The sequence below is a fragment of the Nocardia sp. NPDC004711 genome (assembly GCF_053601595.1).
This window is the reverse complement of the sequence record NZ_JBSGCB010000047.1, coordinates 1-56,460: the sequence shown is the minus strand read 5'-3', so window position 1 is coordinate 56,460 and position 56,460 is coordinate 1. Positions and strand designations below refer to the sequence as shown.

The 56,460-nt window shown below is 68.6% G+C and carries 55 protein-coding genes and 1 tRNA gene (1 of these 56 only partly in view); 32 read left to right on the top strand and 24 right to left on the bottom strand.

What is annotated here, in order from left to right; all coding sequences use genetic code 11:
* A protein-coding gene (locus ACWEKS_RS36350) for a PH domain-containing protein (protein ID WP_364606970.1) crosses the window boundary here: on the bottom strand, positions 1–224 show its beginning. The gene continues 283 nt to the left of window position 1, outside the view; 224 of the gene's 507 nt are visible here — the first part of the coding sequence; it begins with the start codon at positions 222–224; its stop codon lies off the left edge, out of view.
* An 88-nt stretch (positions 225–312) separates the two neighbouring features.
* Complete coding sequence (locus ACWEKS_RS36345) at positions 313–1,788, bottom strand: hypothetical protein (protein WP_452344296.1); 1,476 nt, start codon at positions 1,786–1,788, stop codon at positions 313–315.
* Between the two features lie 171 nt (positions 1,789–1,959).
* Here ACWEKS_RS36345 and ACWEKS_RS36340 point away from each other — a divergent pair, with 171 nt between their 5' ends.
* The 7 genes from ACWEKS_RS36340 (at position 1,960) to ACWEKS_RS36310 (ending at position 11,043) form a co-directional block, all read left to right on the top strand.
* Positions 1,960–4,647: a bifunctional FO biosynthesis protein CofGH gene (locus ACWEKS_RS36340; protein WP_452344295.1), complete on the top strand. Its 2,688-nt coding sequence runs from the start codon at positions 1,960–1,962 to the stop codon at positions 4,645–4,647.
* A gap of 234 nt (positions 4,648–4,881) precedes the next feature.
* Complete coding sequence (fdxA, locus tag ACWEKS_RS36335; protein WP_040812194.1) at positions 4,882–5,205, top strand: ferredoxin; 324 nt, start codon at positions 4,882–4,884, stop codon at positions 5,203–5,205.
* Positions 5,206–5,214: 9 nt separating this feature from the next.
* Positions 5,215–6,321: a succinyldiaminopimelate transaminase gene (dapC, locus tag ACWEKS_RS36330; RefSeq protein ID WP_452344294.1), complete on the top strand. Its 1,107-nt coding sequence runs from the start codon at positions 5,215–5,217 to the stop codon at positions 6,319–6,321.
* A gap of 69 nt (positions 6,322–6,390) precedes the next feature.
* A tRNA-Asp gene (locus ACWEKS_RS36325) sits at positions 6,391–6,464 on the top strand.
* A 403-nt stretch (positions 6,465–6,867) separates the two neighbouring features.
* Positions 6,868–8,355 (top strand): GMC oxidoreductase, encoded by a 1,488-nt coding sequence (locus ACWEKS_RS36320; protein ID WP_452344293.1) that lies wholly within the window; start codon positions 6,868–6,870, stop codon positions 8,353–8,355.
* A 94-nt stretch (positions 8,356–8,449) separates the two neighbouring features.
* On the top strand, positions 8,450–10,087 hold the full coding sequence (gene pruA, locus ACWEKS_RS36315) for an L-glutamate gamma-semialdehyde dehydrogenase (protein ID WP_452344292.1): 1,638 nt from the start codon (positions 8,450–8,452) through the stop codon (positions 10,085–10,087).
* Positions 10,084–11,043: a proline dehydrogenase family protein gene (locus tag ACWEKS_RS36310; protein WP_452344291.1), complete on the top strand. Its 960-nt coding sequence runs from the start codon at positions 10,084–10,086 to the stop codon at positions 11,041–11,043. Before pruA ends, ACWEKS_RS36310 begins: the two co-directional genes overlap by 4 nt.
* 83 nt (positions 11,044–11,126) lie before the next feature.
* Here the strand turns inward: ACWEKS_RS36310 and ACWEKS_RS36305 are convergent, their stop codons facing one another.
* The gene (locus tag ACWEKS_RS36305; RefSeq protein ID WP_452344290.1) at positions 11,127–11,990 is read right to left on the bottom strand and encodes an oxygenase MpaB family protein; all 864 of its coding nucleotides are present in this window, start codon (positions 11,988–11,990) and stop codon (positions 11,127–11,129) included.
* Positions 11,991–12,136: 146 nt separating this feature from the next.
* Here ACWEKS_RS36305 and ACWEKS_RS36300 point away from each other — a divergent pair, with 146 nt between their 5' ends.
* Complete coding sequence (locus ACWEKS_RS36300) at positions 12,137–12,769, top strand: TetR/AcrR family transcriptional regulator (RefSeq protein ID WP_452344289.1); 633 nt, start codon at positions 12,137–12,139, stop codon at positions 12,767–12,769.
* A 13-nt stretch (positions 12,770–12,782) separates the two neighbouring features.
* On the opposite strand, the gene ACWEKS_RS36295 is transcribed toward ACWEKS_RS36300, so the two are convergent.
* Positions 12,783–13,637 (bottom strand): oxygenase MpaB family protein, encoded by an 855-nt coding sequence (locus ACWEKS_RS36295; protein WP_452344288.1) that lies wholly within the window; start codon positions 13,635–13,637, stop codon positions 12,783–12,785.
* A 133-nt stretch (positions 13,638–13,770) separates the two neighbouring features.
* Here ACWEKS_RS36295 and ACWEKS_RS36290 point away from each other — a divergent pair, with 133 nt between their 5' ends.
* The 3 genes from ACWEKS_RS36290 (at position 13,771) to ACWEKS_RS36280 (ending at position 16,002) form a co-directional block, all read left to right on the top strand.
* A complete protein-coding gene (locus tag ACWEKS_RS36290; protein ID WP_452344312.1) occupies positions 13,771–15,180 on the top strand; it encodes an acyl-CoA synthetase in 1,410 nt (469 codons plus the stop codon).
* Positions 15,181–15,214: 34 nt separating this feature from the next.
* Positions 15,215–15,583, top strand: coding sequence for a PPOX class F420-dependent oxidoreductase (locus tag ACWEKS_RS36285; protein ID WP_452344287.1), 369 nt, complete (start codon positions 15,215–15,217; stop codon positions 15,581–15,583).
* Between the two features lie 104 nt (positions 15,584–15,687).
* Positions 15,688–16,002, top strand: a complete 315-nt coding sequence (locus ACWEKS_RS36280; RefSeq protein WP_452344286.1) for a hypothetical protein — start codon at positions 15,688–15,690, stop codon at positions 16,000–16,002.
* Positions 16,003–16,061: 59 nt separating this feature from the next.
* On the opposite strand, the gene dapD is transcribed toward ACWEKS_RS36280, so the two are convergent.
* The gene (gene dapD, locus ACWEKS_RS36275) at positions 16,062–17,024 is read right to left on the bottom strand and encodes a 2,3,4,5-tetrahydropyridine-2,6-dicarboxylate N-succinyltransferase (RefSeq protein ID WP_452344285.1); all 963 of its coding nucleotides are present in this window, start codon (positions 17,022–17,024) and stop codon (positions 16,062–16,064) included.
* 109 nt (positions 17,025–17,133) lie between these two features.
* Between dapD and dapE the strand changes: the two genes are divergently transcribed.
* The 6 genes from dapE to ACWEKS_RS36245 all read left to right on the top strand — a co-directional run bounded on the left by dapE (position 17,134) and on the right by ACWEKS_RS36245 (position 23,377).
* Complete coding sequence (gene dapE, locus ACWEKS_RS36270; RefSeq protein WP_452344284.1) at positions 17,134–18,237, top strand: succinyl-diaminopimelate desuccinylase; 1,104 nt, start codon at positions 17,134–17,136, stop codon at positions 18,235–18,237.
* 68 nt (positions 18,238–18,305) lie between these two features.
* Positions 18,306–19,109, top strand: coding sequence for an LOG family protein (locus ACWEKS_RS36265; protein ID WP_452344283.1), 804 nt, complete (start codon positions 18,306–18,308; stop codon positions 19,107–19,109).
* Positions 19,103–19,654: an LOG family protein gene (locus ACWEKS_RS36260; protein ID WP_452344282.1), complete on the top strand. Its 552-nt coding sequence runs from the start codon at positions 19,103–19,105 to the stop codon at positions 19,652–19,654. Before ACWEKS_RS36265 ends, ACWEKS_RS36260 begins: the two co-directional genes overlap by 7 nt.
* A gap of 83 nt (positions 19,655–19,737) precedes the next feature.
* Complete coding sequence (locus ACWEKS_RS36255) at positions 19,738–21,507, top strand: long-chain-acyl-CoA synthetase (RefSeq protein WP_452344311.1); 1,770 nt, start codon at positions 19,738–19,740, stop codon at positions 21,505–21,507.
* Positions 21,508–21,581: 74 nt separating this feature from the next.
* Complete coding sequence (gene folP, locus ACWEKS_RS36250) at positions 21,582–22,457, top strand: dihydropteroate synthase (RefSeq protein WP_452344281.1); 876 nt, start codon at positions 21,582–21,584, stop codon at positions 22,455–22,457.
* Positions 22,454–23,377 carry a glucosyl-3-phosphoglycerate synthase gene (locus ACWEKS_RS36245; RefSeq protein ID WP_354833615.1) on the top strand — a complete coding sequence of 308 codons (924 nt, stop codon included), beginning with the start codon at positions 22,454–22,456 and terminating at the stop codon, positions 23,375–23,377. Before folP ends, ACWEKS_RS36245 begins: the two co-directional genes overlap by 4 nt.
* Positions 23,378–23,466: 89 nt before the next feature.
* On the opposite strand, the gene ACWEKS_RS36240 is transcribed toward ACWEKS_RS36245, so the two are convergent.
* From ACWEKS_RS36240 to sigE, 5 genes are all read right to left on the bottom strand, one after another.
* Entirely contained in the window at positions 23,467–24,303 is an 837-nt protein-coding gene (locus ACWEKS_RS36240) for a hypothetical protein (protein ID WP_354833617.1), read from the bottom strand.
* Between the two features lie 59 nt (positions 24,304–24,362).
* A complete protein-coding gene (tatB, locus tag ACWEKS_RS36235) occupies positions 24,363–24,800 on the bottom strand; it encodes a Sec-independent protein translocase protein TatB (RefSeq protein WP_364607029.1) in 438 nt (145 codons plus the stop codon).
* 142 nt (positions 24,801–24,942) lie between these two features.
* Positions 24,943–26,490: a S1C family serine protease gene (locus ACWEKS_RS36230; protein WP_452344280.1), complete on the bottom strand. Its 1,548-nt coding sequence runs from the start codon at positions 26,488–26,490 to the stop codon at positions 24,943–24,945.
* 10 nt (positions 26,491–26,500) lie between these two features.
* Positions 26,501–26,905, bottom strand: a complete 405-nt coding sequence (locus tag ACWEKS_RS36225; protein WP_452344279.1) for a hypothetical protein — start codon at positions 26,903–26,905, stop codon at positions 26,501–26,503.
* Between the two features lie 92 nt (positions 26,906–26,997).
* Complete coding sequence (sigE, locus tag ACWEKS_RS36220) at positions 26,998–27,690, bottom strand: RNA polymerase sigma factor SigE (RefSeq protein ID WP_354833625.1); 693 nt, start codon at positions 27,688–27,690, stop codon at positions 26,998–27,000.
* A 233-nt stretch (positions 27,691–27,923) separates the two neighbouring features.
* Here sigE and ACWEKS_RS36215 point away from each other — a divergent pair, with 233 nt between their 5' ends.
* The 6 genes from ACWEKS_RS36215 to ACWEKS_RS36190 all read left to right on the top strand — a co-directional run bounded on the left by ACWEKS_RS36215 (position 27,924) and on the right by ACWEKS_RS36190 (position 33,076).
* Positions 27,924–28,571 carry an O-methyltransferase gene (locus tag ACWEKS_RS36215; RefSeq protein WP_379379867.1) on the top strand — a complete coding sequence of 216 codons (648 nt, stop codon included), beginning with the start codon at positions 27,924–27,926 and terminating at the stop codon, positions 28,569–28,571.
* A gap of 229 nt (positions 28,572–28,800) precedes the next feature.
* Positions 28,801–29,433 carry a TetR family transcriptional regulator gene (locus tag ACWEKS_RS36210; protein ID WP_452344278.1) on the top strand — a complete coding sequence of 211 codons (633 nt, stop codon included), beginning with the start codon at positions 28,801–28,803 and terminating at the stop codon, positions 29,431–29,433.
* Between the two features lie 33 nt (positions 29,434–29,466).
* Complete coding sequence (locus ACWEKS_RS36205) at positions 29,467–30,402, top strand: ABC transporter ATP-binding protein (RefSeq protein ID WP_452344277.1); 936 nt, start codon at positions 29,467–29,469, stop codon at positions 30,400–30,402.
* Entirely contained in the window at positions 30,399–32,057 is a 1,659-nt protein-coding gene (locus tag ACWEKS_RS36200; protein ID WP_452344276.1) for an ABC transporter permease, read from the top strand. Before ACWEKS_RS36205 ends, ACWEKS_RS36200 begins: the two co-directional genes overlap by 4 nt.
* Positions 32,058–32,284: 227 nt before the next feature.
* On the top strand, positions 32,285–32,503 hold the full coding sequence (locus tag ACWEKS_RS36195; protein ID WP_452344275.1) for a hypothetical protein: 219 nt from the start codon (positions 32,285–32,287) through the stop codon (positions 32,501–32,503).
* Between the two features lie 60 nt (positions 32,504–32,563).
* Positions 32,564–33,076 (top strand): hypothetical protein, encoded by a 513-nt coding sequence (locus tag ACWEKS_RS36190; protein WP_452344274.1) that lies wholly within the window; start codon positions 32,564–32,566, stop codon positions 33,074–33,076.
* Positions 33,077–33,094: 18 nt separating this feature from the next.
* Here the strand turns inward: ACWEKS_RS36190 and ACWEKS_RS36185 are convergent, their stop codons facing one another.
* Both ACWEKS_RS36185 and glgC read right to left on the bottom strand, forming a co-directional pair.
* A complete protein-coding gene (locus ACWEKS_RS36185) occupies positions 33,095–34,279 on the bottom strand; it encodes a DUF7373 family lipoprotein (protein WP_452344273.1) in 1,185 nt (394 codons plus the stop codon).
* Positions 34,280–34,405: 126 nt separating this feature from the next.
* A complete protein-coding gene (gene glgC, locus ACWEKS_RS36180) occupies positions 34,406–35,620 on the bottom strand; it encodes a glucose-1-phosphate adenylyltransferase (protein WP_354833640.1) in 1,215 nt (404 codons plus the stop codon).
* A gap of 147 nt (positions 35,621–35,767) precedes the next feature.
* Here glgC and glgA point away from each other — a divergent pair, with 147 nt between their 5' ends.
* Positions 35,768–36,937, top strand: a complete 1,170-nt coding sequence (glgA, locus tag ACWEKS_RS36175; RefSeq protein ID WP_452344310.1) for a glycogen synthase — start codon at positions 35,768–35,770, stop codon at positions 36,935–36,937.
* A gap of 12 nt (positions 36,938–36,949) precedes the next feature.
* Here glgA and ACWEKS_RS36170 read toward each other — a convergent pair whose 3' ends face one another.
* The gene (locus ACWEKS_RS36170) at positions 36,950–37,459 is read right to left on the bottom strand and encodes a GNAT family N-acetyltransferase (protein ID WP_452344272.1); all 510 of its coding nucleotides are present in this window, start codon (positions 37,457–37,459) and stop codon (positions 36,950–36,952) included.
* 69 nt (positions 37,460–37,528) lie between these two features.
* Here ACWEKS_RS36170 and ACWEKS_RS36165 point away from each other — a divergent pair, with 69 nt between their 5' ends.
* On the top strand, positions 37,529–38,467 hold the full coding sequence (locus ACWEKS_RS36165; RefSeq protein ID WP_452344271.1) for a LysR family transcriptional regulator: 939 nt from the start codon (positions 37,529–37,531) through the stop codon (positions 38,465–38,467).
* On the opposite strand, the gene ACWEKS_RS36160 is transcribed toward ACWEKS_RS36165, so the two are convergent.
* The 9 genes from ACWEKS_RS36160 to ACWEKS_RS36120 all read right to left on the bottom strand — a co-directional run bounded on the left by ACWEKS_RS36160 (position 38,439) and on the right by ACWEKS_RS36120 (position 46,921).
* Entirely contained in the window at positions 38,439–39,551 is a 1,113-nt protein-coding gene (locus tag ACWEKS_RS36160) for a putative RNA methyltransferase (RefSeq protein WP_452344270.1), read from the bottom strand. The two genes, ACWEKS_RS36165 and ACWEKS_RS36160, sit on opposite strands and share 29 nt — an antisense overlap.
* 107 nt (positions 39,552–39,658) lie before the next feature.
* Positions 39,659–39,826, bottom strand: a complete 168-nt coding sequence (locus ACWEKS_RS36155) for a DUF3117 domain-containing protein (RefSeq protein ID WP_083869218.1) — start codon at positions 39,824–39,826, stop codon at positions 39,659–39,661.
* A gap of 165 nt (positions 39,827–39,991) precedes the next feature.
* Positions 39,992–40,564, bottom strand: a complete 573-nt coding sequence (locus tag ACWEKS_RS36150) for a DNA-3-methyladenine glycosylase I (protein ID WP_452344269.1) — start codon at positions 40,562–40,564, stop codon at positions 39,992–39,994.
* Entirely contained in the window at positions 40,561–40,980 is a 420-nt protein-coding gene (locus tag ACWEKS_RS36145; protein ID WP_452344268.1) for a DivIVA domain-containing protein, read from the bottom strand. Before ACWEKS_RS36145 ends, ACWEKS_RS36150 begins: the two co-directional genes overlap by 4 nt.
* A gap of 158 nt (positions 40,981–41,138) precedes the next feature.
* Positions 41,139–42,275: an Mrp/NBP35 family ATP-binding protein gene (locus tag ACWEKS_RS36140; RefSeq protein ID WP_452344267.1), complete on the bottom strand. Its 1,137-nt coding sequence runs from the start codon at positions 42,273–42,275 to the stop codon at positions 41,139–41,141.
* 100 nt (positions 42,276–42,375) lie between these two features.
* Positions 42,376–43,245 (bottom strand): lytic transglycosylase domain-containing protein, encoded by an 870-nt coding sequence (locus ACWEKS_RS36135; RefSeq protein WP_452344266.1) that lies wholly within the window; start codon positions 43,243–43,245, stop codon positions 42,376–42,378.
* Between the two features lie 176 nt (positions 43,246–43,421).
* Complete coding sequence (locus ACWEKS_RS36130; protein WP_452344265.1) at positions 43,422–44,855, bottom strand: lytic murein transglycosylase; 1,434 nt, start codon at positions 44,853–44,855, stop codon at positions 43,422–43,424.
* Between the two features lie 156 nt (positions 44,856–45,011).
* The gene (locus ACWEKS_RS36125) at positions 45,012–45,599 is read right to left on the bottom strand and encodes a DUF1003 domain-containing protein (protein WP_452344264.1); all 588 of its coding nucleotides are present in this window, start codon (positions 45,597–45,599) and stop codon (positions 45,012–45,014) included.
* A complete protein-coding gene (locus ACWEKS_RS36120; protein WP_452344263.1) occupies positions 45,596–46,921 on the bottom strand; it encodes a magnesium transporter MgtE N-terminal domain-containing protein in 1,326 nt (441 codons plus the stop codon). Before ACWEKS_RS36120 ends, ACWEKS_RS36125 begins: the two co-directional genes overlap by 4 nt.
* 61 nt (positions 46,922–46,982) lie before the next feature.
* On the opposite strand from ACWEKS_RS36120, the gene ACWEKS_RS36115 reads away from it, so the two are divergent.
* Genes ACWEKS_RS36115 through ACWEKS_RS36105 form a run of 3 tightly spaced genes read left to right on the top strand, consistent with a single transcriptional unit; the run spans position 46,983 to position 49,041 of the window.
* Positions 46,983–47,918 carry an HpcH/HpaI aldolase/citrate lyase family protein gene (locus ACWEKS_RS36115; RefSeq protein ID WP_452344262.1) on the top strand — a complete coding sequence of 312 codons (936 nt, stop codon included), beginning with the start codon at positions 46,983–46,985 and terminating at the stop codon, positions 47,916–47,918.
* 51 nt (positions 47,919–47,969) lie between these two features.
* The gene (locus ACWEKS_RS36110; RefSeq protein WP_452344261.1) at positions 47,970–48,461 is read left to right on the top strand and encodes a general stress protein; all 492 of its coding nucleotides are present in this window, start codon (positions 47,970–47,972) and stop codon (positions 48,459–48,461) included.
* A 4-nt stretch (positions 48,462–48,465) separates the two neighbouring features.
* Complete coding sequence (locus ACWEKS_RS36105; RefSeq protein ID WP_379441106.1) at positions 48,466–49,041, top strand: suppressor of fused domain protein; 576 nt, start codon at positions 48,466–48,468, stop codon at positions 49,039–49,041.
* A gap of 17 nt (positions 49,042–49,058) precedes the next feature.
* Here the strand turns inward: ACWEKS_RS36105 and ACWEKS_RS36100 are convergent, their stop codons facing one another.
* Together ACWEKS_RS36100 and corA are read right to left on the bottom strand one after the other, a co-directional pair.
* A complete protein-coding gene (locus tag ACWEKS_RS36100) occupies positions 49,059–50,687 on the bottom strand; it encodes an alpha/beta fold hydrolase (protein ID WP_452344260.1) in 1,629 nt (542 codons plus the stop codon).
* An 80-nt stretch (positions 50,688–50,767) separates the two neighbouring features.
* Complete coding sequence (gene corA / locus ACWEKS_RS36095) at positions 50,768–51,838, bottom strand: magnesium/cobalt transporter CorA (protein WP_452344309.1); 1,071 nt, start codon at positions 51,836–51,838, stop codon at positions 50,768–50,770.
* A 71-nt stretch (positions 51,839–51,909) separates the two neighbouring features.
* Here corA and ACWEKS_RS36090 point away from each other — a divergent pair, with 71 nt between their 5' ends.
* From ACWEKS_RS36090 to ACWEKS_RS36075, 4 genes are all read left to right on the top strand, one after another.
* A complete protein-coding gene (locus ACWEKS_RS36090; protein WP_452344259.1) occupies positions 51,910–52,764 on the top strand; it encodes a PHP domain-containing protein in 855 nt (284 codons plus the stop codon).
* Entirely contained in the window at positions 52,761–53,027 is a 267-nt protein-coding gene (locus ACWEKS_RS36085) for a hypothetical protein (protein WP_452344258.1), read from the top strand. The genes ACWEKS_RS36090 and ACWEKS_RS36085 overlap by 4 nt, the downstream gene beginning before the upstream one ends.
* 51 nt (positions 53,028–53,078) lie before the next feature.
* Positions 53,079–54,635, top strand: a complete 1,557-nt coding sequence (locus ACWEKS_RS36080; protein ID WP_452344257.1) for an FAD-binding protein — start codon at positions 53,079–53,081, stop codon at positions 54,633–54,635.
* Between the two features lie 526 nt (positions 54,636–55,161).
* The gene (locus ACWEKS_RS36075) at positions 55,162–56,370 is read left to right on the top strand and encodes an NAD(P)-dependent malic enzyme (protein WP_452344256.1); all 1,209 of its coding nucleotides are present in this window, start codon (positions 55,162–55,164) and stop codon (positions 56,368–56,370) included.
* The last annotated feature ends 90 nt before the right edge of the window (positions 56,371–56,460 follow it).

Here is a 56,460-nt window from a genome sequence, read left to right as displayed (position 1 = left end):
AGCGGGATGGCCACGATGCTGAATATCGCTGCCAGCAGCACGATTCCGAACACCAGCGCCTGCAGGCCGCGCCGGTGTGTGTCGAACAGCGCCCAGACCCCCACTCCGAGGATCGGCACCACCCACGACAGCGCGGCGCTCAGCGCCCACAGCAGTTTGGCGCGTGGGCTGGGACGCCGCGACGGGTCGGCCAGGATGCCGCCGGGAGCGAGGGGCTGGGACATGCTGCCCATGCTTGCATGAATCCGGCCGCGGAGGCGGTTGTTACCGGATCGGACCGGACGCCCGGTTTTCCGCCGCGGCGTGGCTCCGCTACTTGGGCGTAATGCGGAACAGCCCCGTCGTGGTGCCCTGATATTGGATTCGGCCGGGAGCGATGGTGCCGACCATTTCCAGGGTGTCGTTCACGGTGGTCGCGCCGACGAACTGCTCGGTGTCGACCTTGCCGGTATCGGCGTCGATCACCGCGAAGCTGTAGTTGTCGGTCACCCCCGCGCTGCCGCTGCCCAGGCCGCTGCTGCTGCCACTGCCGAGGGCGCCGCTGCCGCTGCCGAGCAGGGAGTGCCGGGTGAAGGTGTAGATCTTGCCGTCCGCCACCGACAGTCGCGGCACCGCCGAGGAGGGCACGGTGTTGGTCCAGACCACGGTGCAGCCGGAACCGGTGACATCGATGCGGGTCATGCCGCCCGAGATCGGTGCGCTCGCGGGCTGACTGGTGCCGGCGTTGGGCGGCAGCGCCGGGTAGGGGTAGCCGTAGGTGCTGGCCACGAACACGCTGTTGCCCGAGCCGATGGGGGAGTTCTCGGTGCCGTCGATGGCGGGCACCGAGCACACCGGCCGGCCGGTGGCGGTGTCGAAGACGAGCAGGTTCTCCTTGGTGGCCGCGTTGTCGGTGATGGCCAGGTATTCGGTGCCGTCGCCGGGTCCGAAGAAGGTCGGCGTCGCGCCGGTGCCCCAGCTCAATTGGCCGGGCTTGCGGGCCGGACCGCGGTCGTAGGCCTGCCGCCACACGATCTGCGGGTTGCCGCTGCCGTCCACGTTCAGCAGGTACAGCGCGTGGTCGGTGGCCACGGCCATGCCCTGGGGCGCGGTGGCGATGCTGTTGGCCACGTTCTCGCCGGGCGCGAGCACGATCGAATGCGCGGTGCCGTCGGTGTTGACGAATCCGGCCGCGGCGCTGTCGGTGGCGAACCACACCCGGCCCTGGTAGTCGGGGGACACCGAACTGACCGCGTCGCAGGTGCCGCCGCCGCAGTGTCCGGTGACCGCCTGTGTCACATCGGTTTTCGAGGCGATCGACAGTGACCAGGAGCCGTCGGAGCCGCGCTGGTGCCCGATCCGTAGCAGGCTGCCCGAGCCGTCCACGGTGACCATCTGGTCGTGGTTGTCCAGGTAGGCGTAGACCCCGCCGAGCAGGCTGCCCTTGGTCAGGTCGAGGTGCGCGAGGGTGTTGCCGTTGTTCGGATCCAGCAGCAGCACTTCCGGCGCGCGGTCGGTGATCTTCGTGCACAGCGCCTGCGGGAAGCCGTCCGCGCCCTGCAGGATCGTCGGGCAGGCCGCGCCCTCCTCGTGGAAGTCCGCGTTGACGCCGCCGGTGCCGACGCCGGGCAGTGGCGTGGTGTCGGAGGCCTCGGCGTCGCCGTGCATGGTCGCGGTGCCCACCGGTCCCAGGTACGGATTGGCGGGCGGCACCGGTCCGAATGCGGAGGCGGCGCCGGTGGCGATGGTCAGCAGGGCAGCGGCGCCCAGGCCGGCGACGACAGCGGCGCGGCGGATTTTCGCGAGCACGAAGGTCTCCCTCTTCTTCTGCGAAGTGGACGCCCGCGAGGCTATTTCATCGGAACCGAGATTTGAATAGATGAACTCGAGGATGCGAATAATCAACTCGGAATACCGGACGTGGGCGGCAGGTTGGCTCGTTCCATGGCACCCGAGTCGGAACAGCCGGATGGATGGCGCATGATCGAGACCGTGACGGATCTATCGAACCCGAGCCTGCCGCCGAGGCGCACCAGCAGTTCGGCTGCGCCCACGGGTTCCGCCATGCCCGATGGTTCCGCTGTGCGCACCGATACTGCCGTGCCCACCGATTCCGCGATGCGCCGCGCGCTGCGCCGGGCTCGCGACGGTGCGACCCTGAATCTCGACGAGGCCGTGGTGCTGTTGCACGCGCGCGGCGCCGATCTGGAGGATCTGTGCGCGTCGGCCGCGCGGGTGCGGGATGCCGGGCTGCGGGAGTCCGGCTATGCCGGTGAGGTGCTGCCGATCACCTACTCCCGCAAGGTTTTCATCCCCATCACGCATCTGTGTCGCGACCGCTGCCACTACTGCACCTTCGTCACCGTGCCCGGCAAGCTGCGCGCGCAGGGCAAGGGCATGTACATGGAGCCGGACGAGATTCTCGAGGTCGCCCGGCAGGGCGCCGAACTCGGTTGCAAGGAAGCGCTTTTCACCCTGGGTGACCGCCCGGAGGAGCGCTGGCCAGAGGCGCGGAAGTGGCTCGACGAGCGCGGCTACGACTCCACCCTGGATTACGTGCGCGCCATGGCGATTCGCGTACTGGAGGAGACCGGCCTGCTGCCGCATCTGAATCCCGGCGTGATGAGCTGGGCGGAGCTGTCGCGGCTCAAGCCGGTGTCGCCGTCCATGGGCATGATGCTGGAGACCACCTCGACGCGGCTGTTCACCGAACCCGGTCAGGCGCACTACGGTTCGCCGGACAAGGACCCGGCGGTGCGGCTGCGCGCGCTCACCGACGCCGGACGCCTGTCGGTGCCGTTCACCACCGGCATCCTGGTGGGCATCGGCGAGACCGTGGTCGAGCGCGCCGAGTCGATTCTCGCGATCCGCAAGGTGCACAAGGCTTTCGGGCACGTGCAGGAAGTCATCGTGCAGAACTTCCTGGCCAAGCAGGACACCGCCATGCGCCACAGCCCGGATGCCGGGATGGAGGAGTTCCGGGCCGCCATCGCCGTGACCCGGCTGCTGATGGGGCCGAAGATGCGCATCCAGGCGCCGCCGAATCTGGTGTCGCTGGAAGAATGCCGGGCGCTGCTGGCGGCGGGTATCGACGACTGGGGCGGGGTCTCGCCACTCACCCCCGACCATGTGAATCCGGAACGGCCGTGGCCGAATCTGGAGACCCTCGCGCAGATCACCGCCGACTGCGGCTATGTCCTCACCGAGCGCATCACCGCCCACCCGAAGTATGTGCTGGCGGGCCCTCCGTGGATCGATCCGCGGATTTCCGAACATGTTGCGGCACTGATGGATCCGAAGACCGGCCTGGCCGCCGATGTGAAGCCGTCCGGCCTGCCCTGGCAGGAGCCCGACCAGGATTGGGAATCGGCCGGCCGCATCGACCTGCACACCGCCATCGACGCCGAGGGCCGCCTGACCGAATCCCGCAGCGACGCGGGGATTGCCGATGATTCACTAGGAGCGTTCGGCGACTGGGAGAGCATCCGCGAGCAGGTGCTCGAGCTGGCCGGTTCCGCCCCGGAGCGTGTCGGCGCCGACGTGATGGCCGCCCTGCGCGCCGCCGAGCGGGACCCCGCGGGCCTGACCGACGACCAGTACCTGGCCCTGGCCACCGCCGACGGCCCGGCCCTGGAGGCCGTGACCGCGCTGGCCGACCAGCTGCGCCACGATGCCGTGGGCGACGAGGTCACCTACATCGTCAACCGGAACATCAACTTCACCAACATCTGCTACACCGGCTGCCGCTTCTGCGCGTTCGCGCAGCGCAAGGGCGATGCCGATGCCTTCAGCCTGAGCCCGGCCGAGGTCGCCGACCGCGCCTGGGAGGCCTGGGTCGAGGGCGCGACCGAGATCTGCATGCAGGGCGGCATCGATCCCGAGCTGCCGGTCACCGGCTACGCGGATCTGGTGCGCGCCATCAAGGCTCGCGTCCCCGGGATGCACGTGCACGCGTTCAGCCCGATGGAGATCGTCAATGGCGCGTCCCGCAGTGGGCAGTCGGTGCACGACTGGCTGTCGGCGCTGAAAGAGGCCGGGCTGGACAGCATTCCGGGCACCGCCGCCGAGATCCTGGACGACGAGGTGCGCTGGGTGCTGACCAAGGGCAAGCTGCCCGCCTCGGCCTGGGTGGATGTCGTCACCACCGCGCACCGGCTGGGCCTGAGCTCCAGCTCGACCATGATGTACGGCCACGTGGACAATCCCGCGCACTGGGTGGCCCACCTGCGCGTGCTGCGCGGAATTCAGGACGAGACCGGTGGTTTCACCGAATTCGTGCTGCTGCCGTTCGTGCACCAGAGCGCCCCGCTCTACCTCGCGGGCGCCTCCCGGCCCGGCCCGACCGTGCGGGAGAATCGGGCCGCGCACGCGCTGGCGCGGATCATGCTGCACGGCCGGATCGAGAATATTCAGACCAGCTGGGTCAAACTTGGTATCACCGGAACCCGGCTCATGCTGAACGGCGGCGCCAACGACCTCGGTGGCACGCTGATGGAGGAAACCATCTCCCGTATGGCCGGTTCCGAACATGGATCAGCCAAGACGGTCGAGGAACTGACGGAGATCGCGTCGGGTATCGGCCGCCCGGTCCGGCAGCGCACCACCACCTACGGTGTGCCGCCGACCCGCTCGCTCGCCCGCCTCTCCGCGACTTCGGCGGACGGCTGAGAGCCGTTGGAGTCGCGCACCCGTGCCGGCGGTCAGGTGGGCGTCTGAATTTCGGACGTGCCCGACGAGGTGCCGCCGGCGCAACGAGATCGGTTGTCGCGTTCCGAATGCCTGCCCGGGGTGTGACGGAGGGCGGCAGTTAGGGCAGGCTTTGCAGGAGTAATGTTGTCGGGCCGGGATAGGGTTTTGCCGGGCGGAGTATCCCGTATGTGAGGACAGACTAGGAGAGCGGCAGTGCCGTACATCATCGCTGAACCGTGCGTTGACGTGAAGGACAAGGCGTGCATCGAGGAATGCCCCGTGGACTGCATCTACGAGGGTGGCCGCATGCTGTACATCCAACCGGACGAGTGCGTGGACTGTGGTGCATGTGAACCGGTCTGCCCGGTGGAAGCGATCTTCTACGAAGACGACACCCCGGATCAGTGGGCCGGTTACGTCAACGCCAATGTCGACTTCTTCGACGACCTGGGTTCGCCGGGTGGCGCCACCAAGGTCGGCAAGGTCGACTACGACCCGCCGTTCATCGCCGCGCTGCCGCCGATGGCCAGCGAGTAGGACGAGCATTTGACCGCGCGTGGCCGGGTCAGCGCTCTGCTACCCGATTTCCCCTGGGACACCATCGCTTCCGTGAAGGCGAAGGCGGCGTCGCATCCGGACGGCATCGTCGACCTCTCGGTCGGGACACCGGTCGATCCGGTGGATCCGCTGATCCGCACGGCACTCTCGGCGGTGGCGGAGGTGCCGGGCTACCCGACCACGCACGGTACGCCCGAATTGCGCGAAGCCGTTGTCGCGGCGCTGAAGCGGCGATTCGGGATCACGGGGGTGGACCCGGCGGCGGTGCTGCCGGCCATCGGCACCAAGGAGCTCATTGCCGGGCTGCCGCGGCTGCTCGGCCTGGGATCGCAGGATCTGGTCGTCATCCCCGAGGTCGCCTACCCGACCTACGAGGTGGGCGCGCTGCTCGCCGGGGCTCGTTATGTGCGCGCCGACGGCACCACGCAGCTCGGCCCGGAGCGTCCCGCGCTGATCTTCCTCAACTCGCCGTCGAATCCGACCGGCAAGGTGCTGGGCGTCGACCACCTGCGCAAGGTGGTGCAGTTCGCCCGCGAGCGCGGGGCCATCGTCGCCTCGGACGAGTGCTACCTGGGGCTGGCCTGGGAGGGTCGCGCGGTGTCGATCCTCGACCCCGAGGTCAGCGACGGTGACCACACCGGCCTGCTCGCCATCCACTCACTGTCCAAGACCTCGAATCTGGCCAGTTACCGGGCCGGTTTCGTGGCCGGTGATCCGGCGCTCGTGGCGGAGCTGCTGGAGGTGCGCAAGCACTCCGGCATGATGCTGCCCTTCCCGATCCAGGCGGCCATGACCGCGGCCCTCGGCGATGACGCGCACGAGGTTCAGCAAAAGGACCGCTACCGGGCGCGGCGGGTCGTGCTGCGAGATGCCTTGCAGCGCGCGGGATTCCGGATCGACGACTCGGAGGCGGGTCTGTACCTGTGGTCGACGCGCGGCGAGGAATGCCGCACGACCCTGGATTGGCTGGCCGAGCGCGGCATCCTGGCGGCCCCCGGCGAGTTCTACGGCCCGCGCGGCAATCAGCATGTGCGCATTGCCCTTACCGCCACGGACGAACGAATCACCGCGGCCGCTGATCGTCTGACCAGCTGATTTCCCGTTACCACCGGGCCCGTGATAGCGTCTACGACGTTGCAAGGCCCGGTGGCCGAGCGATTGCAAGGCCCTGTGGCGCAGTTGGTTAGCGCGCCGCCCTGTCACGGCGGAGGTCGCGGGTTCGAGTCCCGTCAGGGTCGCAGTGTTCCGCCTCGCGGTTCCGCCTCCCCGCATCTTCAGCGGGCGGCCTGGGAGCCGTTTACTGCTGGCAATCCGTGCTGGCGCTTGGGGGCAATCCGATTGTGGCCGTCCCCGGGGAGTTACCCCATCTCGCGAAATCGGTTGTCGCCTCCCTAATTTTGCCCAAAACTGACACACGTTCTCTTCACAACCTCTATAACAGGTTCTCATCGCAACTCGATGAGGAGTCTTTCAGTGCGTGGTCTGTCTTATGAAACCCCCGGTAAGAGTGTCCATGGCAGCAATGTCAGCCGGCGCGGGTTCCTAGCTGCAACAGGTGTCATTCTGGGGGCGGCTGCGCTACTACCGAAGGCGCCTCTGGCCCGGGCGCTACCCACGGGATCGATCAATGACGGTGACACGATGCCGATCCTGGTCATCGGCACCGGCTACGGCGGCGCGGTCGCGGCGCTGCGGCTCGCGCAGGCCGGGCAGAACGTGATCATGGTCGAGAAGGGCATGTCCTGGACCCAGCCCGGGTCCGACGGCAAGGTCTTCTGCAACATGCTGAATCCCGACGGCCGGTCCTTCTGGCTGCGCACCGAGACCGACCAGCCGATCAACCACTTCATGGGCGCGCCCTACAACAAGTCCATCTCCAAATACACCGGTGTGCTGGATTCCGAGCAGTTCAGCGGGATCCGGATCTACCAGGGCCGCGGCGTGGGCGGCGGCTCGCTGGTCAACGGCGGTATGGCGGTGACGCCCAAGCAGGAGAACTTCGCCAGCATCCTGCCGTCGGTGGACGCCGGCTCGATGTACAGCACCTACTACCCGCGCGCCAATGCCGGGCTGAAGGTGAACAACATCGACCAGACCTGGTTCCAGGGCGCGGACTGCTATCAGTTCGCGCGGGTCGGCATCAAGCAGGCGCAGCGGTCCGGGTTCGCGTACACCTTCGTGCCCAATGTCTACGACTTCAACTACATGAAGCAGGAGCAGGCCAGCACCGCCCCGCGGTCGGCGCTCAACGCCGAGGTCATCTACGGCAACAACTACGGCAAGAACTCGCTGGACAAGACCTATCTGGCGGCGGCGTCGGGCACCGGCAAGGTGACCATCGTGCCGCAGCACGTGGTCACCACCGTGTCGCCGGCCAATGGCGGCGGCTACTCGGTGTCGATGAACCAGATCGATACCAGCGGCAACACCGTCAAGGCGAAAACCGTTACGGCGCAGAAGGTCTTCTTCGCGGCCGGCAGTGTCGGCACCAGCAAGCTTCTGGTTACCCAGAAGGCAACCGGCAAGCTGGGCAATCTGCCGGACTCGATCGGCGCCGGCTGGGGCAACAACGGCAATGTCATGGTGGCCCGGCAGAACCAGGCCTGGGACGCCACCGGCAGCCTGCAGTCCTGCATCCCCTGCGTCGGCATCGACAACTGGGCCGACAGCGGCGGCCCGGCCTTCGCAGAGGTGTCGCCGTTCCCGGCCGGCATCGAGACCTTCGCCAGCCTGTACCTGGCCATCACCAAGAACCCCAATCGCGGCGCCTTCTCCTACAACTCGGGAACCGGTGGCGTGGACCTGAACTGGCAGACCGCCTGGAACCAGCCCAGCATCGATTGCGCCAAGCGCATCTTCGACAAGATCAACAGCAAGGAAGGCACCATCTACCGGACCGACCTGTTCGGCGAATACAAGACCTGGGGCGACGATTTCGCCTATCACCCGCTCGGCGGCTGCGTGCTGAACGTGTCCACCGACAACTACGGGCGGCTCACCCAGTACCCGGGCCTGTACGTCATCGACGGCTCCCTGATTCCGGGCCTCACCACCGTCAACCCGTTCGTCACGATCACCGCGCTCGCGGAACGCAATATCGAGACGATCATTTCGCAGGACTTCCACTGAGGAAGCGGCCCCGCCGACGGAGAAATTCCGTCGGCGGGGCCGGCCGGGGCGTGTTCGTTCCGGTCGGGCAGCGGCGATCGCGTTAGCCTTGGATATGGACGCTGTCACGGTTGTCCCTGCTCCCGGCAATGAACCGGTGCACACCTATGCCCCCGGCAGTCGCGAACGCGAGCTGCTGGCCGGCAGGCTCGCCGCTCTCGCCGCCGACCCCGTGGATGTGCCGCTCGTCATCGGCGGCAAGCATCAGCCCGGTGGCGGCGAGCGGCACACCATCGTGATGCCGCACCGGCACCGCCAGGCACTCGGGACCTACACCCACACCACCCACGACGAAGCGCGCGCGGCCATCGCGGCGGCGACGGCCGCCGCGCCCGGCTGGCAGGCCATGCCCTTCGAGGAACGGGCCGCCATTCTGCTGCGGGCCGCCGACCTGCTGGCCGGGCCCTGGCGCGAGACCCTGGCCGCCGCCACCATGCTCGGCCAGTCGAAAACGGTGCAGCAGGCCGAAATCGACGCACCCTGCGAGCTGGTGGACTTCTGGCGCTTCAATGTCGCCTTCGCCCGGCAGATTCTGGCGGTTCAGCCGGAATCGGCTGCGGGCGTGTGGAATCGGATGGACTACCGGCCCCTGGAGGGCTTCGTCTACGCCATCACGCCGTTCAACTTCACCGCCATCGCCGGGAACCTGCCCACCGCGCCCGCGCTCATGGGCAATACCGTCGTCTGGAAACCTTCCTCGGCACAGACACTTTCGGCGTACTACACGATGAAGCTGCTGGAGGAGGCGGGCCTGCCGCCCGGGGTCGTCAATATGGTGACCGGCAGCGGTGCGCAGCTCTCGGAGGTGGCGCTGGCCGATCCGCGGCTGGCGGGCATCCACTTCACCGGTTCCACCCGCACCTTCCAGTACCTGTGGCAGAGCGTCGGCTCGAATATCGGCCACTACCACGGATATCCGCGGCTGGTGGGGGAGACCGGCGGGAAGGACTTCATCCTCGCTCACCCGTCCGCCGACCCGGATGCCTTGCGCACGGCCATGATTCGCGGTGCCTACGAATACCAGGGGCAGAAATGCTCGGCCGCCTCGCGCGCCTATATCGCCCGGTCGGTGTGGCAGCGCATGGGGCAGGACTTCCTGTCCGAGGTGGAGTCGCTGACCTACGGCGATGTCGCCGATCTGTCGAATTTCGGTGGGGCCGTGATCGACAACCGTGCCTACGACAAGTGCGTGGCCGCCATCGAGAAGGCGAAGGACCGGGGGCTCACGGTCCCCGCGGGCGGTGGCTACGACGACAGCGAGGGCTGGTTCGTCCGGCCGACCGTGCTGCTCGGCGAGGACCCGGGCGACGATGCCTTCGCCACCGAGTACTTCGGGCCCATTCTGTCGGTGTACGTCTACGACGACAGCGCCCCCGACTCGTTCGCCGAGATCCTCGAGGTGGTGGACGGGACCTCGCCCTACGCTCTCACCGGCGCGATCTTCGCCCGCGACCGGAAGGCCGTGGAAACCGCCGCGGACGCACTGCGATTCGCCGCGGGCAACTTCTACATCAACGACAAGCCCACCGGCGCGGTGGTCGGGCAGCAGCCCTTCGGCGGGGCCCGCGCCTCCGGCACCGACGACAAGGCGGGCTCCTACCTCAACCTGCTGCGCTGGGTCGCGCCCCGCACGCTCAAGGAGACCTTCGTTCCACCGACCGACTACCGCTACCCACACATGGAGACGCGATGAATCCGCTGCGGCCCGCGATCCTGGCCGCGGCCGGATCGTCGCGGATGAAGGACGCCATCACCCGGGTGCCGGCCACCGCCGCGGTGGTCCGGCGGTTCGTGGCCGGGGAGACCCGGGCCGAGCTGGTCCCGGTGGCGCGGGAGCTGCTGGCGAGCGGCCGCGCGGTGAGCGTCGACTTCCTGGGCGAGTACACCATCGAACATGCCCAGGCCGATGCCGCGGTGGCGGAATACCTTTCGCTCATCGACGATCTGGCCGAGGCCGACCAGATGAGGCCCGGCGGGCACACCGACATTCCCCGGGTGGAGGTCTCGCTCAAGCTGTCGGCGCTCGGCCAGTCGCTGGGGCAGGAGGGGCCGGCCATCGCCGCGGAGAACCTGCACAAGCTGTGCGCCAAGGCCGTCGAGCGCCACGTCTGGGTGACCGTCGACGCCGAGGACCACACCACCACCGCCGGCACGCTGGAGGCGGTCCGCCAGGCCCGCGCCGAATTCCCCTGGCTCGCCGTCGCTTTGCAGACGTACCTGCGTCAGGCCGAGGGCCGCGCCCGCGACCTGGCCGCCGACGGCACCCGAGTCCGCCTCTGCAAGGGCGCGTACCAGGAACCGGCGACCGTCGCCTATCAGCGCCGCGCCGAGGTCGACATCTCCTACCTGCGCTGCCTCGATGTCCTCTTTCGCAGCGCCTGGTACCCCATGATCGCCTCCCACGACCCGGCCATGATCGACGCGGCCCTCGCCCTCGCCATCGAAAACCACCGCAACCCCGGTGATTTCGAGTTCCAGATGCTCTACGGCATCCGCGACGCCGAACAGCGCCGCCTTGTCGCGGACGGCCACTCGCTGCGCGTCTACATCCCCTACGGCACCCAGTGGTACGGCTACCTCATGCGCCGCCTCGCCGAACGCCCCGCCAACCTCGGCTTCTTCCTCCGCGCCCTAGCCGACCGCGTCTGAGAATTCGCGGTCGCGGGTCGTTCCCGGCGCTCCCCCCTGGACGGGGTTTCAGGGGTGACACCCCTGAGAGCCCGAGAGTTGGTTCAGACCAGGGGGCGGCCGAGGCGGCGGCGGAGGCGCATGTCGGCGAGGTAGAAGTTGTAGGGGAACAGGCGGATCGGGGTGGGCATGCGGGTCCAGATCGCGGAGATCAGGCGCAGGAAGCCGGCGAAGATGCGCTCGTCGCGGGGGGACCAGGTCATGGCCATCTCCTCGCGCAGGTGCGGGGGGAGCAGGGCGGTGACGATGAAGCGATGCAGGCCGCCCAGGGTGATCTGCAGGGGCCAGGGCAGCATCTTCAGGTCGGTGAGGTCGTTGAAGTACTTGCGGGTGGGACCGTCGATCGACTTGGCCGCGAGGTTCTCCTCCCAGTACACGTAGAACTCGTCGCGGGTGGCGGGCCACATCTCGGGACGCATCTGCAGGGTGGTGCCCAGCCGCGCGCAGTACTGGTAGAAGGCTTCCGCCAGTTCGGGATTCATGGGGCCGCGCATGCGGTGGTAGAGGTCGTCGACGCCCCAGTAGAGGCAGGCCGCCACCCACAGCTGCAGCTCGGGGTCGAAGGCGTTGTACTTGACCGCGCTGCCGGGCTTGGAGTGGACGCTGCGGTGCGAGCGGTTCACGGCCTCGCGGTAGTCGCGGCGATCGTCGTCGTTCCCGAGCAGTGCGACCGACAGATAGGTGAGGGTGGTGCGCAGCCGCTTGATCGGGTGCAGCGTCACCTTGCCACTGTCGACGTCGCTCTCCATGACGCCGTACGCGACGGGTTTCAGCGACAGCTGCATGACGACATTGGCCGCGCCGCCGAGGAAGGCCGCGACACCGTCGATGTGCTCACGCACGGATTCCGGGGTCATCGGCTCGTAGGCCGGCGGGAACTCGTCGAACTTGCGCAGGGGGGCGGTCATCCTTGACTCGGCTCCTCGTCGTCACTCCTCGCCCATGAGGAGAGTGTGAGAAATTTCGCCACTCACCCTCTCATCGTGGTGTGGTCATGTCAATGTGCGAAGATTAGTGCCTCACCGTTTCTTTGCGACCGGAAAGGGCCCGGACCATGGCCAAACTGGCCAAACTGCTGCCGCTCGTCCGCGGATCCGGCCCCGAGGATCACAATCAGGCCAAGGTCCTCGATGCCGCGCTCATGGCGTTCCTGGACTTCGGTATCAAACGCACCAGCATGGTGGAGGTCGCTCGCCGTGGCGGGCTGTCGCTGGCCACCCTCTACCGCCGATTCGCGGGCAAGAACGATCTCATCCAGGCCGTCGGGCTGCGTCAGGCCCGCCAGCTCGTCGAGGACATCGACGCCGCGGTGCAGGTTCCGGTCGAACGCGACGCCAGCGCCGAGGAGCAGATCACCGTCCTGTTCATCGCGTTCATCGAGGGCCTGCGCGGCAATCAGCTGCTGGGCCGCCTGCTCAAGACCGAACCCGAGGTGGTGCTGCCCTATCTGACCGTGCAGGGCGCGCCGGTCATCGAACTCGGGCGCGATTACCTTGCCGAGTTCATCGCCCGCCTGCAGGCGGAAGACAAACTGCCGCAATACGATCCGCTGCCGCTGGCCGAGATCATCGCGCGCGCGGCGCTGTCGCTGGCGCTGACGCCGCAGACGGTCATTCCGCTCGACGACCCTGTCGCGCTGCGACAGTTCGCTCGCGACCACATCATTCCCGGATTCCGGATCCTCTGACCCGCACCGGGTTTCACACCAGCCGCAGGCCCAGCCGGCGCCGCAGACGCATATCGGTGAGATAGACGTTCAGCGGGAAGGCCCGCAGTGACGGCGGCACGACCGATTCGGCCGCACCGGCCAGCCGCAGCATCCGGGCCAGCGCGCGGTCCTGCCGCGGCGTCCAGGTCATGCCCATCTCGTCGCGGAGATGCGGTGGCAGCAGGCCGGTCACGAAGAAGCGGTGTACGCCGCCGAAGGCCAGCTGGAACGGGCGGGGCAGCATCTTCAGGTCGATGAGATCCTCGAAGTAGGCCCGGATCTTGGGGTCGATGCGGGTCTTGGCGAGGTTCTCGTCCCAATAGCGGTCGAAGGCGGCGCGATCGGCGGGCCACATGTCCGGGCGCACCTGCAGCGTGGTGCCGAGCCTTGCGGCGTGGAGGTAGAAGGCGTCGGCGGCGTAGTCGTCCATGGGTCCGTGCATGCGCTCGTAGAGATCACGCGCACCCCAGTACAGGCAGGCCGCGACCCAGAGCTGCAGCCGGGGGTCGAAGGCGTTGTACTTCACGGTGCTGCTCATGCTGGACCGGACGTACTTGTGTACGGAATCGACGGCCTCCCGATAGGCCGCGCGGTCTTCCTCGGTGCCCAGCAGGGCCACGGCCAGGTAGGTGAGGGTGGTGCGCAGCCGTTTGAGGGGATGGACCATGACATTCCCGGATTCCACCGGGCTCTCCACCACGCCGTAGCCGACCGGCGGGTGGGAGAGCTGCATGATCACGTTCGCCGCCGCGCCGAAGAAGCCCGCCGCACCGTCCAGATAGCGGCGGACGTCGATCTCCGGTGCGGGGGCTGCGGATTCGAACCGGTCGGGCAGCGGCCTGGTCATCGTCGACCACATCCTCGGGTGAGAAAGTTATATAGAAACTTTCTTACCCACTCGGGTCCCCTGTCAACCGGCTCGGCGGGTTCGCAAGCGATTCGTTGCCGAGCGGCTCCGGTAGCGTGGGCCCGTGTCGCCGCTGTTGCTGAGCTCGTTGAACCCGGCCGCCATCGCCGCCGGAGCCGATATCCCGGATGCCGTCACCATCGACGGGGAGACGTTGTCGCGCAGTGATCTGCTCGGCGCGGCCACCTCCGTCGCCGAACGCGTGGCCCAGGCGCGCCGGGTAGCCGTGCTGGCCGAACCGACCGTGACCACCGTGCTCGCCGTGGTGGGCTGCCTGATCGCCGGGGTGACCGTGGTGCCGGTGCCGCCGGACTCGGGTAGCGCGGAACTGGCGCACATCCTGCGGGATTCGGGTGCACAGGCCTGGCTGGGCAAGGCTCCCGAGGGCTCCGAGCTGCCGGTGATCCCGGTGCGCAAGCACGCGCGGTCCTGGCATCGATACGCCGAACCCGCTGGGAAGGCAACGGCTTTCATCCTCTACACCTCCGGCACCACCGGCGCGCCGAAGGGCGTGATGCTCAGTCGCGACGCCATCGCGGCGGGCCTGGACGCGCTCATCGAGGCATGGGGCTGGACCTCGAAAGATGTTCTGGTGCACGGTCTTCCGCTGTTCCACGTGCACGGCCTGATCCTCGGTGTGCTGGGCCCGCTGCGGGCCGGCAGCCCGCTCGTCCACACCGGCAAGCCCACCCCGAAGGCGTACGCCGACGCGCACGGCACCATGTACTTCGGCGTGCCCACCGTGTGGTCGCGAATCACCGAAGATCCCGACGCTGCAAGGGAATTGGCGAAGGCGCGGATCCTGATCTCCGGCAGCGCGCCGCTGCCCGTGCCGGTGTTCCAGCGGCTCGCCGAGCTTACCGGGCACGCTCCGATCGAGCGCTACGGCATGAGCGAAACCATGATCACCCTCTCCACGAGGCCCGACGGCGAACGCCGCCCGGGCTGGGTCGGCACCCCGGTCGCGGGCGTCGAGACCCGGCTGCGCGACGAGGCGGGCGACCCGGTGCCGCACGACGGGGAGAGCGTCGGCGGACTCCAGGTGCGCGGCCCCATGCTCTTCGACGGCTATCTGAACAAGCCCGAGGTCACCGCCGAGAACTTCACCGCCGACGGCTGGTTCCGGACCGGCGACGTGGCGGTCATCGATGCCGAGGGCTTCCACCGCATCGTGGGCCGGGAATCGGTGGACCTGATCAAGTCCGGCGGCTATCGCATCGGCGCGGGCGAGATCGAGACCGCGCTGCTGGGGCATCCGGCGGTGGCCGAGACCGCGGTCGTCGGCGTCCCCGACGACGATCTGGGGCAGCGCATCGTCGCCTATGTCGTGCTCCGGCCCGGGGCGGGCGCGGCGATCGCCGACGAGCTCATCGCCCATGTGGCGGGCGAACTTTCGGCGCACAAGCGGCCGCGCGAGGTACGCGTGGTGGACGGCCTGCCGCGCAATGCCATGGGCAAGGTCCAGAAGAAACTGCTGTCTTGACCTCGAGTGCACTCGAGGTCCTACCGTGATCGGTATGACCGCATCTCTGTCGCCCGCCCAGATCGAGTACCTGAACAGCCAGCGACTGGGGCGGCTGGCCACCATCCGTCCCGACGGCGCACCGCAGAACAATCCGGTGGGCTTCCGCTACAACGCGGCCCTGGGCACCATCGACATCGGTGGACGCGATCTGGGCGCGAGCCAGAAGTTCCGCAATCTGCTGAAGGAGGAGCGGGTCGCCTTCGTGGTCGACGATGTCCCCTCCGTCGACCCCTGGACGGTGCGGTGCCTCGAAATCCGCGGCACCGCGCAGGCGTTGCGGGGCGTGGAGCCGTGGTACCCGGGCCTGTCCCCGGAGCTGATCCGCATCACCCCCGAACGGGTCATCGCCTTCGGCCTCTGACACCGGAGTTCCGGTGCCGGAGGTTTCGGGGTCTCGTCGGGTCGATGAGCGAACGTCTAGCTTACGTGAAGCGAAACAGTCACGTTCCCAAGGAGATCCGCTCGATGCACACCTCTCTGCGCACCACCGTGGCGGCCGCCGCCGTCTTCGCCGGCCTGCTCGCTCCCGCCGCCGCGGCCACCGCCGATGCGCTGCCCCTCACCCCCATGCAGCAGCCGACCGAGCAGATCGCCGGCACCACCGGCACCGGCTCGGTGAACACCGGGCCCACCGGCACCGGATCCTTCGACCCGTCGTCCACCGGCTCGTCGAACCTGATCAAGGCCTTCCAAACCGGGTCGGGCCAGTGCAACTCCGGCAGCATCCCGTTCCCCGTCATGGACGGCTCCGCGGCGCCCTGGTGCGGCCTCTACCACTGAGCGCGAAATGACGAAAACCCCTGCGGCGCAAGCCGGCAGGGGTTGTCGCGGCACTGGAGTCAGTCGTTGGCGTGCAGCGCCGCGTTCAGCTCGATGCCGGTGCCCTTGCGGGGCCGGACCTCGACCGCGCCGGTCAGCGAGTTGCGGATGAACAGCAGGTTCGACTTGCCCGACAGCTCACCGGCCTTCACGACCGTGCCGTCCGGCAGCGCGACCTTGGTGCCGGCGGTGACGTACAGTCCCGCCTCCACCACGCAGTCGTCGCCGAGCGAGATGCCCAGGCCCGAGTTCGCGCCCAGCAGGCAGCGCTCACCGAGCGAGATGACCTGCTTGCCGCCGCCGGACAGGGTGCCCATGATGGACGCGCCGCCGCCGACGTCGGAGCCGTCGCCGACCACCACACCGGCCGAGATCCGGCCCTCCACCATGGAGTTGCCGAGCGTGCCGGCATTGAAGTTGACGAAGCCCTCGTGCATGACCGTGGTGCCCGAGGCCAGGTGCGCGCCCAGCCGCACCCGGTCGGCGTCGGCGATGCGCACCCCCGACGGCAGCACGTAGTCGACCAGGCGCGGGAACTTGTCCACGCCGTACACGGTGACCGGGCCGCGGGCGAGCAGCTTGAGCCGGGTCAGCTCGAATTCCTCGTTGGAGCAGGGGCCGTGGTTGGTCCACACCACATTGGCCAGCAGGCCGAAGATGCCGTCCAGGTTCGCGCCGTGCGGGCGGATCAGCCGGTGCGAGATCAGGTGCAGACGCAGGTACGCGTCGTGCGTGTCGATCGGCGCGGCGGCCAGGTCGGCGATGACGGTGCGCACCGCGACGACCTCCACGCGGCGTGCCTCGTCGGTGCCGACCGACGCGGCGAACTTCGCGAATTCGGGATCCGAGGCATCGAGCCGGACGGTGCCGACCTCGTCGGCGGAGAAGGTCCCGAGGCTGGGATACGGGTACCAGGTGTCCAGGACTGTGCCGTTGACGGTGATGGTGGCTAGGCCGACTGCAGATGCTCCCTGTGTACTCACGTCCTCCTACGTTACCGGGCTGTGAATTCATACCGAATGCGGTGCCGATTTGTGCCAACGCAGCGACCGTGCGGAGAACGGAGGTAATTCCTCCTTTATGGTGGATCGAGTGACCATCGATCTGAGTGCCGATCCCATTTCACTCACCGCCGCGCTCGTGGACATTCCGAGCGTGTCGAAGAACGAGAAGGTCATCGCCGACATCGTCGAAACGGCGCTGCACGAACAGACCACCGGATTCGAAATCCTGCGGCACGGCAATACCGTGCTGGCGCGCACCAATCGGGGGCTGCCCACCCGGGTCATTCTCGCCGGACATCTGGACACCGTGCCCATCGCTGACAATGTCCCCGGCCGCTTCGAGACCACCGCGGACGGCGAACGGCAACTGTGGGGTTGCGGCAGCGTCGACATGAAGTCCGGTGACGCGGTCTTCCTGCACCTGGCGGCCACCGTGGCCGATCCGGTCCACGACCTGACCCTGATCTTCTACGACTGCGAGGAGATCGCGGCCGAGTTCAACGGCCTGGGCCGCATCGAGCGCGAACTGCCCGAGTGGCTCGCGGGCGATCTGGCCATTCTCGGCGAGCCCTCCGGCGGCTGGATCGAGGCCGGCTGCCAGGGCACCCTGCGGGTGCGGCTGACCACCTCCGGCGTGCGTGCGCACACCGCGCGAGCCTGGCTGGGGGACAACGCCATTCACCGTCTCGCCCCGATCCTGGAGCGGCTGGCCCGCTACCGGGCGCGCGCGGTCGAGATCGACGGCTGCACCTACCGCGAGGGCCTGTCCGCGGTCCGCGTCGAGGGCGGCGTGGCCGGCAATGTGGTGCCGGACGTGGCCACCGTGGACGTGAACTTCCGCTTCGCCCCCGACCGCACCCTGGATCAGGCCACCGAGCACGTGCGTGAGGTATTCGCCGGTCTGGAACTGGATTTCGAGCGTACCGACGGCGCGCCCGGCGCGCTGCCCGGCCTGTCCAATCCGGCTGCCAAGGACCTGATCGAGATCGTGCATGCGCACGGCAGCGGCGGCGTCCGCGCCAAGTACGGCTGGACCGATGTCTCGCGGTTCGCCGCCCGCGGCATCCCGGCCGTCAATTTCGGCCCGGGCGACCCGAATCTGGCGCACAAGCGCGACGAGCACCTGCCCGTCGACCAGATCACCCAGGTGACGTCGATGCTGCGCAGTTACCTCACCGGCGTCAAAGGCTGAGCAGTTGTTCAACACCCCGCTGATCGAGCGACCGGCGGGGGTCACCCGCTGCCTGTACGGTTGGCTGCATGTCTGCTGACGCCGAGTACGAGGGTGTGCGCTCGCCCAAGACGCCACGATTCCGCGGGCCGATCATGCTGCGGCGGGATCGCAAGAAGGGCATAGGCACCACCGATCAGCATCTGCTGGACGAGCGCGGCCCGGCCGACTGGGTGCACACCGACCCCTGGCGTGTACTGCGCATCCAGGCCGAATTCGTCGAGGGCTTCGGCGCTTTGGCGGAGGCGCCGGCCGCGGTGGCGGTCTTCGGCTCCGCCCGCACCCCCGCCGAGTCGGCCGAGTACCAGGCCGGCATGGCCATCGGAAGTGCCTTGGCCCGAGCGGGTTTCGCGGTCATCACCGGCGGCGGACCGGGCGCCATGGAGGCGGCCAACCGGGGCGCGTCGGAGGCGGGCGGATACTCCATCGGCCTCGGTATCGAGCTGCCCTTCGAGCAGCACCTCAACGAGTGGGTCGACCTCGGCATCAACTTCCGGTACTTCTTCGCGCGCAAGACCATGTTCGTGAAGTACGCCCAGGCATTCGTCTGCCTCCCTGGCGGTTTCGGCACCCTCGACGAACTGTTCGAGGCGCTGACCCTGGTGCAGACCCGCAAGATCACCCGCTTCCCGATCATCCTGTTCGGCACCAAATACTGGGCGGGACTGATGGATTGGATGCGCGACTCGCTGCTCGGCTCGGCCAAGGTCGCCCCCGGCGACCTGGGGCTGCTGCACGTCACCGACAGTGTGGACGAGGTGGTGCGGATCGTGGCGGAGGCCGCGCAGGCTCGCCGCGAGCTGGACGAGGCGGGCGTGGAGGACCAGTGGTGAGCACCGCCTACGCGGTCTGCGTGTACTGCTCGGCCAGCGTGGACGATCCGGTGGCGCTCGATCTGGCCACCCGGGTCGGCGACGAGATCGGCCGTCGCGGTTGGCAATTGGTGTCCGGCGGCGGCAATGTGTCCATGATGGGCGCGGTCGCGCAGGCGGCCCGGGCCGCCGGGGCCAGGACCGTCGGGGTGATCCCCAAGAAGCTGGTGCACCGCGAGGTCGCCGACACCGACGCCGACGAGCTGATCGTCACCGACACCATGCGCGAGCGCAAACAGGTCATGGACGACCGCGCCGACGCCTTCCTGACCCTGCCCGGCGGCATCGGCACGCTCGAGGAACTCTTCGAGACCTGGACCGGGGCCTACCTGGGCGTGCACGCCAAGCCGGTGGTGGTGCTCGATCCGCAGGACCACTACGCGGGCCTGTTCGAGTGGGTCGAGGGCCTGCGGCTGCGCGGGTACGCGGGCCGCGACGCGGTCGATCGGGTGCTGGTGACCAAGGACTTCGACTCCGCTTTCGAGGCGCTGCGTCCCGGCCGTTGAGAAACCGAATGGTTTCACTCGACAAGATCGGGCGAATCGGTAAGGGTGACATCGGGGGACGTGAGCGCGAGGAGCACAGCGAAGTGAATACCGATGTCCGTTCGACGGTGAGCCTGCTCGACCTGGTCCGCGGTCTGCCCGGCATGGCGATGCAGGCCCCCGGCATGCTCCGCAATGTCGTGCACATGCTGGTGAAATCCGGCGACAAGGCGTCCATCGGGCTGTTCTTCCAGCGCGGCGCGGCCAGGCACCCGGACCGGCCCTTCCTGAAATTCGAAGGGCGCGTGTACACCTGGGGCGAGGCAAATGCCGAAGTCAACCGGTACGCGAAGGTGCTCGCCGCGCACGGGGTCGAGCGCGGCGACGTGGTCGGCATCCTGATGGTCAATCGTGCCGAGGCGCTGTTCACCGTGCTCGCCACCGTGAAGCTCGGCGCCACCGCGGGCCTGCTCAACCACAATCAGCGGGACGTGGTGCTGCAGCACAGCTTCGGGCTGCTGAACTCGGTGCTGGACGTGATCGGCGAGGAGTGCGCCGACGCCCTCGACACCCTCACCGAGGCCCGGCCCGCCCTGCTCTGGTCCGAGCAGCTGGCCGCCGAGGCCCGCACCGCCGACGCCTCGAATCCGGCTGTGACCGAACAGATCACCGCCAAGGAACGCGCCTACCTGATCTTCACCTCCGGCACCACCGGGCTGCCCAAGGCCAGCGTCATGACCCACCTGCGCTGGACCAAGTCCATGGCCGGCATCGGCGGGCTCGGCGTCCGGCTCGAGGGCCGGGACACGCTGTACTGCTGTCTGCCGCTGTACCACAACAACGCGCTCACGGTGGCGCTGTCCTCGGTGATCGCGGGCGGTGCCACCTTCGCGCTGGGGCGCAAGTTCTCGGCCACCCGCTTCTGGGACGAGGCCATCGCCAATCAGGCCACCGCCTTCATCTACATCGGTGAGCTGTGCCGCTACCTGCTCAACCAGCCGGCCCGGCCCGCCGACCGCGCGCACACCGTCCGGCTCTGCGTCGGCAACGGCCTGCGGCCCGAGCTCTGGGACGAGTTCCAGCAGCGCTTCGGCATCGAGCGGATCGTCGAGTTCTACGGGGCCAGTGAGGGAAACGTCGCCTTCATCAACGCCTTCTCGGTTGCCCGGACCGCCGGCTTCACCCCGCTGCCCTTCGCCATCGTCGAATACGACGACGCCACCGGCAAGGCGTTGCGCCACCCGGACGGCCGTCTGCGCCGGGTGCCGCCGGGCGGGGTCGGGCTGCTGCTCGCCAAGGTCACCACCAGCTCGCCCTTCGACGGCTACACCGACGCCTCCGCGACCGAATCCAAGCTCGTGCGAGACGGTTTCGAGCCGGGCGACTGCTGGTTCGACACCGGCGACCTGGTGCGCGACCAGCGCTGGGGCCACATCGCGTTCGTGGACCGCCTCGGCGACACCTTCCGCTGGAAGGGCGAGAACGTCGCCACCACCGAGGTCGAGGGCGCCTTCGACGGCATCGACTCCGTTGCGCAGGCGGTCGTTTTCGGCGTCGACATCCCGGGCGCCGACGGCAAGGCGGGCATGGCCGCGGTGACGCTGCACGAGGGTGGGCACTTCGACGGCAAGGTCGCCGCCAAGGTGCTCTACGACCATCTGCCGGCCTACGCCGTGCCGCTGTTCATCCGCGTGGTGCCGGAGCTGGAGCAGACCTCCACCTTCAAGAACCGGAAGGTGGAACTGCGCAAGCAGGGCTACACCCCCGACGACGAGAGCACCCTCTACGTCCTCGCGGGCCGCACCGAGGGCTACATTCCCGCGTACACCGAATACGCCGCCGACGTCGCCGCGGGGCGCGCGCCCGGCAACTGAACAGCAGCCGGTCGGAGCCCTGTTCCGGTCGGCTGCCCAGCAGTGGCGCCACAGCCCTCGGTACAGTCGAGGGCATGTGTGCGCCGTTGCCGACATTGTGCGGGAAGCCGGTGGCGACGGATCGGGCGCTTGTCATGGCGATCGTGAACCGGACGCCGGACTCCTTCTATGACCGAGGCGCGACGTTCAGCGACGAGGCCGCCATGCGGGCCGTCGACAGGGCCGTCGCCGAGGGCGCGGATCTGGTCGATATCGGCGGAGTCAAAGCCGGTCCGGGCGCCGAGGTGGACAACGTCGAGGAGGCCCGCCGGGTGGTGCCGTTCGTGGCGGCCATTCGCGAGCGCTACCCGGATCTGCTCATCAGCGTGGACACCTGGCGAGCCGACGTGGCCCGGGCCGCGGTCGCCGAGGGCGCGGATCTGATCAACGACACCTGGGCGGGGGCGGACCCGGAACTGGTCGGCGTCGCCGCCGAACTGGGCGTAGGAATTGTGTGCTCACACACCGGGGGTGCGATTCCGCGGACCCGTCCGCACCGGGTCCGGTACACCGATGTGGTGACCCAGGTCACCGAGACGGTAGTGGCCGCGGCCGAAAATGCTGCGGCGGCAGGGGTGGCCAAGGACTCGATTTTGATCGATCCGACCCATGATTTCGGCAAAAACACCTATCACGGGCTCGAATTGTTGCGTGCGATAGACGTTCTTGTGAAAACCGGATGGCCCGTCTTGATGGCGCTGAGCAATAAGGATTTCATCGGAGAGACTCTTGGTGTCGTCGAGCTGTCCGAACGATTGGAGGGCACATTGGCAGCGACTGCTTGGTCGGCCGCCGCGGGTGCTCGCGTCTTTCGAGTGCACGAGGTGGCTCACACCCGCCGGGTGGTGGACATGATCGCCGCCATCCAGGGTCACCGCCCACCCGCCCGTACCCTGCGAGGTCTCGCATGAAAACAGACTGGGTGAACACCAACACCTTCGACAGCCCCGACTGGACGGTGGCGGAACTCACCGCCGCCAAGGGCGACCGCACCGTCTCGGTGGTGCTGCCCGCCCTCAACGAGGAAGCCACCGTCGCCGCCGTGGTGGCCAGCATCCGGCCCCTGCTCGGCACGCTGGTGGACGAACTCGTCGTCCTCGACTCCGGGTCCACCGACGCCACCGCCGCCCGTGCACAGGCGGCCGGAGCCACGGTGGTGACCCGCGAACAAGCCGTCCCCGAACTCGACCCCGTCCCCGGCAAGGGCGAATGCCTGTGGCGCTCGCTGGCAGTCACCAGCGGCGACATCATCGCCTTCGTGGACTCCGACCTCATCGACCCCGACCCCAACTTCGTCCCCCGGCTGCTGGGCCCGCTGCTCACCGTCGACGGCATGCACCTGGTCAAGGCGTACTACCGCCGCCCGCTGCGCACCGGCGAATCGGTGGACCACCACGGCGGCGGCCGCGTCACCGAACTGGTGGCCCGCCCGCTGCTGGCCGCGCTGCGGCCCGAACTGTCGAATGTGCTGCAGCCCTTGGGCGGTGAGTACGCCGGCACCCGCGAACTGCTCACCTCGGTACCGTTCGCGCCGGGCTACGGCGTCGAAATCGGCCTGCTGCTCGACACTTACGACCTGCTGGGCCTGTCCAGCATCGGCCAGGTCAATCTCGGCGTCCGCCAGCACCGCAACCGCCCGCTGGCCGACCTGGGCGTCATGAGCCGCCAGATCCTGGGCACCGTCCTGGGCCGCAGCGGAATTCAGGACTCCGGCGCTGCCCTGACCCAGTTCCCCATGGTCGCAGGCGAATTCATCGCCCACGCCACCGAAGTCTCGCTGGCCGACCGACCCCCGATGAACACCCTCCGCCCGGAGGAGGCCGCCGCCTGACCTCGAGGGGCCGGGCGGCGGCACACTGCCCTCGCCCGCGCCGCCTCGCTGGATTCCGTTGCGCGCCATCATGCCGGCCATGGATTCGGCTAGCGGTCGTGGCGGTAGATCGGCGTCAGCAGGTCGGCCTCGATCGGTTCGCCGGTGGAGCGGTCGTACCGGACGCCGACCACCGCCGAGAACGGATGGGTGCTCGCGCGCTCGTGCAGGGTCGCGAGTCTGGTTGCCAGCAACCGGATTGCGCCCAGCGAGGCGGGCGGATGCAGGCCGTCGATGACCAGCACGCTGCCCTTGCCGTCCGGGCGAGGGAGGCGGGCCAGGTAGGCGATGTCGTAGGGCTCGGTGCCGCCCGGGCGGTAGACGCGGCGGGCGGCCCGGTCCTCGATGCCCCGGCGCACCCGCCCGGCGCGCGCTACCGTGCGGCGCAGGCGCGGGTCCGCGGCCACGAGATACCGCAGACTGGGCGACAATTCGGGCCCGCCGAGCACGATCAGGCCGTCCCGGTCGAGGTCGAGTGGACGACCCGGCAGGAAGCGCTGGACATTGGCGGTGAAGCCGAGTTCCCGCAGTAGCTCGACCAGCCGGTGCGGCGCCGCGGCATCGGGCGCACCCACGAGGGCGATGGCGCGCGTCGTGCTGCGGACGTCCGGGGTGAGGATGGTGAGCGGTCCGTGCCCGAAGAACAAACCTTCCGGTACTGGCCCTTGGGTACTCACCTGGTGGATGCGGGCGCGGGAAAGTCCCGCGGCCGCACCTATTCTCGCGAACGTCCAGCCCTCGGCATGCAGTTCGCGGATGACGGCGCGGCGGATGCGAGTCAGCTCATTGATCTGCTGCTGCGCGGCTGCCACGCCTTCGGTGGCGGCTTTCAGGCGTTCGACCTTGTCCTCGATCGCGAATACCCGGGCCACCTCGTCGGCCGACATGTGCGCAGTCTAGATAGCTGGACAGCATCATGCGTCAAGTACGCTCGACATATTTGATCTCAGGTGGCGTCCGGATCCACCGGCGGACGTTCGTTGCGCTCCAGCGGTTTTTGTTCCTTCGGCATCGAAACCGGGCCGGATCCGCTGTTCGTGTAACCGTTTCCGCTGTTCGGGGAGCTCACCGGCTTGTCGAAACTGGTCAGGTCATTGAAGCTGTTCAGGATCGAATCGTCCCCGTCGAGCAGGTGTTTGGTGACCATGGATCGCGGATTCATACTGCGCAGTTCGTTCAACTGCTCCAACGGTTTCCGGATCTCGTCGAATTCCGGGCCGAGCTCATTGCGCAATTGCTGAGTCGCGCCGGTGGCGTAATCGCGCGCCTGTTTGAGAGCGTGCGCGGTCCAGCGAACGGCGCCGGGCAGACGCTCCGGACCCAGAATCACAAGTGCGGCGACGAGCAGAATGAGCATCTCGCCCCAGCCGATATTGCTGAACACAGTGTCTATTTTGCCTTCCGCTTCGCTCCAGGCGGTTCGCGGCCCTGTTACCCGGTCTTCCCTCCTCCGCTCCCCCGCTCCGTCAGTCCAGACCGGGGCGGGCCGCGAACTCTGGGCGGGACATTTTCTCCAGTTTGACCTCTTAGTCCGATTCCAGGGTGACCGGGACATCGACCTCGCGGCCGTCGCGAATCAGGCGCACCGTCACGGTCTGCCCGATCTCGTGCGACTGCACCGCAACCGTCAGTTCCTCCGGACCCGACACATCGCGGTCGCCGACCTTCACGATCACGTCGCCCTCCACGATGCCCGCCTTGGCCGCCGGGCTACCGGCCTGCACATCGGCCACCGCCGCGCCGCTCATCACGTCATTGGCGACGATCTTGGTCTTGGCGCTGACTCCCAGCCGCGGGTGGTGCACCGAGCCGTCCCGGATCAATGCCTGCGAGATCCGCTTGACCTGATCCACCGGAATCGCGAAGCCCAGGCCCACCGAACCGCCGCTCTCGGACTTGATGGCCGAGTTGATGCCGATCAGCCGGCCCTGCATGTCCACCAGCGCGCCACCGGAGTTGCCGTGGTTGATGGCGGCGTCGGTCTGCACGGCGTCCAGGGTGGCATCGGTGTCGGTGCCCTCGCCGCCCACCTTCACCGGCCGGTGCAGCGCCGACACGATGCCGGAGGTGACCGTCTTCTCCAGGCCCAGCGGCGAACCCAGGGCCAGCACGTCGTCGCCGACCTGCACGTCACTGGAATTGCCGAGCTGGATCACCGACAGGTTCTTCACGTCGACCTTGAGCACCGCCAGGTCCGACTTGGTGTCGCGGCCCACGATCTGGGTCGGCACCCGCGAGCCGTCGGAGAACACCACATCCAGCTTGGCCTTGCCCGACTTGTCATTGGCGGCCAGCGAGATCACGTGGTTGTTGGTGACGATGTAGCCGGCCCCGTCGATCACCACCCCGGAGCCCGTGGATCCGGTGTCGCCCAGCCACGCCCGGACGGTGACCACCGCGGGCATGACGGCATTGACCACCTTGGTGATCTGGTTGTGCGATTCGCTGGCCGCGGGCGCGGACTGCAGCGCCACCTTGCGCGAGGTCAGCGCGGAGGTCGACGAGCCGGTGAACGCCCCGATGAACCCGCCGAGCAAACCGATGACCGCCGCGATGACCGCGAGCAGCGCCAGCGCCTGCCAGGACACCCGGCCACCGAACAGCACCTCCCGCGCACCCAGCTTGGGTCCGGGCGTCAGCGCCTGCGGCCGGGCCTGCGCCACCGCCGGAGTGCCCAGGCGCGCGGCCGAATTCGGGTCCCGCCACGGATCGGCGGGCGCGGCCGGGGCGGTCGTCTCGGTCTTTGCCTCCGGGTCCCGCTGCAGCAGGTCGGTCGAACCCTCCGGACGACCGAACGCCTCCGCCAGCACCGCGTCCGGCGGGCGATTCCGAATCTCGGTATCCCCCTGCGGCGCCGCCCCCGCGGCACCCGCCGACCGCGCCGCGAACGAGCCGTGCTGACCGTTCGGGCGGCGGAAGGCACGCGCGGTGTGGGTGTCCACATGTGGCCGCAGGACCGGCCGCGGCCCCAGCACCGGTGCGTCCGACGGCCTCAGGTTCCCCCGATTGGCCGCCGAATCGGAAACCGCATCCCGCTCGGGCCCCGGGCCCGTGTTCTTCGATTCGGTGGTCACGCTATGGACTCTACTTGCGCCACCATGAGGTCCACCGCCTGCTGTCGAACGAATCTTGGCGCAGGCCGAAGGAACTCATGCCGCGCGCCAGCGGACCCCGATCGCGGTCGGCGGGGTCGGGAGTCTGGTGGTTGCCGCACTCCTGCAGCAACGCCCGCGGAATCCGGCTCAGCGTGTCGTGCAGGCTCAGCGGCGCGGAGATCTGATCCGAGGACTGCCGCAGCGCGATCCGGGCCTGCTGCTGGGCATCCACCTCGGCCGCGCACTCGCGGCACACGGAAATATGGTGGGCGGCACGCAGGTACGCGTTCATCCGCAGCTCGCCGTCCACATAGGCGGCGATGGCCTCACTGGCCAGGTGCTCGGTGGGGGCGAAACGCGGGGGACGACGGTGCGGTAAGTCCTCGCCACTCATACGCTGCACACCCTTCCGGACGACTCGAGCTGTTCGGGCGACACCTGCCCGCGGGCGTGGTGTCCAGGAAGCGCGGGCGCAGTGCCCGCGGCTCACCCGACGTTTTCGGTGGCGGCGAATCGCCGCTCAATCCCATTATGCTCGAGGTGCTCGCGCAGTGCCTGACGTCCTCGGTGGATCCGGCTGCGCACGGTACCCAGCTTGACGCCCAGCGTCGCGCCGATCTCCTCGTACGACAGACCTTCGATGTCACAGAGCACGACCGCGGCGCGGAACTCCGGGGCCAGCGAGTCCAGCGCGGACTGCAGATCCGGATCCAGGTTGGCGTCGTGATAGGCCTGCTCGGGACCCGGGCCCTCGGAGGGCACCCGGTCGTAGTCCTCCGGCAGCGCCTCCATGCGGATGCGGTTGCGGCGGCGGACCATGTCCAGGAACAGGTTGGTGGTGATGCGGTGCAGCCAGCCCTCGAAGGTGCCGGGCTGATAGTTCTGCAGGGACCGGAAGACCCGGATGAAGGTTTCCTGGGTCAGATCCTCGGCGTCCTGCGGATCACCGGTGAGGCGGTAGGCCAGGCGATACACGCGATCGGCGTGCTCGCGGACCAGCTCGTCCCAGGTCGGCATCACGGAGCGATCGCCGGTGGCGTCGAAGGCCGCGGTCCCGGACAGGGCGGCCTCGTCGTCGGCGGGGGACAGGAGAAGGTCGCTGTCCAGCGTGGTGTCGCTGTCCAGCGGCTTGATCTGCGGGTGCAGAGTGTTGGCGTGTTCACGCGCCGCGTCGACCATGTGGATGGGGTTACCTCCTACTCGGGACCGTGGACCCGATATCGGGGACAACCAATCTGCTGGATCAGCTGTTCCCGATTCCGAGCCAGCGGTCGCTGGCCTGGCGTGAGCATTACTCTGGTCGGTCGTGATGTGGCCGCTGTATGCAGAGGCTGAGGGACACCTGAGAAAAATCGCCACACCGGCCGGTCACCGCCACGCCTTACCGGTGTATCGCCATTAGCCTCTACTTCGTGAGCCAGACTCCCGCGGCACAGAACCTGCAGCGCAACCTCGCCTACGTGGAGGAATCCGTCGCCGAGGACGACATCCTCGTCGGTGCGCGCGAGCGCGCCCTCGAACTCGGCGCGGCCCCGGTCGCGCCGGCGGTCGGCGCGCTGCTCAGCATGTATTCCCAGCTGCTCGGGGCGCGGGCCGTGGTCGAGGTCGGCACCGGGGCCGGGGTGAGCGGGCTGTGGCTGCTGGACGGCATGCGCGAGGACGGCACCCTGACCACCATCGACTCCGAGCCCGAGCATCAGCGTGCGGCCCGCGAGGCGTTCCGGTCGGCCGAGATCGCGCCGGCGCGCACCCGGCTCATCAACGGGCGGGCCCTGGATGTGCTGCCGCGGCTCGCCGATGGGGCCTACGACCTGGTCTTCATCGATGCCGCGCCGCTCGAGCACCCGCAGTATGTGGCGCAGGCGGTGCGGCTGCTGCGGGACGGTGGCGCGATCCTGCTGCACAATGCCCTGCTCGGGGGCCGGGTCCCGGACCCCGCCCAGCGCGACCCGCAGACCATGGCCGTGCGGGCGGCGACCCGCGCGATCGCCGAGGATCCGGACCTGACGAGCGTGCTGATCCCGGTCGGCGACGGGCTGCTCTGCGCTGCGCGCGGGTAGATTCAGCGCTGCCGCGCGGGTGAAAACTCAACGCCCGGTGTGGAATTCGATTCCGGCGTGGCGTTCCGCGCGGCGATAGTCCGCGCAGCAATAACTGCGTTCGAAAATCTTTCCTGGCGCGGAAAGTCTCCGGTGACGAAGTGCCCGGACGTCTGGATTTCGTAAATCCTCGCGACTCGAGTCGAAAGGCCCTTGCCCTTCGCTTGAACACGTGTTTAAGGTGTTAAACATGCGTTCAACCGACGATCTGACAACCCGGGCCCGGATTCGCGACGCCGCGATCACCGTGTTCGGGGAGCAAGGGTTCGGGGTCGGCGTGCGGGCCATCGCGGCCGCGGCGGGAGTCTCCGCTGGGCTGGTCAATCACCATTTCGGGTCCAAGGACGGGCTGCGGGAGGCGTGCGACGAGTGGGTCCGGGAAACGATCCGGGCCGCCAAGATGGAGTACATCGAGAACCCCTCGCCCGGCGGGCTCATGCGCCAGCTGGCCGAGATCGAGGAGTTCGCCCCGGGCATGGCCTACCTGATGCGCAGCTTTCAGGCCGGCGGGTCTCTGATGAAGACCTTCTTCGAGCACATGGTCGAGGACACCGAGCAGTACCTGCGCGCGGGCGTCGCGGGCGGGTCCATCAAGCCGATGCGTGACGTGCGGGCCACCGCGCGTTACGTGGCCACCAACAACGGCGGCGGCATGATGATGTTCCTGCAGCTCTACGCCGCCGAACAGCCGGGTCCCATCGATTTCCGCAAGGCGCTGCGGGAATACGCCGACCGCATGATGCTGCCCGCGCTGGAGATCTACACCCACGGCATGCTCACCGATTCCACGGCGCTGGACGCATTGACCAGTACTGAGCAATAACCCATCAACGTCGTTTTCCTACAAGGAGATTCGATGAACGTTCCTGCCAATCCCGTGATCGAAGTCCGGGATCTGCACAAGAACTTCGGGCAGGTGCGAGCCCTGGACGGTCTCGACCTCGAGGTCGCCGAGGGCGAGGTGCACGGTTTCCTCGGGCCGAACGGGGCCGGGAAGTCCACCACCATCCGCATCCTGCTGGGCATCCTGTCGCGCACCTCCGGTGAGGCCGTGGTGCTGGGCCGGGATCCGTGGACGGACGCGGTCGCGCTGCACCGCGACATCGCCTATGTCCCGGGCGATGTCACGCTGTGGCCGTCGCTGTCCGGCGGTGAGACCATCGATCTGCTGGCGCGCATGCGCGGCGGGATCGATCAGGATCGCCGCGCCGAGCTGATCCAGCGTTTCGAGCTGGATCCGAGCAAGAAGGCGCGCACCTACTCCAAGGGCAACCGGCAGAAAGTGGCTCTGGTGTCGGCGTTCTCGTCGCACGCCCGGCTGTTCCTGCTGGACGAGCCGACCTCGGGCCTGGATCCATTGATGGAGCAGGTGTTCAACGAGTGCGTGGCCGAGGCGGTGGCGCGCGGCACCACGGTGCTGCTGTCCAGCCACATTCTGTCCGAGGTGGAGCGGCTGTGTGAGCGGGTGACCATCATCCGGGCGGGCAAGACCGTCGAGACCGGCACGCTGGCCCAGATGCGGCATCTCTCGCGCACCTCGATCACCGCCGAAATGATCGGCAGCCCAGGCGATCTCAGCCGCATCCCGGGAGTCGAGGACATCAGCGTCGAGGGCAATACCCTGCACGCCCAGGTGGACAGTGAACACCTGGGTGAGTTGATCCGGGTACTCGGCGACGCCGGTGTGCGCAGCCTGGTCAGCCAGCCGCCGACGCTGGAAGAGCTTTTCCTGCGCCACTATTCGCTCGATGGTCGGGCTCCGGCCGACGCGCGCGAGCGGGTGTCGAAATGACCGCGGTCACCGCCACCGCGCCCCGCGCGTTCGAAACGCCGTCATTCGCGCGGGATTTCACCGGGACCTGGCAGCTGCTGCGGCTGCAACTGCGGCGCGACCGGATCATTCTGCCGCTGTGGGTGCTGTTGTTGTCGCTGCCGCTGGGCAGCGTGTACATCAAGAGCCTCGAGAAGATCTACCACACGCCCGCCGACTTCCAGGGCTTCGCCGACGGCATCCTGTCGAACCCTGCCGAACTGGCGATGTACGGGCCGATCTACAACACCAGCCTCGGCGCCTCGGGCGTCTGGAAGGCCGGGATGTTCTTCACGCTCATCGGCGTGGCCACCATCCTGACCGTCATCCGGCACACCCGGGCCGACGAGGAGACCGGGCGCACCGAACTGCTGGCCTCGACGCGGGTCGGGCGGTTCGCCGGACTGACCGCGGCGCTGATCGTGGCCTACGGTGGCGCGCTGGCCACCGGGCTGATCGGATTCGCCAGCATCGCGAGCACGTCCGTGCCGCGCTCCGGCTCGCTGGCCTTCGGTCTGGCGCTGGCCGGGTCGGGCATCGTGTTCGCCTCGGTGGCCGCGATCGCCGCCCAGCTGTCGGCCAGCGCCCGGGTGGCGCGCGGTATCGCCTTCGCGGTGCTGGGTGTGACGTACACGCTGCGCGCAGTCGGTGACGTGCGTGCCGCGGCGGGCCCGACCAGCCCGCTCACCTGGCTGGCCCCGCAGGGCTGGTCGCTGCAGGTGCGGGCGTTCGCGGGCGATCACTTCGCGGTGCTGCTGCTGCACCTGCTCGCCGCGACCGTGCTGACCGGCGTCGCGTATTACCTACTGGCGCACCGGGATACCGGTGCCGGCCTGATCGCGGAGCGGCCGGGCGCACTTCAGGCCGGGCCCACGCTGGGCGGCCCGCTCGGACTCGCCTGGCGGCTGCAGCGCGGGACGCTGCTGGCCTGGACGGTCGGACTCGGGCTGTACGGGTTGATGATCGGCAGCGTGACGAACGGCGTCGGCAAGCAACTGGGCAGCAGCCAGACCATTCGCGATCTGATCACCCGCATGGGCGGTTCCGAATCGCTGGAGAAGGCGCTGATCAGCTACGCGTTCACCATGGTCGCGCTGGGTGCGGCGGCCTACTCGGTGTCGGCGGCGCTGCGGCTGCACTCCGAGGAGAGCACCGCGCACGCGGAAGCCGTGCTCACCGGCGCGGTCTCCCGAACCCGTTGGGTGGCTTCGCATCTGACGTTCGCCCTGCTCGGACCCGCACTGGCGCTCGTGGTGTCGGGCCTGCTCGGCGGCCTGATCTACGGTCGCGCCGCCGGTGACGTCGGTCAGAAGACCGGTCAGGTGCTGGGGGCCGCGCTGGTGCAGGTGCCTGCGGTGTGGACCTTCACCGCCATCACCGTCCTGTTGTTCGGTCTGCTGCCACGCTGGTCGACCGTGGCGTGGGGTTTCCTCACCGCCGCCATCGCGGTCTTCCTGCTGGGCTCGCTCGCGGGCGCACCCCAGTGGTTCCGCGATCTGAACCCGTTCGAGCACGCCCCGAAGGTGCCCGGCGAAGCGTTCACCGCCACCCCGCTGGCGGTGCTCGTGCTCGTGGACGTGGCATTGATCACGGTGGGGCTCATGGCATTCCGCCGCCGCGATCTCCGATCCGCCTAACGCGACACCCCCGCGAACGCCCGCACCGGACCCGCCGATGCGGGCGTTCGCGGTGACCCGGTGTGCCGGGTGGCCCCGCGTTCGGTCGCCGGCGAATCCTCGGTTGCCGGTGCGGGTACGGCGATCGGGCGGGGTGGGCGGTGCAGGGGCAGTGCTGAGGTCTGGATTCGGCCGGTGACGCGGTGGTACAGCAGAGGGGGATCGATTTTTGCTAGGAGGTGGGGGATATGTTCGAGGGACTGGCCCTCGGGGTACACCTACCGGCCGGATGGCTCTGGCCCGCATTGGTTTTCTTCGGCGGCATCATCTGCCTGGGGCTGCTGGTACTGCTACTGATCAGCGGAGCGCGTTTCGACGACCACGCGTCGCGGTACGTGCCCACGACGACCAGTACGTGTGAACCGTTCTGCGGTGCGCGTACTCCGGTGCCCGGATATCCGAACTGAACGGTCGCATCGAGGTTTCCGGACCGTCGGCGCGGATACTCCACGGGAATAGTTCGACGAGTGGGGGTACCCATGGGGCAGCGGATCCCGGCCGTGGTCGGGTTGTACTTCCGCGAGGCCGGGCAGTGGCGGCGCATCGCCGAATTCCGGCTCGCCGCGGACGGTCGCGCCACCTTCCGGACGGTGGACCCGGTCGAAGGACTGGTCGCCCGCGTCTGGTACCACCAGGGCGTCGACGTTCTCGGCGAGAACCGCACCGTGCAGCCCGAGGACGGCGCGGCCTTCCTGCGAGCGCTGCTGCAGCCGTTCGGTTTTCGCGACTACTGGTTCCGCGACGACAGTTCGCCGCGCAGCGGGCGCAGCCGCACCGGGCACGCGGTCTCGCGGAGCGCGGCCGCGGTGCGCCCGGACGCCTGCGACAAGGACTGCGCGGCAGCGGAGCCGGATTGCCGGTGCGCCGGGGATCGAGCGCCGGCCGATGTCACTCCGCAGCCGCACGAGGAGCGGTCGCACCGTCCCGCGTCCCGGCCCGCCGCCTGGCGGCTGCTGGACGCGGACGTCCTCCGATTCTGAAGCGCCGCACCGGATCCGCTACAGGCTGTTGGCCAGCAGCGCGTACTGCGCGGCCGCCTTCCGCTGGGCGTCGGAATCATTGGTCCCGTTCACCACGCCCACGTACTGCTTGTAGCTGACGTAGCAGCGGCTCGGCGTCTTGTCCGAGGTGCGGTGCACGCACTTGACGTCGGGCACCTTGTCCGGCCCGCTGGTCGCGGACTCCTGCAGGTTGCTGATCATGCCGGTCACGAAATCCGCGCCCGCCTTGCCATCTCGCAGCCGGATGACGAAATTGCCGTCGGCACTGGACATTTCGTCGGCACCGCCATCGGACACCAGCTTGGTCCAGTAGGCCATGTCGTCGGAGGGCAGGATGAGCCAATTGGCCGGGAACACCGCGAAATTGTCGGGATCGACGGTCTTGTGGTCGCGGTCGGTCACCAGGGTGCGGGCCAGCAGACGATCGGGATCGACCGGCAGCTGGGAGATCTGGTCGTTCGGGGTCTCCTGGAAGGCGTCCAGCGTCGGGACCTGGGCGTCGAGGGTCTTCTTGGCCCAGGACAGCAGATCCTTCTGATCGGCGCTGGGGCGCAGGATGAACAGCGAGATCACGAAGTCCTTGCGCGCCATGGTCAATCCGATGTTCGGCACGCCCGGCCGCCAGTGCGCGTAGGCGTCCGGATAGTCGGGCAGGGTGAGCTTCTGGTTCACGTTCAGCGCGACATTGAAGTCGGTGTCCTCGAGTTCGCGGGCGGCCAGCTTGGCATTGTCGGCGGACGGGAAGCGCAGCACGCGGGTGGTGATGGTGGTGCCGTTCGGATCCGGATTGTCGTTGACGTCCTCGCGGTCCGAGCCGCTGGCCGCGAAACCGGCCACGAAGCCGCGGTTGGTCAGCACGCCCTTGACCGCGGAGGACAGGTGGCTGACATTCACCACATCGTCGACCGTGGACAGCACCACGCCGCCGCGGCCGATATTGAGGTGGGAGTCGATCTTCACCGCCGGGGCGACGGCCGCGGTCATCCGGATCCCCTCGAGGGTGTTGCCCTTACCGGCGTTGTTGCGGTCGTAGGTGTAGCGGTTCACCGGATAGGACCCGGTGTCCAGGGTGCGGACATCCAGCTCACCGGGAACCGGTGTGCCGGACCTACCGCATCCGGACAGCAGGACGGTCAAGGTGAGGCAGGTGATGGCGGTGACGACACGTGCCGGACGGCGCATGGTGATCCCTCCCGCGCGGCCCGTCGGCGGCGGCGCTCCATGCACAGATTTTCGGACCAGCATCGGCCGGATGTCCACTCTTATCCGTGTCGCTCGCGCGGCCGGATGGATTGAAACACCTGGTAGTCAGACCCAGATGCCCTTGCCGACGGTCACCACGCCGCCATTGCTCACCGCGAAACGCTCCCGATCCCGGTCCAGATCCACGCCGATGATCTCGCCCTCCGTCACCACCACGTTCTTGTCCAGAATGGCGTGCCGCACCACCGCACCCCGGCCGATCCGCGCGCCCGGCATGAGCACACTGCCCTCCACCGTCGCACCGTCTTCGACCAGCACATTCGAGAACAGCACCGAATTGCGCACCGTCGCCGCCGACAGAATGCTGCCCGCGCCCACGATCGACTCCTGGGCCAGGCCGCCGCGGCCGAACTTGGCGGGTGGCAGATTCTCGGCCGCACCGCGAATCGGCCAGTGCTTGTTGTAGAGATCGAAGACCGGATCCACCGACACCAGATCCATGTGCGCCTCGTAGAAGGCGTCGATGGTGCCGACATCGCGCCAGTAGCCGCGGCTGCGCTCGGTCGCGCCGGGCACCACATTGGTGGAGAAGTCGTAGACCGCGGCCGCGCCCGACCGCACCAGGCTCGGAATGATGTCGCCGCCCATGTCGTGGTCGGAGTCGTTGTCGTCGGCGTCGGCGCGAATGGCGTCCACCAGCACCTTGGTGCTGAACACGTAGTTGCCCATGGAGGCGAAGGTGACATTCGGATCATCGGGGGTGCCGGGCGGATGCACCGGCTTCTCCAGAAAGCCGATGATGCGGCCGGATTCGTCGGAATCGATGCAACCGAAGGCGCTCGCCGTACTGCGCGGCACCCGGATGCCCGCCACCGTCACGCCCGCCCCGGAGTCGATGTGCGCCTGCACCATCTGCTCCGGATCCATCCGATACACGTGGTCGGCGCCGAAGACCACGATGTACTCCGGGTCCTCGTCGTAGATCAGGTTCAGCGACTGCATGATCGCGTCCGCGCTGCCGGTGTACCAGCGCGGGCCCAGCCGCTGCTGGGCCGGCACCGGGGTGATGTACTCCCCGCCGAAGCCCGACAGCCGCCAGGTCTGGGAGATGTGCCGGTCCAGCGAATGCGACTTGTACTGCGTCAGTACGCAAATGCGCAGATAACCCGCATTCACCAGATTCGACAGCACGAAGTCGATGAGCCGGTACGCGCCGCCGAAGGGAACCGCGGGCTTGGCGCGGTCCTTGGTGAGCGGAAAGAGTCGCTTGCCCTCGCCACCGGCGAGCACGATCCCGAGTACGTGCGGCTGGCTCCTCACACTTCTGAAACTACCGGTTGTGCCCGAACACGGAATGTCCAGCTGGTGCCGTGTTCATCGCGATCTTGCGAGCCACCTCGATTGGTTAGCCCGCGAGCTAACGTTTAGTTTGGAACGGTGAGTTACCGCGCGGACGGAGCTCGCGGACTGCGAGTGGCCCTGATGACCCGCGAATACCCGCCGGAAGTGTACGGCGGGGCGGGGGTGCACGTCACCGAACTCGTACCGCGGTTGCGGCGGCTGTGCGATGTCACCGTGCACTGCATGGGGGTCGCGCGCGCGGATGCCGTGGTGCACCAACCGGATCCGATGCTCTACGCGGCGAATTCCGCGTTGCAGATGATGTCCGCGCAGCTGCGCATGGCCGAGGCCGCGAGCTTCGCCGACGTGGTGCACTCGCACACCTGGTACACCGGGCTCGCGGGGCATCTGGCCGGGGAGCTGTACGGGATTCCGCACGTGCTGACCGCGCACTCACTGGAACCGCGACGGCCGTGGAAGGCGGAGCAACTCGGCGGGGGCTACCGGCTGTCCTCGTGGTCGGAACACAATGCCATGACCCACGCCGACGCCGTCATCGCGGTGAGCGCGGGCATGCGCGCCGATGTGCTCGCCGCCTACCCCGATATCGATCCCGCCAAAGTCCACGTGGTGCACAACGGCATCGACGCCGACGTCTGGCATCCGGGCGGTCCCGCGTCCGGCTCGCGGGACGTGCTCACCGAGCTCGGCGTGTCCCGGGGGCGGCCCATCGCGGCGTTCGTCGGGCGCATCACCCGGCAGAAGGGCGTCTCGCATCTGCTGGCCGCGGCCCGGCATCTGGATCCGGGCATTCAGCTGGTGCTGCTGGCCGGGGCCGCGGACACACCCGCCATGGAGGCCGAGGTGGCGGCGTCGGTGCGGGCGTTGCGGGCCGACCGCGACGGCGTGTTCTGGATCAAGGAGATGCTGCCCACCGAGCTGGTGCGGCAGGTGCTCGCGGCGGCAACGGTTTTCGTGTGCCCGTCGGTGTACGAGCCGCTGGGCATCGTGAATCTGGAGGCGATGGCCTGCGGGACCGCGGTGGTGGCCTCGGATGTGGGCGGGATTCCGGAGGTGGTGGTGCCCGGGGAGACCGGGCGGCTGGTCCACTATGACGAGACCGCGCCCCGGGACTACGAGCGTGGCCTGGCCCGCGCCGTGAACACCGTTGCGGCGGACCCGGTCACGGCCGCCGCGATGGGGGCGGCCGGCCGCGACCGGGCGATCGGCGCCTTCGACTGGAACCGGATCGCCGCGCGCACCGCGCACATCTACGACCTGGTCCGCAAGGGATAGCCGGGCGCCGGTTCAGGCGGTCAGGGGATATCGCATGAACACGTCGGCCCGGTCATAGGGACTGGGCGGCAGCTCCGAGGGCGGCACGTGCACGAAACCCATGGCCTGGTACAGGTGCACGGCACTGGCCAGCCGGGCATTGCTGGCCAGGAAGAACTCCGTCGCGCCCAGATCGCGCACCCGCTCGATGGCGGTGGCCAGCACCACCCGGCCGATGCCGCGGCCCCGGAAGCGGGGTGAGACGGCCATTTTCGACAGTTCGAACACGCCCGGCTCCTCCTGGACCAGGGCGACACAGCCGACGGCCTCGCCGTCCAGCCGGGCGATCAGCACCTCGCCGCCGTGATCGACGATGGCCTGCGGATCGTCGAGGGCAGCCAGGTCGGCGGGCTCGACCGAGAAGATGGTCTCGATCCACTCCAGGTTCAGGTCCTTGAAGGCGCGGGCGTCGTCGGGTGAGGACATCGGCGCGACCACGATCGAATCGAGTTCCGGGGCGCGGGCTTCCGTCTGCTGAGTCACCAGGAAAGCATGTCGGACGTGGAACCATAACGTCCAATACTGGATAGCTGCGATCGATATGATCAACTTATGAACCCCGGTGTGGAGCTGCGGCACCTGCGCTACTTCCTGGCGGTCGCGGAGGAACTGCACTTCGGGCGGGCCGCCGCCCGCCTGCACATCGCCCAGCCCGCCCTCACCCAGCAGATCCAGCGCCTGGAAACCCTGCTCGGAACCCGGCTCTTCGACCGGACCTCGCGCACCGTCGCGCTCACTGCCGCGGGAATCGTGCTGCGCGAGCGCGCCCACGCCCTGCTCGGTCACGCCGAACGCGATCTGGCCGAGGTCACCCGCATCGGCCAGGGCAGTCAGGGCACGCTCTACCTGGGCTTCGTCCCCTCGGTGCTGCCGCTCGAACCACTGCGCGGGGTCCGCGAATTCCGCGAACGGTTTCCGCTCGTGCAGATCGACCTGGTCGAAGGGTTCACCAGCCACCTGATGGAGCGCCTCGCCAACGGCACTCTCGACATGGCCATCGTCCGCGACCCCGACGAGCAACCCGGCACCGTCACCGTCCCCCTCATGACCGAGCCGTTCGTGGCGATCCTTCCCGCCGACCACCCCGACGCCGGACGCGCCGCGCTCACCGGAGCCGAACTCGCCGAGAACCCGCTGGTCTTCTTTCCCCGCGCGGCGGGCGGACTCGCCTACGAGAAGAACCTCGCGCCGCTCCTGGAGTCCGGCCGCCCCCCTCGCATCGTCCAGGAGGCCACCAACTGGACCATCATCCTCTACCTGGTCGCCGCGGGCCTCGGCGTCACCATCGCCCCACGCAGCGCCACCTTCACCGCCCCCGACTCGGTCCGCATCATCCCCCTCGCCGAAACCGACGCGGCCACAACGATTTACATCGCCACCCGGGCGGACGACACCCGCCCCCTGGTCCGCAACCTTCTCGACCTGCTCCCGAACCGCCCGAAACCTCTTGAACCGCTCGGGCTCAGCGCGGGCGATACACCGAGATCGTGACCGACGCGGTCACCGGCATCGGATCGGGCAGGGCCGCAATCTGTTCCGCTCGCCCCTCGGCCGCATGAAATGCCGACGGCCCCATGGCCGCCACGTTCGCCACATCCTCGTGCGAGAGCTCCATCGTGTACTCGACCGTATCGTGTCCCACCAGCTCGAACCGCTCCCCGAGTGATTCGGCGAGCCGATCCGCCTTGGCCGCATCCACACTCACCATCCCGAGCGGCTCGATCAGCTCACCCAGATGCCGCGAGGTCGGCGTCACCACCACGAACCGCCCCTCGTTCCCCAGTACCCGCGCCACCTCGTCCGCATTCCGCGGCGCGAACACCGACACCACCGCCCCCATCACGCCATCCCGCACCGGCAGCCCCCGCCACGCATCGGCCAGCACCGACCCGCCCCGCGCATGCGTCCGAGTCGCCCGCCGCGCCGCCGCCTTCGACACATCCAGCGCGATTCCCCGAGCTCCCGGCACCGCATCCAACACAGCCGCCAAGTAATACCCGGTCCCCGCCCCGATCTCGAGCAGTGCCGGGCCGCCGCCCGCGGAGAGGAGGGTGGTGGTGAGTCGTGCTGCGGAGGCCGAAGTGACGGTCATTCCGGGTGCGAGGGTTCCGGGACGGAGGCGTCGATGCCGGGTCGGCGTGGCCGGCGAGGTGGCAGCCGTGGGGGAGTCCGCTCCGAATACTGCTGTGTCGGAATCGGTTACGGGGCGGGGGGTGGTGTCGCGGTGGGGGAGGGCTGCTGCGACGGTCTCGGCCAGGGCGGCGGCGATGGGGGCGAAATGCCCTGCGGCCTGAAAGGCGGTGCGGGCGTCGAGCATGGCCGGGGTGTCGCCGGTCATTTTGGTGGACGCGCCGGTGAGGAGGCTGATGTAGCCCTGCTTGGCCAGGTCGAAGCTGTGGCCGTGCGGGCAGCGCAAGGTACGGACGGGCGGGTCGCCGGCCGCGGGGTCGGCGCCGGGAGCCGTGAGGGGCAGGCCGCACTGTGGGCAGGCCAGCAGGTCGGCGCAGGCCAGAAGCCGTTCCGCGGGGGAGGGCTCGGCAGTGCCGACTATGGGGGGATATGAGTTGTTGTTCACCGTGGTACCGGTAAGCCTGGGAGCCCCCGGGATTCTCGAGGGGGTTCGGGGGCGAAGCCCCTGAGAGTCCCGGGAGTTGGGCTCACCGGCACCGGCGAGTCGATCGATCAGCTGGTGACTTTGACGAGTTCGTCACCGAGCGCCGCGGCTTCATCCGGCGTGAGCTCGACGACCAGACGCCCGCCACCCTCGAGTGGAACCCGCATCACGATTCCACGCCCTTCCTTGGTTGCCTCGAGGGGACCGTCCCCGGTGCGGGGCTTCATGGCCGCCATCCTCTGCTCCCTCCAGATCTGCGCGGTCTGCTGCGCACTTTCATGGAACTCCAGTTGTCACCAACCAGGCAGCCCGCCGGCATGTGGCGGGCTACACCATGCCCATTCTTCCCTATCGCGGATCGAGGCGGGTACCTGAGTTCCAAAAACCGACCGTCGTGGCGTTCAGCGAGTACCGACATTCACCCAGCAATCGGCGATGTGATCGTCTACCATCCCCGTCGCCTGCATGAGTGCGTATGCGGTCGTGGGTCCCACGAATTTGAACCCGCGTCGCTTGAGTTCTTTTGCGAGAGCAGTGCTTTCGGTGGTCACCGCGGGCACATCGGACATGCTCCGCGGGCGCTTGCGCGGGGCCGGGGCATAGGACCAGAGCAGGGCGTCCAGGCTCTCGCCGAGATCGCGGGCAACCCGCGCATTGTGGACGCTCGCCAGTATTTTGGCCCGATTGCGAACAATGCTGGCATCCGCCATGAGGCGTTCCACATCGGCATCCCCGAACCCCGCCACCCGTTCGATCGCGAAGCCCTGGAATGCGGTCCGGAAGGCGGGCCGCTTCCGCAAAATCGTGATCCACGCCAACCCCGACTGAAACGCCTCGAGGCACATTCGTTCGAATAGCGCGTCATCGCCGTGCAGCGGTCGTCCCCACTCCTGATCGTGGTAATCCCGATAAAGCTGGGAGCCTTCCGCCCATCCGCACCGAATCAGTCCGTCGGTGCTCGCGTCTGCGGTCATCGTGCGCCCGGCTCTTCGCCGTGCTCTGTCGCGACGGCCGGTTCGGCCGGGAGCACCTGGGGGGCCGCCGCCTCGCTCGGCCCGGACTGCGCATCGGCGCCGGGCTCGGCCACCGGCTCCGCCGCGGCCTCCGTTCCGGTCGCGCGGGCGAGTTCGCCCTCGAGTTCGTCGATGCGTGCGGCGAGCCGGGTCAGGGCCCAGTCCACCTCGCCCGCCTTGTACCCCCGGAACACCTGCTGGAAGCGCAGTGCCCGCACATCGCAGCCGCTGATCCCCGCCGCGGGCAGCACGGTGACGGTCGTCCCCTCCGGCAGCGGCCCGAGCTCCTCCGACCGCCCGAAGATCGCACTGGCCACCAGGAACAGCAGCGCGGCGACCAATCCGACGATCAGCACGTACAGCAGCATCGTGAGCATGCCCCGAGCTTAGGGCCCGCCCGCGACGCAGTCCGCCCGTACCCCTGGCGGAAACGCGCCCTCGAATTCCGCACTCCCCCAAAGGGAGAACAAAGTCAGGGAGCTCTCGGCGCGGGATTCGGGCGAATTCCGCGCTGAGAGCTCCCTGATCGTGATTGCTACAGGTGGCGGGTGGTGTCGATGGAGAGGGACATGCCGGCCAGGCCGCGACGGCGGACGGACAGTTTGTCGGCGATGTCGAGCAGGGCCTTGCCCGACGAGCTCTCCGGGGCGCGCAGCACGATGGGGGTGCCCTCGTCGCCGGCCTCGCGCAGCTGCTGCTCGATCGGGATCTGGCCCAGCAGCGGGACATTCGCGCCGATGGCGCGGGTCAGGTTGTCGGCCACGGTCTGCCCGCCGCCGGCGCCGTAGAGCTCCATGCGGGAGCCGTCGGGCAGATCGAGCCAGGACATGTTCTCGATGACACCGGCGATGCGCTGGCGGGTCTGCAGGGCGATGGAGCCCGCCCGCTCGGCGACCTCGGCGGCGGCCAGCTGCGGGGTCGTCACGACCAGGATCTCCGCGTTCGGAATGAGCTGGGCCAGCGAGATGGCCACGTCGCCGGTACCGGGCGGCAGGTCCAGCAGCAGGATGTCGAGGTCGCCCCAGAAGACGTCGGCCAGGAACTGCTGCAGCGCGCGGTGCAGCATCGGGCCGCGCCACACCACGGGGGTGTTGCCCTGGGTGAACATGGAGATCGAGATGACCTTCACGTCGTGCGCGATGGGCGGCAGGATCATGCGCTCGACCTGGGTGGGCCGCTGCTCGGTGCCCAGCATGCGGGGCACGCTGTGGCCGTAGATGTCGGCGTCGAGCACGCCCACCGAGAGGCCCTTGGCGGCCATGGCGGCGGCGAGATTGACGGTGACCGAGGACTTTCCGACGCCGCCCTTGCCGGAGGCGACCGCGTAGACGCGGGTGAGCGAGCCGGGCTGGGCGAAGGGGATGACCGGTTCCGCGGCGTCACCGCGCAGCTTGCGACGCAGTTCGGTGCGCTGCTCGTCGCTCATGACGTCCAGCTCGACCGTGATGGCGCCCACTCCGGCCACGTCGGCGACGGCCTTCGTGACCCGTTCCTGGATGGCGGATTTCATCGGGCAGGCCGATGTCGTCAGGTAGATCACAACGTGGACACCGCTATCCGCGCCGACTTCGACGCTCTTCACCATGCCCAGCTCGGTGATCGGCTTCCGGATCTCCGGGTCGATCACCTTCGCGAGCGCGACCCGCACATCCGATTCCATAACCACTGGCATGTGCCCAAGTCTAGGAGCGCCGTCGGCCGTGTCGTTTTCGCCCTCCGCTTATACCCGGGGCGGGTGTGCAGGGCGTGGTCGGATGCGTGGGTGGCGCGGTCTAGATGCGAGGCAGCGCGGCGGCCGCCGGGGAGATTCCCGAGCCGTACGCGGTCTCCCACGCTATGACGTTCGCGACATAGGCCATGGAGTTGTTGTAGCGCAGGATGGCCCGGGTCTGCTGGCCCGGATCACGCATGTCGAGGCCGCCCGAGCAGAGGTACTTGCCGGCGGTGAGCGCGGCGTCGTACATGTTCTGCGGATCGGCGACGCCGTCGCCATTGCCGTCGGCCGCGTACTTGCGCCAGGTCTCGGGCAGGAACTGCATCGGGCCCACGGCGCGGCGGTAGCTGCCGGACAAGCCGTCCAGGTCGCCGCCGTCGGAGGTCGCGACCACGTTGTTCCCGGCCAGCCTGCCGTCCAGGATCGGGCCGTAGACGGATTCGAGCGGATAGCCGTTGTCGTCGATTTTGCCGTAGCCGTGGGTGGATTCGACCCGGCCGATGCCGGCCAGCAGGTTCCACGGCATATTGCAGGTCGGATTCTCCACGGCGAGAATGTGTTCCGCGTTCTCGTAGGCGTCCTGCGCGACGCCCGGCATGCCGAGCGGCCCGGCGGCGCGCGCCGACGGTACCCGGCCGTCCGGCTGCGCGACGGACTTGACCTCCGGAGGGCCAACGGGCGCAACCTGTTTGGCCTCGTGCAGCAGCGGTTCCGGTGCGGCGGCCGGTATTACGGCTGCCTCGGGTGTGGGCAGTTGTTCCTCGCTGTCGTTCGACAGCTGGTGCTGAACGGTAGCCGCGAGCTTGTCGGCGATGTTCCCGTCGCCGGCTCCGGTAACTGTGGCCAGTCCGGCGGGCACGAGCCCGGTCAATGCGATGACCGATCCACGGCGAACTTTCGGGACCGGGGGTTTGCGGTGACGACCCACTGTGTGGTGACCCTCCATTGCCATCGGTTGATACCGGGGTGATGCAACGAAGGCCACGTTACCTTATCCGAGACCTTCCTGTTACCCCTTCGTGACCAACTCTCAGGATTTGAAGGAAACGCAAGTCAGACGCGAGTTCCGGAGCGGCGCGCCGTAACTCGCGAATCACACAATCGCTACGGTGCGGGCGCGGGGGCCGGCGCCGGAAGCGGAATCGTGATGCCGAACGGCAGCGTGATGCCGGGGGCCGGGGTGGTGGCGTCCGGCGTGGTTTCGGCCGGGGCCGCGGCCTCGGGTTCGGGCGTCGCGGAGGGCGTGACCGTTTGCTGGTCCTGCGGTTGCTGGACGGCCTGCTGCGGCTGATCCTGCGGCTTCTGGCCTTGCTGACCCGTCTGGGTGTTGCAGGTGGTGACGGCGGGCTGATCCTTGACCACCGGCTTGCCGTCGGGTCCGAACTGCTGCTCGGCCGGCTTGCCGTTCTCGGCCTTGGCGGCGTCCTCGGGCTTGGTCTTGTCATCGGTGTCCGGGTCGCCGGGGACCTTGTCGGCCTTCTGATCCGGCTGCGGCACCGGAACCATCACCTGCTCACAGGGATTCGCGGGCATCACCGGAGCCGGGCAGAAGATCCCGCACGGGATCGGCGGCAGGCCCGGGATGGTGATCATCACCTGGGTCGGCGTCGGCGTGGTGGACTGCCGCGCGGTGTCGGGCGCCGCGGTGGCCGGAATCGTAGTGGAGGCCACCGTGATATCCGGGCCGTTGACCGGAATGTAGTTGTTGGGCACCAGATCCGGCGAGATCCTCACCTGCTGCGGGGCGCCGCCGGTCTTGTAGGCGTTGGCCCAGCTGAGCACGTTGGCCGCGTACGACACCGAATTGTTGTAGCGCAGCACGGCCCTGAGCTGCTGCTGCGGATCGGCCAGATCCATGCCGCCCGAGCACAGGTACTTGCCCGCCGCCAGCGCGGCGTCGAAGACATTGTTGGGATCCGGTGTGCCGCTGCCCTTTCCATTGGCGGCGTACACCGACCAGGTGCTGGGCAGGAACTGCATGGGGCCGATAGCCCGCACGAAACTGCCGTCACTGGCCTTGATGATCTCGTTGCCGGGCAGCGTCCCGTCCAGGGCCGGGCCGTAGATCGGCGAGACCGTGGTGCCCGCGGCGTCGGTGCGGCCGTTGTTGGCGTGGTTGGACTCGATCCGGCCGATGCCGGCCAGCAGGTACCAGGGCAGATGGCAGTTCGGGTCCGAAGACTGCAGCGCCAGTTCGGCATTGCGGTAGGCGGCCAGCACGATCTCCGGAATGCCCAGCACGCCACTGCCGCCGGGCAGCGCAATGTCCTGCAGCGGCACGGTGCCGCCGAAGAGCGGCGATCCGTCGGCGGGCGGGGTCATTGCGCTGAGTTTGCGGGGGGCCTCCGGAGCCGCCGGAACCAGGCCGACGGTCTGGTCGGAGGGGGTGTCGGCGGGACTGTTCACGCTCCCGTTGTGCGTGGAGGCGGCTGCCAGCAATGCGTCCGGGGCGGCCTGCGGGGCCACGGTGTGGACGGTCATATTGGTGGCAGAACCGGCGGTGACCAGGCCCGCGATCAACAGTGCCGACGCTGTCACCGGAGCAGAAATTCTCTTCGCCACCACACAATCCCCTCAGTCGTGCGGCCGGTGCCCCGTGGTGACACTCATACAGCGGCTGTGTCTGGGTCGGTCGCTCGGAGCAACGTGATCCAGGTTACCCATGAGTCAGCTGGATCGGAACAACTTCGGTGGTCAGTCGCCATCTTTTTGTGGCGAAATTGCGACCTCATCAGGCTTCCGATCGGTACCCTTCTTTGCTTTCTTGACCTTCGCGACCTCGTCGCCGACTGTCAGTTTTTCCAATCTGACCAGGGACTCCTTGATGTCGTCCAGCTCCCGGCGCACGTAGTCGCGCGTGGCGACCTCGCCCACGGCCAGCCGCAGCGCGGCGAGCTCACGCGCCAGGAATTCGGTGTCGGCTTTCGTCTGAGCCGCTCGTGTCCGGTCCTCCTCGAGCGAGACCCGGTCGCGATTGTCCTGGCGGTTCTGCGCCAGCAGGATCAGCGGCGCGGCGTAGGCGGCCTGGGTGGAGAACGCCAGATTCAACAGGATGAACGGATACGGGTCCCACTGCAGCCGCAGCGCGAACACATTGAGCAGGATCCACACCACCACGATGACGGTCTGGATCACCAGGTAGCGGCCGGTGCCCAGGAAGCGGGCCACCTTCTCGCTGGAACGGGCCATCGCCTCGGGATCCCAGTCGAGGCCGCGGAAGCGACTCTGGACCGGAGTCTCCAAACGCTGGCGGGCGCTGAGTTTTTCGAGCCGTTCGCTCATGCGCGGCCTCCCGTCCCCTCGATCACGGGCATGCCGTGCGCATCGTGATGGTCTTCGTCCTGCTCGCGCCAGTCCTCGGGCAGCAGGTGGTCGAGCACGTCATCGACGGTGACGGCTCCCAAGAGATGATTCTCCGCGTCCACCACCGGCCCGCACACCAGGTTGTAGGTCGCGAAATATCGGGTCACGGCGGTGAGGGGGGCATCGGGCCGCAGCTGCACCAGATCGGTGTCGACGATGCCGCCGACCAGGTTCGCGGGCGGTTCCCGCAGCAGCTGCTGGAAGTGCACGCAGCCCAGGTAGCGGCCGGTCGGGGTGGCCGTGGGCGGACGCACCACGAAGGCCATGGATGCCAGGGCCGGCGTCAGCTCGGGATCGCGGATGCGGGCCAGCGCCTCGGCGACCGTGGTGGAGGCGGTGATGACGATCGCGTCGGGTGTCATCAGACCGCCGGCGGTGTAGGGCGCGTGCTCGAGCAGGCGGCGCACCGGTTCGGAGTCCTCCGGATCCATCAGCGCCAGCAGCGATTCCGCCTCGCCCTCGGGCAGCTCGCCCAGCAGGTCGGCGGCGTCGTCGGGGTCCATGGCCTCGAGCAGATCGGCCGCGCGTTCCACACCGAGCTGCTCGAGCAGTTCCACCTGGTCGTTCTCGGGCAGCTCCTGGACCACGTCGGCCAGCCGCTCGTCGTCGAAGGCGGCCGCCACCTCGATGCGGCGCTTGAGCGGCAGTTCGCGCAGCATGTGCGCGACGTCGGCGGCTCGCATGCCCTCGAACTGCCCGAGCAGCTGGGTGACGTCCTGGCCGGGCAGGTTCAGCTCGGTCTGGGTGAGGCCGCGCACCTGCGCCCAGTCGACCACGTGCACCGCGCCGCGCCGGCCGAAGCCCACGCCGAGGCGGCGGCGTTCGCGCACGGCGACCCGGGACACCACCCAGTCGCGGGTGCGGCCCTGCTCGATGCCCAGGTCGACCACCACCACGTCCGTGCTCGCCAGCTGTGGCAGCTCGGGATCGGAGACGCGGACCGTGGAGTCGAGAATCTGCGCGATGGCCAGCAGCTCGCCGGGCCGCTGCTCGAAGCGGCGCACGCTGATGGTGCCGGTGGTGAGGGTGACCGCGCCCGGTTCGATGGCCTGGACCCGCAGCATTGGCACGAAAATGCGCTTGCGGGTGGGGAGTTCGACGAGTACGCCCAGCACCCTGGGTTGCTGGCGGTCGTAGCGTATCGAGATCACGATGTCGCGGAGGCGGCCGATAGACTCGCCGTCCGGTCCCAGTACCACCAAGCCCGCCAACCGGGCGGCGAAAACCTTCGTCGCTGCCATGTTTGGTAAGGCTAGTGGGTCAAACGCGTCCTAAATGTCGCGCCACGTGAAGGAGTGAGCCATGACATCGCGCCGATCGGTGCTCGCCGTCCCCGGCAGCAACCCGCGCATGATCGAGAAGGCCAAGGGACTGCCCGCCGACGAGGTGTTCCTGGATCTCGAGGACGCGGTCGCGCCGGCGGCGAAGGAGGCCGCGCGGGCGAATATCGTGGCGGCCCTCAACTCCGGCGGCTGGGGCGCCCAGATCCGCGTTGTGCGGGTCAACGATTGGACCACCGAGCACACCTATGCCGACGTCATCACGGTGGTGGAGGGCGCGGGCTCGGAGCTGGACGCCATCCTGCTGCCGAAGGTCACCGACGCCGGGCAGGTTCAGGCCCTGGACCTGCTGCTGACCCAGCTGGAGAAGGCCAACGGGCTGCCGGTCGGCCGGATCGGGATCGAACCGCAGATCGAGAACGCGCTCGGGCTGCGCAATATCGACGCCATCGCCACCGCGAGCCCGCGGGTGCAGACCCTGGTGTTCGGGCCCGCCGACTTCATGGCCTCGATCAATATGCGCACCCTGGTGGTGGGCGAGCAGCCCGAGGGCTACGAGCCGGGTGACGCCTACCACCACATCTATATGACGATCCTGCTGGCGGCCCGCGCCCACGGCCTGCAGGCCATCGACGGCCCCTACCTGGCGGTCCGCGATATCGACGGCTTCCGCCGCAACGCATCCCGCACGGCCGCACTGGGTTTCGACGGCAAGTGGGTGCTGCACCCGGATCAGATCACCGCCTGCAACGAGATCTTCAGCCCGCGCCAGGCCGACTACGACCGGGCCGAGGAGATCCTCGACGCCTACGCGTTCCACACCTCGGCCGAGGGCGGCGCGCGGGGCGCGGTGATGCTCGGCGACGAGATGATCGACGAGGCCAGCGCGAAGATGGCTCAGGTGATCGCTGACAAGGGCAGGGCGGCCGGAATGGCGCGAACCACGCCTGCTCTGTGAATCGGGCACGGCGAATCGGCGTCCGTCGACGCGAAATAGCATGATGGAGTCATGACGAATCCCATGGGGAATCCGAGCCGGGGCCGTCCCGGCCTGCCGACGCCACCGTCGGGCTGGCCGGTCGGCTCCTACCCGACCTATGCCGAGGCGCAGCGGGCGGTCGACTACCTGGCCGACAACCAGTTCCCGGTGGAGGGCGTGACCATCGTCGGCGTCGACCTCATGCAGGTCGAGCGCGTGCTGTACCGGCTGACCTGGGGCAAGGTCATTGGCGGGGGCATGGTTTCGGGCGCCTGGCTGGGCCTGTTCCTGGGTCTGCTGCTGAGCATGTTCACCCCCGGCGGGACGATCGGCCCGCTGGTGGTCGGCCTGGTCGGCGGCATCATCTTCGGCCTCATCTCCGCGTCCATCCCGTACGCGGCCACCCGGGGCCAGCGCGACTTCGCCTCCACCATGCAGCTGGTGGCCGGCCGCTACGACGTGCTGTGCGACCCGAAGACCGCCGAGCAGGCGCGCGACATGCTCGCCAGGCTGGCCATCTAGATCCATGGAGGTACTGGATCAGGTCCGGGCCGCGGTGCTCGGTCATTTCGAGGTGGAGTCCGCGGACGCGGCATCGGTGACGTTCCTGGGTTTGGAGCCCATCGACATCCTGCGTATCCCGGACGGTGAGTTCGTGCACTACGCCACGCTGGGCGGTTCCCGGCATCCGATGACGGATCCGGCCGCGGCGCTGGCCGATCCGGTGCGCGGGCCGCGCGCGGAGCTGGTGCTGACGCTGCGCGGCGGTGCGGGCGCGGGTTCGGGGCTGACCCGCACGCTGGGCGTGCTAGTGGCGGCGCCCGCGGTGGAAGGTGTTGTGCTGCAGGCGGATGCGCTGCTCGATCTGGGAGAACCGTTGTGGACCAACGCGCCGTTCACCGCGGTGCTGCTGGGTGCGAGCGACATCCCGGAGGTGGCGCTGCCGGAACCCGCTGAGCCCGTGCGGTTCCTGACGGTCGCGCCGATCACCGCGACGGAGGCGGCGTGGGTGCGGATTCGCGGTGCGGCGGCGTTGCGCGACGCCTGGGCCGAGGCGGGAATCGATGTGCGCGATCCCGCCCGGGCCGCAGCGTCGCTCTGATCGACCGCCGCGTCGCGCTACTCGAACGGGTTGCCGTCGATCGGACAGGTCGCGCCGGCGACCGGAAGCGTTCCCGCGATGAGATAGTCGCGTTTCGCGGCCTCGGAGCAGGTGCTGTGCACGTACATGCTGCTGTGCCCGGCTCCCTCCACCACCAATAGGTGCGCGTCCGACAGTTCCGCCGCGCCGGCGGCGGCTCCGGCCAGCGGTGTCGCGGGATCATTGCGACTGTTGATCACCAGGATCGGGGCGGTCGGCCGATTCCACGGTCCGGAGTAGGGGTGCACGGCGGTCTGCGGCCAGTAGGCGCAGGTCAGCGCGTCCAGGACGCCGAGCCGGCCGAAGACGGGCACCCGCTGGTCCTCACTGATCGCGAGGGCGCTGTAGCGCCGCTCGTCGCGCGGCACCCGGCTGTCGGCGCACTGGACGCCGTGGAAGGCCTCGGTGTAGTTGTCGTCGTAGGTGTTGGCGCCGGTGCCGCCCAGGCCATGCGAGCTGCCCGTGCCGATATCGGCCACCTGCCGCACCAGGGCCGCGGTCTCGGCGAGCACATCGGTCGGCCGATACGGTGTGTCGCGCAGGTCGTAGAGAAGTTGCAGGGTGGCGGCGACCTGCGGCCAGCCGGCCGGATTGGACAGCTGGCCCGCCGCGGCCACCACGGTGCCGTAGTCGTAGCGTTTGCCGTCCCACGAGATCGGTTCGCGCCGTACCCGTTCCAGGATCCGCTGCCATTTGCCCCGCGGATCTCCCTGGGAGAAGGCGCATTCGGGCCCGGCCGCCACGCAGGCGTCGAGCATGGCGTCGAACGCGCCCGCGATTCCGGTGGCCACATCCTGACGGGTGTCGATGGGCTGGTCGGCGGCGGCGTCGTCGAGACCGAGGGCATTGCCGCGGAAGTCCATCGAACCGTCCAGCGCGAGGGCGCGGACCCGGCCGGGAAACATGTTGGCGTACAACGCGCCGAGGTAGGTGCCGTACGAAATGCCGTGGTACGTCAGCTTCTCGTCGCCGACGGACCGGCGCAGCAGATCCAGATCCCGTGCCGTGTTCTCGGTCGACAGGTGCGGCAGCAGGTCGGCGGCACGCTGTCCGCAGTTGTCCGCCAGCGTCTTCGCGGCCGCGAAGAACGGCGGCTCCGTGTCGGGTGTGCCCGGCATCGGGGGATAGGTGGCGAAGAACAGCTGCTGCGCGGTTGCATCCGGAAAACAGTGCACCGGTGCGCTGTTCGCGCTGCCGCGGGTATCCCAGGACACCAGATCGAAGCGGGCGCGCAGCTCGTCGGAGAACAGCCACGACCAGTGCGCCCGTTCCCGCAGCCGCTGCACCCCGGACCGACCGGGGCCGCCGAAGTTGACGAAGAGCGTGCCGATCCGCCGGGCCGGGTCGGTGGCGGGGAGTTTGATCACGGCCAGGTCGATCGATCGGGCCTCGGGATGCGCGTAGTCCAGTGGCACTCGCGCTGTCGCACAGGAGTATCCGGAATCGCAGTCGGTCCACTGCAGGGTGGGTGCCGGTGCGGCATCGGCGAGGGCGTCGATGTAGGAGTCGGCTGCCGGGCCGGCCGCGGCGGGCACCGGCACGGCCAGGAGAAGCCCGAATATTGCTGTCCACCAGGCCATCCGGCCGCGGATCGGCGAAGTCCTCATCACGAACACAGTCGAATTCATAGCAACCCGGCGGCGGGCGCGTCGAGGCGGCCGGCAAAGCCGCCGGTGGCGTTCGGTGCTCAAAGCCAGTTGTTGCGATGGAAATTCGCGTACAGCAGGGCGCACAGCGCGATCATCGCCACGATCACGATGGGGTAGCCATAGGTCCACGAGAGTTCCGGCATGTATTCGAAATTCATGCCGTAGACGCCCGCGATCATGGTCGGCACGGCGGCCATGGCGGCGTAGGCGGAGATCTTGCGCATATCGGTGTTCTGCTGCACGCTCACCTTGGCCAGCGCGGCGTTGATGAGGGCGCTGAGGGATTCGTTGAAATCGATGATCTGCTCGGTGACCGCGGTGTGGTGGTCGGTCACGTCGCGCAGGTAGCGGCGGATCTCCTTGGGCAGCGGCAGGGTGGTGTCGTGGGTGAGCACCTGCAGCGGCAGCCCGAGCGGCTTGACGGCCCGGCGCAGTTCCACCACTTCACGTTTCAGCTGGTAGATGGCGTCGATCTGGAGCTTGTTCGCGGGGGTGAAGACGGCCTCCTCGATGGCGTCCACATCCTCCTCGATCGCCGCCGTGACCTCCACGTAGGAGTCGACCACGCGGTCGGCCACCGCGTGCAGGACCGCGCCGGGCCCCAGCGCGAGCTGGCGCGGGTCGGCTTCGAGATCCTTGCGCACACCGCTCAATTCGGTGTGCTCACCGTGGCGGACGGTGATCACGAAATCCGGTCCCGCGAACACCATGATCTCGCCGGTGTCGACGATCTCGCTGACCGTGCTGAGCTCGTGCTCGACGTAGCGCACCGTGCGCAGCACCAGGAACAGGATGTCGTCGTAGCGTTCGAGTTTGGGCCGCTGCTGCGCCTTGACCGCGTCCTCGACGGCGAGTTCGTGCAGGCCGAAGGTCTGCGCGATATCGGCCATGAGTTCCTTGCCGGGTTCGAGCAGTCCGAGCCAGACGAATCCTTCGTGGCGTTCGCGCACTTCGGCCAGCGCGTTCTTGTAGGAGCTGTGCTCGAACAGCCGCACCCCGTCGACGTAGACCGCGCAGTCGACGATCCGGCTGTGATGGACGGGCATCCTGGCGGGGTCGCGCGGCTCGCCGGACCGCCCGGGCCAGTGGAAGGACGGCAGCGGCGGAATCGAGGACACATCAGGGATGCTAATCGTCCCGCCCCCTGGCAATGGTTCGGGCCGCAGGCAATATAGGGGGCGTGCGCATCGATCTCCACACCCATTCCAACGCGTCCGACGGCACGGACACCCCGGCCGAACTGATCGCGAACGCCGCCGCTGCCGGTCTCGACGTCGTGGCCCTGACCGACCACGACACCACCTCCGGCTGGGCCGAGGCCGCCGCCGCGCTCCCTCCGGGCCTGACGCTGGTGCGCGGCATGGAGATGTCGTGTGTCGGGCTGGGGGAGGACGGCTATACGGTGCCTGTGCACCTGCTGGCCTACCTGTTCGACCCCGAGGACGAGTCCTTCGCGCAGGAGCGGGAGCGGTTGCGCGCCGAGCGGGTGGTGCGGCTGCGGGCCATGGCCGAGCAGATGGCCGCCGACGGTCTGCCCATCGATCCGGACGCGGTCATGGCCTCCGTGGGCCCGTCGGCGGGTCGCCCGCATCTGGCCCGGGCGCTGGTGCAGGCCGGGGTGGTGCCGAGCGTGGACGCCGCGTTCGAGGATCTGCTGGCCCCGCACGGCCGCTACTACGTCGAGAAGGCCGACACGCCGCTGCGGCGCGCCGTCGAAATGGTGGCCTCGGCCGGCGGCGTGAGCGTGGTGGCGCACGCCCGGGCTCGCAAGCGCGGGCGGCTGCTGGCGCTGGATCACATTCGCGAGCTGACCGAGTTCGGGCTGGGCGGCCTGGAACTCGATCACCCCGACCACAGTGCGGAGGACCGCGAGGTGCTGCGCCGGCTGGCCGCCGAGCTGGGTTTGCTGACGACCGGCTCCTCGGATTACCACGGCGCCAACAAGACCATTCGGCTCGGCGAATTCACCACCGACCCAACGCAATTCGAGGAAATCGTGGGCAAAGCGAGCGGCGTCCCGGTGATCACCGCATGAAAGTGGTCCGGGGCCTGAGCGGAGTGGTCGCCGGGGGCACGCTGGTGCTGGCGGCCACGGTCGTCACCACCGCGATCATCGGTGCTCGGCGCGGTTTTCCGGGCCCCGGATGGGCGGCGGTGACGTGGCATGTGACCGCGGCGGCAGCCGTGCTGGCCGCCCAAATTTATGCGGATAGACATCGGGGTTTTGCGGCTTTTTTCGGATGTTTGGTCGTTTTCGTGATAGCCGGATATCTGCTCTGGGCGCAGTGGTGGAATTGAAATACCCATAACGGTTGCGAGTGAGTGAACCGTCGTCGAACATTTGTCGTTATGACCGAATTCGACGCCGATGTGCTGGTGCTGGGAGGTGGCCCGGCCGGAGCCTGGGCCGCGCTGGCTGCTGCCGCTGCGGGCGCGCGGGTATTGGTCGCTGACAAGAGCCGTTGCGGCAGCAGCGGCCCGACGGCGCGGGGCGGGGTCACGCTGTGGAACATTCCGGCCGGTCCGGCTCGGGAGGAGGCCGTGCGGCAGAACTTCGCGCACGGCGGCGGGCTGGGGGACCCGGAGTGGATGTACCGGGTGCTGGAGGAGACCCATCGGCGTGTCGCCCAGCTGGTGACCGGCGGCTTCCGGTTCCGGGGTGAACACGCCGAGCGCCCGGCGCGGGTCTATCTCGACGGCGCGAAGTATCTGGGCCGGCTGCGGCGCAGCATGGTGATCGCGGGGATCCGCATCCTCGACCACCATCCCGCACTCCAGCTCATCACCGACCGTGACGGCGTCGTGTCCGGCGCGGCGGGTGTGACGCAGGGTGGCGAGTTCCGCGGCTGGACCGTCCGGGCGCGCGCGGTGGTGCTGGCCACCGGCGGCTGTGCCTTCCTCTCCGGTGGCGCCGGCACCGATGTGGACACCGGTGACGGGCTGCTGATGGGGGCGGAAGCGGGGGCCGAGCTGTCCGGCATGGAGTTCTCCAACGCGTATTCGCTGACCCCGGTGGCCGATTCGCCGCTGCTGGGCGGCCGCCCGGTCGCCGCGGTATTCGCCTCCGACCAGGTCATGCACTTCGCCACCCTCTACGACGAGTCGCGGGCGGTGCTGTGGGGGCAGGGATGCGGTTCGCGGGCACAGGCTTTCGCGGCCATCGCCGACGGGCGGCGGGTCTACGCCGCGCTGGACGAACTGCCCGAGGCGGTGCGTGCGGAGCTGCTGCGGCACGGGCCGAGCCTGACCGGTCAGGTGCCGCTGTGCGCGGTGCTGCAGGGCACGGTGCGCGGCACCGGCGGGCTGCGGCTGACCGGACCCGACTGCGCGACCACGGTTCCCGGCCTGTACGGCGCAGGCGACGTCACCACCCGGGAGCCCATCACCGGGGCGGTCAGCGGGTTCGGCGGTCAGAACGGCGCGTGGGCCATCGCCTCCGGCGTCTGGGCGGGCGCGGGTGCGGCCGATTTCGCCGTGGGCCGTCGCAAGCTCGGCAAGGCGCGCCCGGTGCCCGGCGCGGGCCTGGGCGACCGGGCGCGCCTCGATCCGCGCGCGGTGGTCGGCCTGGTCCAGGAGCACACGCTGCCGCTGCGGCGCAGCTACTGGCGCAGCGACGGCAGCCTGCGCGACAGCATCGGCGAACTGGACGGAATGTGGCCCGGCGTCGAATTGGCGCTCGGCGGAAAGGGACCCGATCGCCTGCCCGCCCGGCAGGCCGCCGCGCTGCTGGCCGTCGCCCGCTGGACCAAGTACTCCGCCCTGGCCCGCACCGAGACCCGCGGCATGCATCGCCGCACCGACCATCCGGGCGCCGGAAGCGACTGGCGCGTACGGTTGCTCTCCGGGGGTCTCGGCAGCGTCTGGGTCCGGCCTGACCTCACAGCGGTGGGTGCAACCCCCGCTTGACAGCTCACAGCCGCCGTCGCGACCGCGTTGTGACAGTTCTCCGAGTTCAGGTTCCGACCAGCGAGTTCCTGTTCATCTCGGCGTGATTCGACTGCCTTACCCTTCAACGATGGTGAGGCGACGCGACGGACCCGGGGGCGATTTGGCAGGCCGTCGCAGCGACTGGCAGAATGGGCCGATCCCGGCCGCAGCCACCGCCCGGCCCGGGACACTCGGTGATCACGAACCCCGACTCGCGGGTTCACACGAGGTCACCCCGGCTGTATCGCCCGGACACACCCCTCCGGTTCTCGCTCGACGATCTGCGCTGCCGCGACACACTTCTCGCAATGCCGTAATACTTTGTATGCGTCGCCACGATGAGGTGGCAAGGTTTCCACGAAGTGGCTCGGAAGTGGTGTCGACGTCGCTGAACGCGGCTGCGGCAAAAGATATATGAGCACCGAAACCACAAATTCCGCTATTACCGAACGGTAACCGTCAAACGGTTGAGTCCGAACCGATCAGGAGTGAAATCGTGTCATCCGTGACTGAAGCAGTGAATGCCACCGAGGCCCCCGCGTCCAATGGGGCGAACCTGTCCGACATCACCACGGAAGAAATTTTCGCCGGGCACCTTGGCGGCAAGCTCTCGGTCGAACTCACCGCTCCGCTCGACACCCAGCGTGATCTGTCCATCGCCTACACCCCGGGTGTGGCGCAGGTCTGCCGCGGCATTCACAAGGACGAGAGTCTGGCCAAGACCTACACCTGGGCCGAGCGCCTGGTCGTGGTCGTCTCCGACGGCACCGCCGTGCTGGGCCTGGGCGACATCGGCCCGCGCGCCTCGCTGCCGGTGATGGAGGGCAAGGCGGCGCTGTTCAAGAAGTTCGCCGGTCTGGACTCGATCCCGATCGTGCTGGACACCAAGGACGTCGACGAGATCGTCGAGACCCTGATCCGCCTGCGCCCGAGCTTCGGCGCGGTCAACCTGGAGGACATCTCCGCGCCGCGCTGCTTCGAGATCGAGAAGCGCGTCGTCGAGGCCCTCGACTGCCCGGTCATGCACGACGACCAGCACGGCACCGCCATCGTGGTGCTGGCCGCCCTCAAGGGTGCGGCCGCGGTGCAGGGCCGCGACATGTCCGGCCTGAAGGTCGTGGTGTCCGGCGCCGGCGCGGCCGGTGTGGCGTGCACCGACATCCTGCTGGCCGCCGGGGTTTCCGACATCGTCGTGCTCGACTCCAAGGGCATCGTGAGCCGGGATCGCGGCGACCTCAACAACGTGAAGGCCGAACTGGCGCAGCGCACCAACCCGCGCGGCCTCACCGGCGGCGCGGCCGAGGCGCTCGAGGGCGCGGACGTGTTCCTGGGCCTGTCGGCGGGCACCATCGCCGAGGAGTTCATCGCGTCCATGGCTCCCGAGTCCATCGTGTTCGCCATGTCGAACCCGGACCCGGAGATCCACCCCGAGGTGGCCAAGAAGTACGCCGCCATCGTGGCCACCGGCCGCAGCGACTTCCCGAACCAGATCAACAATGTGCTGGCCTTCCCGGGCGTCTTCAAGGGCGCGCTGGACGCCGGTGCGCGCCGCATCACCGAGGGCATGAAGGTGGCCGCGGCCGAGGCGATCTTCAACGTGGTGGCCGGTGAGCTGTCCGCGGACAAGATCATCCCGAGCCCGCTGGACCCGCGGGTCGCGCCGGCCGTCGCCGAGGCCGTCGGCAACGCGGCTCGCGCGGAGGGTGTGGCGTAGCCACTCGCCGAGCAGCGAAAGGGGCGCTTCGTCGTAAGACGAAGCGCCCCATTTCTTATTGGGCTAGACCGCGGCCGAGACCTATTCGAT

Bases quoted from the DNA above. Each gene is read 5' to 3' on its own strand.
- ACWEKS_RS36085 (WP_452344258.1), top strand. From the start codon at position 52,761: ATGAAAGTGGTCCGGGGCCTGAGCGGAGTGGTCGCCGGGGGCACGCTG.
- folP (WP_452344281.1), top strand. From the start codon at position 21,582: ATGTGTGCGCCGTTGCCGACATTGTGCGGGAAGCCGGTGGCGACGGAT.
- ACWEKS_RS36320 (WP_452344293.1), top strand. From the start codon at position 6,868: ATGCCGATCCTGGTCATCGGCACCGGCTACGGCGGCGCGGTCGCGGCG.
- ACWEKS_RS36295 (WP_452344288.1), bottom strand. From the start codon at position 13,637: ATGACCAGGCCGCTGCCCGACCGGTTCGAATCCGCAGCCCCCGCACCG.
- ACWEKS_RS36305 (WP_452344290.1), bottom strand. From the start codon at position 11,990: ATGACCGCCCCCCTGCGCAAGTTCGACGAGTTCCCGCCGGCCTACGAG.
- ACWEKS_RS36105 (WP_379441106.1), top strand. From the start codon at position 48,466: ATGGAGGTACTGGATCAGGTCCGGGCCGCGGTGCTCGGTCATTTCGAG.
- ACWEKS_RS36245 (WP_354833615.1), top strand. From the start codon at position 22,454: ATGAAAACAGACTGGGTGAACACCAACACCTTCGACAGCCCCGACTGG.
- ACWEKS_RS36120 (WP_452344263.1), bottom strand. From the start codon at position 46,921: ATGGCAGCGACGAAGGTTTTCGCCGCCCGGTTGGCGGGCTTGGTGGTA.
- ACWEKS_RS36150 (WP_452344269.1), bottom strand. From the start codon at position 40,564: ATGACCGCAGACGCGAGCACCGACGGACTGATTCGGTGCGGATGGGCG.
- ACWEKS_RS36200 (WP_452344276.1), top strand. From the start codon at position 30,399: ATGACCGCGGTCACCGCCACCGCGCCCCGCGCGTTCGAAACGCCGTCA.
- sigE (WP_354833625.1), bottom strand. From the start codon at position 27,690: ATGGTCGACGCGGCGCGTGAACACGCCAACACTCTGCACCCGCAGATC.
- ACWEKS_RS36140 (WP_452344267.1), bottom strand. From the start codon at position 42,275: ATGCCAGTGGTTATGGAATCGGATGTGCGGGTCGCGCTCGCGAAGGTG.
- ACWEKS_RS36165 (WP_452344271.1), top strand. From the start codon at position 37,529: ATGAACCCCGGTGTGGAGCTGCGGCACCTGCGCTACTTCCTGGCGGTC.
- pruA (WP_452344292.1), top strand. From the start codon at position 8,450: ATGGACGCTGTCACGGTTGTCCCTGCTCCCGGCAATGAACCGGTGCAC.
- ACWEKS_RS36240 (WP_354833617.1), bottom strand. From the start codon at position 24,303: ATGTCGGCCGACGAGGTGGCCCGGGTATTCGCGATCGAGGACAAGGTC.
- ACWEKS_RS36210 (WP_452344278.1), top strand. From the start codon at position 28,801: ATGCGTTCAACCGACGATCTGACAACCCGGGCCCGGATTCGCGACGCC.
- ACWEKS_RS36225 (WP_452344279.1), bottom strand. From the start codon at position 26,905: ATGAGTGGCGAGGACTTACCGCACCGTCGTCCCCCGCGTTTCGCCCCC.
- ACWEKS_RS36185 (WP_452344273.1), bottom strand. From the start codon at position 34,279: ATGCGCCGTCCGGCACGTGTCGTCACCGCCATCACCTGCCTCACCTTG.
- ACWEKS_RS36265 (WP_452344283.1), top strand. From the start codon at position 18,306: ATGTCTGCTGACGCCGAGTACGAGGGTGTGCGCTCGCCCAAGACGCCA.
- ACWEKS_RS36300 (WP_452344289.1), top strand. From the start codon at position 12,137: ATGGCCAAACTGGCCAAACTGCTGCCGCTCGTCCGCGGATCCGGCCCC.
- ACWEKS_RS36310 (WP_452344291.1), top strand. From the start codon at position 10,084: ATGAATCCGCTGCGGCCCGCGATCCTGGCCGCGGCCGGATCGTCGCGG.
- ACWEKS_RS36195 (WP_452344275.1), top strand. From the start codon at position 32,285: ATGTTCGAGGGACTGGCCCTCGGGGTACACCTACCGGCCGGATGGCTC.
- ACWEKS_RS36115 (WP_452344262.1), top strand. From the start codon at position 46,983: ATGACATCGCGCCGATCGGTGCTCGCCGTCCCCGGCAGCAACCCGCGC.
- ACWEKS_RS36280 (WP_452344286.1), top strand. From the start codon at position 15,688: ATGCACACCTCTCTGCGCACCACCGTGGCGGCCGCCGCCGTCTTCGCC.
- ACWEKS_RS36205 (WP_452344277.1), top strand. From the start codon at position 29,467: ATGAACGTTCCTGCCAATCCCGTGATCGAAGTCCGGGATCTGCACAAG.
- ACWEKS_RS36145 (WP_452344268.1), bottom strand. From the start codon at position 40,980: ATGCTCACGATGCTGCTGTACGTGCTGATCGTCGGATTGGTCGCCGCG.
- ACWEKS_RS36125 (WP_452344264.1), bottom strand. From the start codon at position 45,599: ATGAGCGAACGGCTCGAAAAACTCAGCGCCCGCCAGCGTTTGGAGACT.
- ACWEKS_RS36155 (WP_083869218.1), bottom strand. From the start codon at position 39,826: ATGGCGGCCATGAAGCCCCGCACCGGGGACGGTCCCCTCGAGGCAACC.
- ACWEKS_RS36080 (WP_452344257.1), top strand. From the start codon at position 53,079: ATGACCGAATTCGACGCCGATGTGCTGGTGCTGGGAGGTGGCCCGGCC.
- ACWEKS_RS36100 (WP_452344260.1), bottom strand. From the start codon at position 50,687: ATGAGGACTTCGCCGATCCGCGGCCGGATGGCCTGGTGGACAGCAATA.
- ACWEKS_RS36285 (WP_452344287.1), top strand. From the start codon at position 15,215: ATGACCGCATCTCTGTCGCCCGCCCAGATCGAGTACCTGAACAGCCAG.
- ACWEKS_RS36340 (WP_452344295.1), top strand. From the start codon at position 1,960: ATGATCGAGACCGTGACGGATCTATCGAACCCGAGCCTGCCGCCGAGG.
- ACWEKS_RS36110 (WP_452344261.1), top strand. From the start codon at position 47,970: ATGACGAATCCCATGGGGAATCCGAGCCGGGGCCGTCCCGGCCTGCCG.